At 43.0% G+C, this 57,413-nt stretch carries 62 protein-coding genes, 3 pseudogenes and 1 other annotated feature (2 of these 66 only partly in view); of the genes and pseudogenes, 13 read left to right on the top strand and 52 right to left on the bottom strand.

Going from position 1 to position 57,413, the window contains the following annotated elements:
- The 13 genes from QNH15_RS08000 to QNH15_RS07940 all read right to left on the bottom strand — a co-directional run.
- Positions 1-364: the 5' portion of an N-acetylmuramoyl-L-alanine amidase gene (locus tag QNH15_RS08000; protein ID WP_283893908.1), read on the bottom strand. 326 nt of this gene lie to the left of the window's left edge; the window shows 364 of its 690 coding nt (coding positions 1-364); the start codon lies at positions 362-364; its stop codon lies off the left edge, out of view.
- A 128-nt stretch (positions 365-492) separates the two neighbouring features.
- Positions 493-894 (bottom strand): DUF1801 domain-containing protein, encoded by a 402-nt coding sequence (locus QNH15_RS07995; RefSeq protein ID WP_283893906.1) that lies wholly within the window; start codon positions 892-894, stop codon positions 493-495.
- 14 nt (positions 895-908) lie between these two features.
- A complete protein-coding gene (locus tag QNH15_RS07990; RefSeq protein WP_283893905.1) occupies positions 909-1,328 on the bottom strand; it encodes a VOC family protein in 420 nt (139 codons plus the stop codon).
- A gap of 102 nt (positions 1,329-1,430) precedes the next feature.
- Complete coding sequence (locus QNH15_RS07985) at positions 1,431-1,874, bottom strand: DUF5085 family protein (protein ID WP_283893903.1); 444 nt, start codon at positions 1,872-1,874, stop codon at positions 1,431-1,433.
- Positions 1,871-2,332 carry a DUF5085 family protein gene (locus QNH15_RS07980; protein WP_283893901.1) on the bottom strand — a complete coding sequence of 154 codons (462 nt, stop codon included), beginning with the start codon at positions 2,330-2,332 and terminating at the stop codon, positions 1,871-1,873. Before QNH15_RS07980 ends, QNH15_RS07985 begins: the two co-directional genes overlap by 4 nt.
- Positions 2,333-2,356: 24 nt before the next feature.
- On the bottom strand, positions 2,357-3,154 hold the full coding sequence (locus QNH15_RS07975; protein WP_283893899.1) for a hypothetical protein: 798 nt from the start codon (positions 3,152-3,154) through the stop codon (positions 2,357-2,359).
- Positions 3,155-3,195: 41 nt separating this feature from the next.
- Positions 3,196-3,564, bottom strand: a complete 369-nt coding sequence (locus QNH15_RS07970; RefSeq protein ID WP_283893897.1) for a hypothetical protein — start codon at positions 3,562-3,564, stop codon at positions 3,196-3,198.
- Positions 3,565-3,728: 164 nt separating this feature from the next.
- Positions 3,729-4,538, bottom strand: a complete 810-nt coding sequence (locus QNH15_RS07965) for a hypothetical protein (RefSeq protein ID WP_283893895.1) — start codon at positions 4,536-4,538, stop codon at positions 3,729-3,731.
- 28 nt (positions 4,539-4,566) lie between these two features.
- Positions 4,567-5,709 carry a hypothetical protein gene (locus tag QNH15_RS07960; protein ID WP_283893893.1) on the bottom strand — a complete coding sequence of 381 codons (1,143 nt, stop codon included), beginning with the start codon at positions 5,707-5,709 and terminating at the stop codon, positions 4,567-4,569.
- A gap of 312 nt (positions 5,710-6,021) precedes the next feature.
- Positions 6,022-6,549 (bottom strand): DinB family protein, encoded by a 528-nt coding sequence (locus QNH15_RS07955; protein ID WP_283893891.1) that lies wholly within the window; start codon positions 6,547-6,549, stop codon positions 6,022-6,024.
- A 126-nt stretch (positions 6,550-6,675) separates the two neighbouring features.
- Entirely contained in the window at positions 6,676-7,878 is a 1,203-nt protein-coding gene (locus QNH15_RS07950; protein ID WP_283893889.1) for an iron-containing alcohol dehydrogenase, read from the bottom strand.
- Between the two features lie 418 nt (positions 7,879-8,296).
- Positions 8,297-8,677, bottom strand: a complete 381-nt coding sequence (locus tag QNH15_RS07945) for a hypothetical protein (protein WP_283893887.1) — start codon at positions 8,675-8,677, stop codon at positions 8,297-8,299.
- 221 nt (positions 8,678-8,898) lie between these two features.
- Positions 8,899-9,369, bottom strand: coding sequence for a DinB family protein (locus tag QNH15_RS07940; RefSeq protein WP_283893885.1), 471 nt, complete (start codon positions 9,367-9,369; stop codon positions 8,899-8,901).
- A 183-nt stretch (positions 9,370-9,552) separates the two neighbouring features.
- Between QNH15_RS07940 and QNH15_RS07935 the strand changes: the two genes are divergently transcribed.
- A complete protein-coding gene (locus QNH15_RS07935) occupies positions 9,553-9,867 on the top strand; it encodes a hypothetical protein (protein ID WP_347343373.1) in 315 nt (104 codons plus the stop codon).
- Between the two features lie 43 nt (positions 9,868-9,910).
- Here the strand turns inward: QNH15_RS07935 and QNH15_RS07930 are convergent.
- Positions 9,911-10,160: pseudogene (locus QNH15_RS07930) on the bottom strand (phosphorylase family protein); the annotation flags it as partial.
- A gap of 170 nt (positions 10,161-10,330) precedes the next feature.
- On the opposite strand from QNH15_RS07930, the gene QNH15_RS07925 reads away from it, so the two are divergent.
- The gene (locus tag QNH15_RS07925) at positions 10,331-11,098 is read left to right on the top strand and encodes a class I SAM-dependent methyltransferase (protein ID WP_283893883.1); all 768 of its coding nucleotides are present in this window, start codon (positions 10,331-10,333) and stop codon (positions 11,096-11,098) included.
- 13 nt (positions 11,099-11,111) lie between these two features.
- Here the strand turns inward: QNH15_RS07925 and QNH15_RS07920 are convergent, their stop codons facing one another.
- Together QNH15_RS07920 and QNH15_RS07915 are read right to left on the bottom strand one after the other, a co-directional pair.
- The gene (locus QNH15_RS07920) at positions 11,112-11,360 is read right to left on the bottom strand and encodes a hypothetical protein (RefSeq protein WP_283893881.1); all 249 of its coding nucleotides are present in this window, start codon (positions 11,358-11,360) and stop codon (positions 11,112-11,114) included.
- A 166-nt stretch (positions 11,361-11,526) separates the two neighbouring features.
- Entirely contained in the window at positions 11,527-11,949 is a 423-nt protein-coding gene (locus tag QNH15_RS07915) for a GNAT family N-acetyltransferase (protein WP_283893879.1), read from the bottom strand.
- Positions 11,950-12,312: 363 nt separating this feature from the next.
- Positions 12,313-12,543 (top strand) — a binding site (T-box leader).
- Between the two features lie 75 nt (positions 12,544-12,618).
- Between QNH15_RS07915 and QNH15_RS07910 the strand changes: the two genes are divergently transcribed.
- Positions 12,619-13,983, top strand: coding sequence for an amino acid permease (locus tag QNH15_RS07910; RefSeq protein WP_283893877.1), 1,365 nt, complete (start codon positions 12,619-12,621; stop codon positions 13,981-13,983).
- A 42-nt stretch (positions 13,984-14,025) separates the two neighbouring features.
- On the opposite strand, the gene QNH15_RS07905 is transcribed toward QNH15_RS07910, so the two are convergent.
- The 7 genes from QNH15_RS07905 to QNH15_RS07875 form a co-directional block, all read right to left on the bottom strand.
- Positions 14,026-14,280, bottom strand: a complete 255-nt coding sequence (locus tag QNH15_RS07905; protein WP_283893876.1) for a hypothetical protein — start codon at positions 14,278-14,280, stop codon at positions 14,026-14,028.
- 8 nt (positions 14,281-14,288) lie between these two features.
- Positions 14,289-14,753 carry a hypothetical protein gene (locus tag QNH15_RS07900; RefSeq protein ID WP_283893874.1) on the bottom strand — a complete coding sequence of 155 codons (465 nt, stop codon included), beginning with the start codon at positions 14,751-14,753 and terminating at the stop codon, positions 14,289-14,291.
- A 173-nt stretch (positions 14,754-14,926) separates the two neighbouring features.
- Positions 14,927-15,382 (bottom strand): GNAT family N-acetyltransferase, encoded by a 456-nt coding sequence (locus tag QNH15_RS07895; protein ID WP_283895483.1) that lies wholly within the window; start codon positions 15,380-15,382, stop codon positions 14,927-14,929.
- Positions 15,383-15,395: 13 nt separating this feature from the next.
- Positions 15,396-15,899, bottom strand: a complete 504-nt coding sequence (locus tag QNH15_RS07890) for a hypothetical protein (protein WP_283893873.1) — start codon at positions 15,897-15,899, stop codon at positions 15,396-15,398.
- Between the two features lie 196 nt (positions 15,900-16,095).
- A complete protein-coding gene (locus tag QNH15_RS07885) occupies positions 16,096-16,896 on the bottom strand; it encodes an ABC transporter ATP-binding protein (protein ID WP_283893871.1) in 801 nt (266 codons plus the stop codon).
- Between the two features lie 336 nt (positions 16,897-17,232).
- Positions 17,233-18,366 (bottom strand): iron-containing alcohol dehydrogenase, encoded by a 1,134-nt coding sequence (locus QNH15_RS07880; RefSeq protein ID WP_283895481.1) that lies wholly within the window; start codon positions 18,364-18,366, stop codon positions 17,233-17,235.
- A 324-nt stretch (positions 18,367-18,690) separates the two neighbouring features.
- Positions 18,691-18,849: a VanZ family protein gene (locus QNH15_RS07875; protein ID WP_430667158.1), complete on the bottom strand. Its 159-nt coding sequence runs from the start codon at positions 18,847-18,849 to the stop codon at positions 18,691-18,693.
- 202 nt (positions 18,850-19,051) lie between these two features.
- On the opposite strand from QNH15_RS07875, the gene QNH15_RS07870 reads away from it, so the two are divergent.
- On the top strand, positions 19,052-19,510 hold the full coding sequence (locus tag QNH15_RS07870) for a GNAT family N-acetyltransferase (RefSeq protein ID WP_283893869.1): 459 nt from the start codon (positions 19,052-19,054) through the stop codon (positions 19,508-19,510).
- 69 nt (positions 19,511-19,579) lie between these two features.
- Here the strand turns inward: QNH15_RS07870 and ddlA are convergent, their stop codons facing one another.
- Positions 19,580-20,674 (bottom strand): D-alanine--D-alanine ligase, encoded by a 1,095-nt coding sequence (gene ddlA / locus QNH15_RS07865; protein ID WP_283893867.1) that lies wholly within the window; start codon positions 20,672-20,674, stop codon positions 19,580-19,582.
- A 189-nt stretch (positions 20,675-20,863) separates the two neighbouring features.
- Between ddlA and QNH15_RS07860 the strand changes: the two genes are divergently transcribed.
- A complete protein-coding gene (locus QNH15_RS07860; RefSeq protein ID WP_283893865.1) occupies positions 20,864-21,298 on the top strand; it encodes a VOC family protein in 435 nt (144 codons plus the stop codon).
- A gap of 116 nt (positions 21,299-21,414) precedes the next feature.
- Here QNH15_RS07860 and QNH15_RS07855 read toward each other — a convergent pair whose 3' ends face one another.
- The 5 genes and pseudogenes from QNH15_RS07855 to QNH15_RS07835 form a co-directional block, all read right to left on the bottom strand.
- Positions 21,415-22,206 carry an alpha/beta fold hydrolase gene (locus tag QNH15_RS07855; protein ID WP_283895475.1) on the bottom strand — a complete coding sequence of 264 codons (792 nt, stop codon included), beginning with the start codon at positions 22,204-22,206 and terminating at the stop codon, positions 21,415-21,417.
- A gap of 146 nt (positions 22,207-22,352) precedes the next feature.
- A pseudogene (locus QNH15_RS07850) lies at positions 22,353-22,954 on the bottom strand (GNAT family N-acetyltransferase).
- A gap of 210 nt (positions 22,955-23,164) precedes the next feature.
- Positions 23,165-23,740: a GNAT family N-acetyltransferase gene (locus QNH15_RS07845; RefSeq protein WP_283893863.1), complete on the bottom strand. Its 576-nt coding sequence runs from the start codon at positions 23,738-23,740 to the stop codon at positions 23,165-23,167.
- Positions 23,737-24,135, bottom strand: coding sequence for a YybH family protein (locus tag QNH15_RS07840; RefSeq protein ID WP_283893861.1), 399 nt, complete (start codon positions 24,133-24,135; stop codon positions 23,737-23,739). The genes QNH15_RS07845 and QNH15_RS07840 overlap by 4 nt, the downstream gene beginning before the upstream one ends.
- 111 nt (positions 24,136-24,246) lie before the next feature.
- Positions 24,247-26,931: an SH3 domain-containing protein gene (locus tag QNH15_RS07835; protein WP_283893859.1), complete on the bottom strand. Its 2,685-nt coding sequence runs from the start codon at positions 26,929-26,931 to the stop codon at positions 24,247-24,249.
- A gap of 172 nt (positions 26,932-27,103) precedes the next feature.
- On the opposite strand from QNH15_RS07835, the gene QNH15_RS07830 reads away from it, so the two are divergent.
- The gene (locus tag QNH15_RS07830; protein ID WP_283893857.1) at positions 27,104-27,727 is read left to right on the top strand and encodes a LysE family translocator; all 624 of its coding nucleotides are present in this window, start codon (positions 27,104-27,106) and stop codon (positions 27,725-27,727) included.
- Here the strand turns inward: QNH15_RS07830 and QNH15_RS07825 are convergent.
- From QNH15_RS07825 to QNH15_RS07800, 6 genes are all read right to left on the bottom strand, one after another.
- Entirely contained in the window at positions 27,714-29,507 is a 1,794-nt protein-coding gene (locus tag QNH15_RS07825; protein ID WP_283893855.1) for an IS1182 family transposase, read from the bottom strand. The two genes, QNH15_RS07830 and QNH15_RS07825, sit on opposite strands and share 14 nt — an antisense overlap.
- Before the next feature lie 150 nt (positions 29,508-29,657).
- Entirely contained in the window at positions 29,658-31,427 is a 1,770-nt protein-coding gene (locus QNH15_RS07820) for a glycoside hydrolase family 2 protein (protein WP_283893853.1), read from the bottom strand.
- A 21-nt stretch (positions 31,428-31,448) separates the two neighbouring features.
- Positions 31,449-31,865: a hypothetical protein gene (locus QNH15_RS07815; protein WP_283893851.1), complete on the bottom strand. Its 417-nt coding sequence runs from the start codon at positions 31,863-31,865 to the stop codon at positions 31,449-31,451.
- 12 nt (positions 31,866-31,877) lie between these two features.
- Complete coding sequence (locus tag QNH15_RS07810) at positions 31,878-32,714, bottom strand: carbohydrate ABC transporter permease (RefSeq protein WP_283893849.1); 837 nt, start codon at positions 32,712-32,714, stop codon at positions 31,878-31,880.
- A 13-nt stretch (positions 32,715-32,727) separates the two neighbouring features.
- Positions 32,728-33,573 (bottom strand): carbohydrate ABC transporter permease, encoded by an 846-nt coding sequence (locus tag QNH15_RS07805; RefSeq protein ID WP_283895473.1) that lies wholly within the window; start codon positions 33,571-33,573, stop codon positions 32,728-32,730.
- A 167-nt stretch (positions 33,574-33,740) separates the two neighbouring features.
- Complete coding sequence (locus QNH15_RS07800) at positions 33,741-35,009, bottom strand: extracellular solute-binding protein (RefSeq protein WP_283893847.1); 1,269 nt, start codon at positions 35,007-35,009, stop codon at positions 33,741-33,743.
- Between the two features lie 361 nt (positions 35,010-35,370).
- Here QNH15_RS07800 and QNH15_RS07795 point away from each other — a divergent pair, with 361 nt between their 5' ends.
- A complete protein-coding gene (locus QNH15_RS07795; protein ID WP_283893846.1) occupies positions 35,371-36,294 on the top strand; it encodes an ArsR/SmtB family transcription factor in 924 nt (307 codons plus the stop codon).
- A 264-nt stretch (positions 36,295-36,558) separates the two neighbouring features.
- Here QNH15_RS07795 and QNH15_RS07790 read toward each other — a convergent pair whose 3' ends face one another.
- Positions 36,559-37,821, bottom strand: coding sequence for an Nramp family divalent metal transporter (locus QNH15_RS07790; RefSeq protein WP_283893845.1), 1,263 nt, complete (start codon positions 37,819-37,821; stop codon positions 36,559-36,561).
- Positions 37,822-38,217: 396 nt separating this feature from the next.
- Here QNH15_RS07790 and QNH15_RS07785 point away from each other — a divergent pair, with 396 nt between their 5' ends.
- Entirely contained in the window at positions 38,218-38,805 is a 588-nt protein-coding gene (locus tag QNH15_RS07785; RefSeq protein ID WP_283893843.1) for a YdeI/OmpD-associated family protein, read from the top strand.
- A gap of 232 nt (positions 38,806-39,037) precedes the next feature.
- Here the strand turns inward: QNH15_RS07785 and QNH15_RS07780 are convergent, their stop codons facing one another.
- On the bottom strand, positions 39,038-39,664 hold the full coding sequence (locus QNH15_RS07780; RefSeq protein WP_283893842.1) for a YczE/YyaS/YitT family protein: 627 nt from the start codon (positions 39,662-39,664) through the stop codon (positions 39,038-39,040).
- 72 nt (positions 39,665-39,736) lie between these two features.
- Entirely contained in the window at positions 39,737-40,384 is a 648-nt protein-coding gene (locus tag QNH15_RS07775) for a YdeI/OmpD-associated family protein (protein WP_283893840.1), read from the bottom strand.
- A 317-nt stretch (positions 40,385-40,701) separates the two neighbouring features.
- On the opposite strand from QNH15_RS07775, the gene QNH15_RS07770 reads away from it, so the two are divergent.
- From QNH15_RS07770 to QNH15_RS07760, 3 genes are all read left to right on the top strand, one after another.
- On the top strand, positions 40,702-41,055 hold the full coding sequence (locus tag QNH15_RS07770; protein WP_283893839.1) for a VOC family protein: 354 nt from the start codon (positions 40,702-40,704) through the stop codon (positions 41,053-41,055).
- Positions 41,056-41,064: 9 nt separating this feature from the next.
- Positions 41,065-41,532, top strand: a complete 468-nt coding sequence (locus QNH15_RS07765; protein WP_283893837.1) for a GNAT family N-acetyltransferase — start codon at positions 41,065-41,067, stop codon at positions 41,530-41,532.
- 87 nt (positions 41,533-41,619) lie between these two features.
- Positions 41,620-41,742, top strand: a complete 123-nt coding sequence (locus QNH15_RS07760; RefSeq protein ID WP_283893835.1) for a YfhE family protein — start codon at positions 41,620-41,622, stop codon at positions 41,740-41,742.
- 47 nt (positions 41,743-41,789) lie between these two features.
- Here QNH15_RS07760 and QNH15_RS07755 read toward each other — a convergent pair whose 3' ends face one another.
- From QNH15_RS07755 to madL, 8 genes are read right to left on the bottom strand one after another with little or no spacing between them, the layout of a single operon-like run.
- A complete protein-coding gene (locus QNH15_RS07755; RefSeq protein ID WP_283893834.1) occupies positions 41,790-42,416 on the bottom strand; it encodes a malonate decarboxylase holo-ACP synthase in 627 nt (208 codons plus the stop codon).
- A complete protein-coding gene (locus QNH15_RS07750; RefSeq protein WP_283893833.1) occupies positions 42,407-44,092 on the bottom strand; it encodes a biotin-independent malonate decarboxylase subunit beta in 1,686 nt (561 codons plus the stop codon). The genes QNH15_RS07755 and QNH15_RS07750 overlap by 10 nt, the downstream gene beginning before the upstream one ends.
- Entirely contained in the window at positions 44,079-44,384 is a 306-nt protein-coding gene (locus tag QNH15_RS07745) for a malonate decarboxylase subunit delta (protein WP_283893832.1), read from the bottom strand. The genes QNH15_RS07750 and QNH15_RS07745 overlap by 14 nt, the downstream gene beginning before the upstream one ends.
- The gene (locus tag QNH15_RS07740; RefSeq protein ID WP_283893830.1) at positions 44,365-45,237 is read right to left on the bottom strand and encodes a triphosphoribosyl-dephospho-CoA synthase; all 873 of its coding nucleotides are present in this window, start codon (positions 45,235-45,237) and stop codon (positions 44,365-44,367) included. The genes QNH15_RS07745 and QNH15_RS07740 overlap by 20 nt, the downstream gene beginning before the upstream one ends.
- The gene (mdcA, locus tag QNH15_RS07735) at positions 45,237-46,889 is read right to left on the bottom strand and encodes a malonate decarboxylase subunit alpha (RefSeq protein WP_283893828.1); all 1,653 of its coding nucleotides are present in this window, start codon (positions 46,887-46,889) and stop codon (positions 45,237-45,239) included. The genes QNH15_RS07740 and mdcA overlap by 1 nt, the downstream gene beginning before the upstream one ends.
- 22 nt (positions 46,890-46,911) lie before the next feature.
- Positions 46,912-47,841: a malonate decarboxylase subunit epsilon gene (gene mdcH, locus QNH15_RS07730; RefSeq protein WP_283893826.1), complete on the bottom strand. Its 930-nt coding sequence runs from the start codon at positions 47,839-47,841 to the stop codon at positions 46,912-46,914.
- 28 nt (positions 47,842-47,869) lie between these two features.
- Positions 47,870-48,634: a malonate transporter subunit MadM gene (gene madM, locus QNH15_RS07725; protein WP_283893824.1), complete on the bottom strand. Its 765-nt coding sequence runs from the start codon at positions 48,632-48,634 to the stop codon at positions 47,870-47,872.
- On the bottom strand, positions 48,631-49,038 hold the full coding sequence (gene madL, locus QNH15_RS07720; protein WP_283893822.1) for a malonate transporter subunit MadL: 408 nt from the start codon (positions 49,036-49,038) through the stop codon (positions 48,631-48,633). The genes madM and madL overlap by 4 nt, the downstream gene beginning before the upstream one ends.
- 198 nt (positions 49,039-49,236) lie before the next feature.
- On the opposite strand from madL, the gene QNH15_RS07715 reads away from it, so the two are divergent.
- Positions 49,237-49,878 (top strand): GntR family transcriptional regulator, encoded by a 642-nt coding sequence (locus QNH15_RS07715; protein WP_347343372.1) that lies wholly within the window; start codon positions 49,237-49,239, stop codon positions 49,876-49,878.
- Between the two features lie 60 nt (positions 49,879-49,938).
- Here QNH15_RS07715 and QNH15_RS07710 read toward each other — a convergent pair.
- The 6 genes and pseudogenes from QNH15_RS07710 to ric all read right to left on the bottom strand — a co-directional run bounded on the left by QNH15_RS07710 (position 49,939) and on the right by ric (position 56,745).
- A pseudogene (locus QNH15_RS07710) lies at positions 49,939-52,366 on the bottom strand (DEAD/DEAH box helicase family protein).
- Positions 52,363-52,689: a nucleoside triphosphate pyrophosphohydrolase gene (locus QNH15_RS07705; protein ID WP_283893820.1), complete on the bottom strand. Its 327-nt coding sequence runs from the start codon at positions 52,687-52,689 to the stop codon at positions 52,363-52,365. Before QNH15_RS07705 ends, QNH15_RS07710 begins: the two are co-directional and overlap by 4 nt.
- A gap of 147 nt (positions 52,690-52,836) precedes the next feature.
- Positions 52,837-53,604 carry an amidohydrolase family protein gene (locus QNH15_RS07700; protein WP_283893819.1) on the bottom strand — a complete coding sequence of 256 codons (768 nt, stop codon included), beginning with the start codon at positions 53,602-53,604 and terminating at the stop codon, positions 52,837-52,839.
- Between the two features lie 9 nt (positions 53,605-53,613).
- Positions 53,614-54,918, bottom strand: a complete 1,305-nt coding sequence (locus QNH15_RS07695) for an SLC13 family permease (RefSeq protein ID WP_283893817.1) — start codon at positions 54,916-54,918, stop codon at positions 53,614-53,616.
- A gap of 88 nt (positions 54,919-55,006) precedes the next feature.
- Complete coding sequence (locus QNH15_RS07690) at positions 55,007-55,732, bottom strand: GntR family transcriptional regulator (protein WP_283893815.1); 726 nt, start codon at positions 55,730-55,732, stop codon at positions 55,007-55,009.
- Positions 55,733-56,043: 311 nt separating this feature from the next.
- Positions 56,044-56,745 carry an iron-sulfur cluster repair di-iron protein gene (gene ric, locus QNH15_RS07685; RefSeq protein WP_283893813.1) on the bottom strand — a complete coding sequence of 234 codons (702 nt, stop codon included), beginning with the start codon at positions 56,743-56,745 and terminating at the stop codon, positions 56,044-56,046.
- A 138-nt stretch (positions 56,746-56,883) separates the two neighbouring features.
- Between ric and QNH15_RS07680 the strand changes: the two genes are divergently transcribed.
- Positions 56,884-57,413, top strand: the 5' portion of a protein-coding gene (locus QNH15_RS07680; RefSeq protein WP_283893811.1) for a Crp/Fnr family transcriptional regulator. It continues 184 nt past the right edge of the window; only the first 530 of its 714 coding nucleotides appear in the window; it begins with the start codon at positions 56,884-56,886; its stop codon lies beyond the right edge, outside the window.

Raw genomic sequence — 57,413 nt, 5'->3', positions numbered from 1 at the left:
TTCCCCGGTCCCTAAAGTCCACCATTTCAAGAACAGCATCATGAATATTGTTGCGGTAGGTTGTTGTAGGCGCTGTGGTTCCAGGATAAATATAGCTCTCAAAGCCTGTCCCGCCACCAGCATTTATGTGAACAGACAATAAATAATCAGTGCCCCATCGGTTGGCTGCGTCTGTTCTGTCCTTCAATGATACAAACTCATCCGTCGTCCTGCTCATCATGACTTCAACACCATTGTACTCTGTAAGCAGAATATTTTTGATCCTCGTGGCAATTTGCAAGGTAATGTTCTTCTCCAGCAAGCCGTTTCCTGTGGCTCCTGAATCACTGCCCCCATGCCCCGGATCGATAAAAATCTTTGCCATCTACTAAACACTCCTTGTTGTAAGAAAACTTGAGACAAGAGAAATCTCTTATTCTCTCTACCATTATATGCAGTTATTTAGTAGTGGTTATGCCTCCTAGTTTACGTAAATAGCATACAAAATCCGTGTCAGGATTCCTGAAGCCAGATCTGGATCACTTCCCCCAGTTTCTCGCCCTTAGCTTCTACGTCATTCATATCGTAAAATTTAACCATCGCGCGGTCATCGGCGAGCCACTCCAACAATCCCGTTGTGTCCTTGACGAGGAGTCTCATGCTTTTCGGTTCTTTAATATTTGCCCCGCAATGGAAGATCAGACGAAAGAATCCCTTTCCATGCAAATTAAACGTCAGGCAATCCTCACCCTCATAGCAATAGCTTGGAGCATTCCATTTGATTTGTTCGTTTAACTCAGGGTGCTTATCCTGTATAATTTCCCGAACACGTTGAATTTCCTGTTTGAGCGGATGATCCAATACTTGCATAAACGTCAGTACTTCTTCCTCACCAGACTTCTTCTTGGTTACCATCGTCCTTCTCCTCCTTATTCTCCCTCCCAGGCCGGATTGTAAACGACTTCCCATAAATGGCCATCAGGGTCATGAAAGTGGCCGGAATACCCGCCCCAGAACGTGTCATGTGCCGGATCAGAAATGACGGCTCCCGCCTGTTCGGCTTCCTCCATCACCTGATCCACTTCATCCTTGCTGCTGACATTGTGCCCGAGTGTAAATTCGCCTGGACTCGAAACAAACATGGGAATCTTCGCCTCATGAGCCAGATCCCTGCGGTGCCATAGCGCAAGCTTCAAGCAGGACTGCAGGTCAAAAAAAGCGACAGCCCCATGCTCAAATTCAGTGCCTATGATGCCCTCTGTCTCAAAGCCCAAACCATCACGATAGAATGTCACTGCTCTTTCTAAATCATCCACACCTAACGTTATAACCGTAATTCTAGGTTTCATGGCAAATCCCTCCTTACATACTTGTTAAATAAAAGAAACTCTGATCTTGTTTTGTGATAAAGGATCAGAGTTGATGAAAGAAATTATTGTCTGTTTTTTCTATTATTCATTAAACACCGAAACCTTAACGTCGACATATTGAATAGATTCATCCCCACCAAAAACTTGATAGATGGGTGATGCCAGATTTAAATCGTTGTCAACGATATACTGAAGCAGCTCTGCGTAAACAAATTCAGTCAGAGTTTCATAGTTTCCTGTAATCCGCTTCATGAGCATTTCATCCACATAATAATAACTTCGGAACATGAGCGAGTCAGTAGATGGAATCTTATCCTCATGGACAGGCATGAACAATTCAATGTACATGTTTTCGTCTTTAGGAATGTTCTTCAAAGCATAGAACATGGGTCCTTTAATCGTTAAATTTGCTTCTCCAATCTCAGAAATGAAGTCTTCGATCACCTGTTCCATCTCACTGTAATGGAAAAAGTATTCTTTAGAGACAACATTGGTATAGGCAATGCTTTGATCCACAGCAATCATCGGACAGGTTCACCCACTTCTACAATCGGCGCGTACACATCAAGCCACGTTTCTCCGAAAACGTCCAAGCAAACATGGTAAAAGCTCGGGTCCAAGGTAATTTGATTCTGTCTGGCGGTTTCTTGAATCAGCTGATAGGCTTCTTCAATTTCCCCATCTTCATCCGTGAAACGAACACATAGCGCTTCCTCGATCACTAAAACATCAATATATTCATATGCTGAACCTTTCTCCAATTCAACGCGGTCATTAACTGGAACACTGTATGTAAATTCTCCGGACGCCGGGTCATTGTCCAAGGGTTTAAATTGGAAAAGAACCGGTCCCACTGGGTAGATGCCATTATTTACAACCTGACTTCTTAGGGCGATTGCAGGCAAAAGCCAGTCTTCTTTTTTCACCACTTGCGTAATGCTAACCAAGTTCAGCATGGATAAAGATTTGTATTGTACTTTCAACCTTATCTCTCCTCTCCTGTTAAACTAGCTCATTTTTTTCTTCTTTTTGTTTGCATTGCGATCATACTTTTTCAATCGTTTTCTTTTCTCACGATCATAATCATGCCAAGAAATATTAAAGGAAGGAAATTTATATTTGCAGTAAGCCAATAATTGAAACTCCGCCGCTCCAATGGCAACAGCATAAAGAATAACTGACAAAATAAAGTAAAAGAAAATTTTATCCAATGAGCTTTCACCAAACAGATGCACTGTCAGCAAAATTAGTAAAACAACAACATAAATAACAGAACCGAGCACCGTGGAAATAATGGTCTTATCAAAGAAAAATCCTGAAGAGTCTTCCCCATTGAATTTACCATGCTCAGCTTGTTTAAAGATACTTACCGTACAAAGAATATGCGCTAAAACAGCTCCGGCTATTAGCAGACCCACATAAGTTAAAGTAAGAGGATCATTTGGATAGTCAAAAACTCCTTTAATAACCACGGCAACAAAGCCGATGGTTCCCAGTTGAAAAGCGTAAAACAAGGTTAAAATGGAAAGTGCTTTTTGAAATTTAATGAACATCTTCGGTTTTGTAAAAATGAACAGTAGCCCAATTTGCAGAACATAAAATACTACCTCTAGAAAAACAACTACCTTTTCAAAAGTACTCGGAAAGGCTGACCATCCAAATTTAATCAAACCAAATAGGATAAAAAACATCACCATACTGCACCAAACCATAGAACCAAACATAAATGACACACTATGATCAGGACCTAACCTGTTTTTGGCGGTCATTTTAAAATCAGATAAGTTTTCTTCTTTTATCTTCATTTCAGTTTTTCTTTTCCCACCCGCTTTATTTGACCATAAAATCAGCCTCGTTTTTTTCTTTTTTTGCTATTTATTTCATACTGTTTTATGCGTATTTTCCTTTCACGATCATAATCATGCCAAGAAATATTAAAAGAAGGAAACTTGTACTTGCAATACGCCAACAACTGAAACTCGGCAGCTCCAATGGCAACAGCATAAAGAATGACGGATAAAACAAAGTAAAAGAAAATATGATCCAATGAATTATGTGCCAATAGTAAGATTAGTAAAATAAATACAATAACAATAGAGCCAAGAACGGTGAAAATTATAGTTCTATCGAATAAAAACCCCGCAGAGTTTTCTCCATTGAAGTCACCATTCTCTACTTGTTTAAAGATACTAATCGTACAAATGATATGGGTCAAAACGGCTCCATAACAATACTGCACCAATTGTCGTACCAAACATAAACGCAACGGTGTTAATTGGTTGAAGCCTATCTTTTGAGGTAACTTTAAAATCAGCTAAATGTTCTTCCTTTATATTATATGCATATCACTTAATTTCCCTACGTTTTTAAATTATAGTACTAGCTTAATTTCTTCTTATTTTTATTTGATTTCCGATTGCGTTTTTTATAATTTTTTAAAAGCTCTTTAGTTTCCTTCTCATATTCATGCCATGACATATTAAATGAAGGAAACTTGTACTTGCAGTAAACCAATAATTGAAACTCGGCTGATCCAATAGCAACAGCATAAAGTATCACTGACAAAATAAAGTAAAAGAACATATCCCCTAATTTGATTTCTCCAAACGTATGAATCAAAATCAAAATTAATAAAGTAAGCACATAAAGAATAGAACCAAGTACAGTAAAAATAATAGCCTTATCAAAGAAAAATCCAGATGAGTTTTCTCCATTGAATTTACCATTCTCAGCTTGTTTAAAAATACTTATCGTACAAAGGATATGAGTTAAAAATCCCCCCGCTAGCAGAAGACCTACATAGGTAAAAGTAAGAGTGTCGTTTGGAAATGCAAAAATACCTTTGATAACAAGCCACAAAAAACCAATGGTAGCAAGCTGAAAAGCATAGAACAAGGTTAAAATAGAAATTATTTTTTGAAATTTGATATACATTTTGGGTTTTGAAAAAATGAACAAAAAAGCAATTTGCAAAATATAAAAAACAACTTCTATGAAAACGACTACCTTTTCAAACGTACTCGGAAAACCAGACCATCCAAATTTAAATAAAATAATCGCTATAAAGAGCATTACAATACTACACCAAATTATGGTACCTAACATAAATGACACACTATTATCAGGACTAAGTCTATTTTTGGCGGTTATTTTAAAATCAGATAAATTTTCCTCTTTTATGTTCCACATGGTTTAATTATCCCACCTTTAATCTTGTTTACCAAAATATAGATCCGATTTTATGTGTCACACCTTTCACTAACTTCTTTGTACCACTAACGATGCTCTCACCACCAAGTGCAGAAATCCCTTTGTTTAAACCTGCTGAAGCAGCAATACCTACCGCAGCACCAACTACCGTCCCAACCGGTGGAAGAAATAAAGAACCTGCGGCTGCCCCTGCTCCAGCAGCAACAGCAATTCCTCCAATATCAACAGCTGAATCTGTTACAATGTCTACCGCATCATGAGCTTGCCATCCATCTTTCTGTGCTTCAACAACATTGTTGGCAACCGATAAGGCTGATCCTACTACCCCTAAGCCTTTTACTACTTTTCCTACCTTTCCTACCTCTTTAAATGTATCCTTCCACTTGGTGGGATTTATAGATTTTATACTGTCAGCATAAGAAGACTTGAACCCCTTATACGCCTGCTTACCAAGCGCGGCTGCTTTCCCCATACTTTTAGCATCAACTTTATATTCCTGATGAGCTACAAAATCCGGCAATTTATAGATCGATGTCTTCGCCTTTTTTATTTGTGACTTAGTCTTCTTCAAGTCATCAAATTTGAAACCATTCTTTATATATTTGATTAAAGCATCATCATCTTTATTTAGTTTTAGCATTTTAGAAATAGCTACAATGTCTTTGGTATTCTTTGCAGATAACGTATATGCTCCACGACCTTTTCGGCCAGCGGGGTCAAAAATAGCCTTAAAATCATATTTCCATTTAAGATATTGGCTAATGGACAAGGCCGTAGTAATTCTGCCATATTTAATCCCTTTACTTACGCTTGTAACCCCTTGTCTTACTCCAGCAAATGCAGTACCACTCAAGAAAGCGGTAAAACTGTTAGCGTTAAACAGCTTCTGGTCCGCTTCACGAAACTTGGTTTCCGTGCGCTTTACGACTTCTTCAGCTCCAGTTAATAGACTCCCGTAATGATCGAGCTGCTGAATCAGGCTGTTGTAGAGGGGATTGATGGCGGACAGATTGATTCCGCCTCCGTGGCTTTGCATGGAATAAAAGTTCATTTGCAGATTCGATTTAATGGCTTTGCTTTTCGCTTCCAGCTTTTTTACATCTGAAGCGAGCGCTTTTAGTTCGTCTGGTACGACGTTTACACGACTCATTCCTTCTCCTGCCTTTCTACTCTCTATTCTAAAAAAGAAGTAGGACTCCATATACTGGACTTTCCTCCTAAAAAGCCCACTTCCTTTTTACCCTTCTTTCTTGCCTTAAAACCAATTAGTGCCAAATTTTAGATAATTCAGGTGAAAAAGGTCCTACTCACACCATGATAGGTTAAAACAAAGGGTTTACCACTCATCAAAATTACTCTCCTATTAAACTTACCAACTATTTTACAAAAGTAATTACCTGGTGTACACAGTAAAATCTGCCTCCTTTTTCCACAGGAGACAGATTTTAATTTCTTGCTTAGATTATACCGGACTCACAAAGTCGGCATTCTTCGTATAAAGGTACAGTCCATAATCCTGCATAACGGATGTATTTCCCGTTTGTCGGATCATGGCTGCCACATGTCCGCGATGATAGTTTCCATGAGTGGAAATATGATAGATCGTTTCCATTGGGGTTGTATCCAGCTGTCCCGCATATGGATTATCCACGGCGAATACTTTTTCCATGTCATGGTGATCGATATAATCCTTATACTCTTCTACCAGGTTTTTGTACCGTTTCTCCATTTCGAGCAGTGTTTCTGCTTCAGCCTCTTTTCTCAATGTGTCCGAAGCAGCCAACCCCTCTTGCATATCCACCCCCTGCATGATTTTCAACCACAAATTGTCGGTTAAATACATATGTACCATAACAGTTGAAAGAGATGGAAAGATGCTTTGCCTCATTTCCCTTTTGTATAAATCCTCTGGAAGTTCCCGCAGCTTTTCAAAGATTCTGGCGTTCGCCCAAGCATGATAATCATACATTTCACGTGCATGGTTCTTCATCCTATCAAGCCTCCCCTTGCTTTGATCACTCCTAACTCTTTATCTATTCCAGAAAAACCTGTCATATTCCTTTTTCAAATGGAGGTTTAGTGAGTATTGCTAATTTTCATAGTCCACTTAAGAACCTTAAGATTGCATCATAGAAGAAATGGTACTGAAATCGTAATCATAACACACACGATATAAATCGATGATTTCTTCGTGCGTCGGTACCCGTGGGTTGTTTCCCGGGCTTCCGCTGTCAAGCGCATCGGTGGCCATTTTGGAGACGACTTGTTCGAACGCTTTCTGATCCACTCCCCAGCTCTTCAGGTTGGGAATTTGAAGATCGGCGCACAGCTTTTTGATTTCTTCAATGGCGAAATCCGCGAGCTCCTCCTTATCCTGCTTGCCCAGTCCTGGCTTGATGATTTGGGCAATGGCTGCCAGTTGATCCACCGCATCGCGCTTGCTAAACTCCAGGACAGCCGGTAACATCATGGCATTGGAGACGCCATGAGGTACATGAAACAAAGCACCAATAGGCCGTGACATGCCGTGTACAAGGGTAACCGAAGCATTGGAAAAGGCAAGCCCCGCCTTCATTGCCGCCAATGCCATTTTCTCCTTGGCATCCATATTCTCAGGATGATGGTAAGCGGTACGCAAATTTGCGGTAATTAAGGCTATTGCAGAACGGGCAAAATCATCCGTGAGCGGCTGGCTCTTTTTTGAAATGAACGCTTCCATCGCGTGGCAAAGGGCATCGATTCCGGTGGCAGCGGTTACATTCTTGGGTGTAGAAAGTGTAAGAATTGGATCGACGATCGCGGTACACGGCAGAAAGTTGGGATCCTTGATCATCATCTTAATATCATCTTTTGTATTGGTAATCACTGTGACGTCGGTTACTTCCGACCCAGTTCCAGCGGTGGTAGGAATGGCGATAAACGGAAGCGGTTTTTGTGAAATTTTTCTGGCTCCTCCTCTGTAATCCCCGATATATCCACCGTTCGCCGCCACAACGGCAACCGCTTTTCCGGTATCCATACAGCTGCCTCCGCCGATGGCAACAATGACATCACACTTTTCTTCAAGGCAAAGGGCAAGGGCTTCTTTTACATGCAGATCGGTCGGTTCTGTATTCACATCCAGGTAAGAAACAAAGGGAAGACCTTGCTTTTCAATTAATTCCTCGCACTTTCTTACATGGCCAATCTTCTCCATCACCCGGTCACTGATCAATAACACCTTTGTGCCGAGTCCGGACGCTTCCTGTCCCAATTTATCCAGGGCATCCCGACCATAATACAAGGCATTGGGCATTCGAAATTCTGCAAATTTCTTCATGCTCTTCCTCCTTTCAATTTTCACACTTAATTATTCTTGCAAGAACCGAGCCATCTTTGAAAACCCATTCAAAAAGTCCGAAAAAAATTTAGTGTAGGGCAATCCATACAAAAAGTTTCTGAATGTGTATGATAAGCCGGACGTTTCCTTATTTTAAAGCTTCTCCTATGATATTGAGCACCGAATGCCGTGCTTCCTTGCTGCAGCCCACTCATAATCGTTCAACTGCTTCATTGTGTATCGTTTTGACGCTGTCGTTCATAGAGGTCACCATCTTTCTATCTATTACTATTATAAAGGATGAAGCAAACGCAAATGAATCTCCTGCTTCACCCTGGCCCATGTGTGGTTGAGTATTCCTGGACCAACGGACTGCTAAATAAAAGTAAGGCAGAGCATCGAAATGGATGCTCCGCCTTTACTTTTCTCCTTTTTTCAAAAACATCATATCCCAAAACACAATGCCGAGTGCTGTTCCAACCGGCACTCCCAGACGGGAAAAGTCAAAGGGATCCGGTCGCTGAAACACCATGTTCAACACACAAAAACCAAGACTAAAAGAAGAAGCAAGCACGAGAAACTTCAGCAGCCTCCTCGCCCATTGGTTAAGTGTCAGGCTTTTCAGATTCAAAAGGATTTTAATCATAAAATATATACAGGAGAGAAACAGAAGCAGCAGGAAGCCGATAACAAAAGCAAAGGAAAACCTGCTATCCAAGCCTTTATTCGCAAATAAAAACGTGCCGATCAACCCAATAAAAAATAGACATAAATAGATGATTCCTGCAATGTTCTTCATGGTTCTCCTGTCCTATTCCCTCATGATAAATGGTATCCATAGCAACTATACGGCTTTGATCCATAACAAGCAATCATTTTTCATTCATCATCTACCCTTATTTTCAAATAAATGTAATCGATTGAAAATAAAATAGCATTGGCGGGCATAGGTCCAATATGGATAGCATAAAAAGCTTAAATGAGAGTTATCAAGAGACACTTCATCGCTGAGGTGTTTTTTTAACGACGGGACGGCCACGATCCCTGCATCTTTCTGATCAGAAGAATCTGTCCGGTATGGTAAGCATCATGCAGCATGATGTCCAGCAGCTTCGCCTCAAGCGAATCTTGATCTAGATCCTCAACCGGCGTTTCACTAAGTACACGCCGTAACCCTTGTTGAGCACGTTCGGCACGCTCCACAACATTCTTCCATTGTTGATCGTCATTGGAAGGTTCGGTAAGCAAGAATGTTTCATCCCCATCCAGGCTGTTTTTCCATTCGCGGCCCTCCATTTTTGCAGCCGTCCTCTCTTTATAATAAATGAGATGATTGACGTTCTCCCAAATGGATTTCGTTGCTTCACCAGGCGGCCTCCACCTCGCTTGCTCAGCCGTTATTCCGTTAATGGCGTCCTTAAACGGGGCATACCAGCTCTCTTTGTCGTACGTGGTATCCAAAACATTTAATAGCAGATCCATACGATTCAAAACTATCTCCTCCTTTGATTACCTTTCCTTCCGCTTTGTGCAAATCTTACTTTCTCGATGTAACAACTGAATACCTGCCTGTTAATGCGAGAAATTCACCCCCATAAACTTCCGCTATTTTACCAATTATTTATAGTGTACATATATGTATGGGGTGGTAAGACACGGACAAAAGGAGGCTCAATGATGGACGACTATGTAAAAGATGCGCTGCAGGAATGGAAAGAAGAGCTGCAGGGCCAAAAGAAAGACATTGATGAAGAATATGAAAAAGTAAAGACGGAACTCCAGCTCTATTCCTATAAATTTGGAATTACCAAGCAAGTTCTTCAATCCACAATTAACGAAGAAATGATTAAAAATATTAAAGCCACCTATCAGGAGCCTTTCGAAGAGAAATACAATGAACTCAAGGCTCAGTTAAAAACGCTTGAAGATAAGCGGAATGTTTACAACATGTTTGTTGAAAAAATTGAACAGGCGAATCCCGCTAAATAAAAAGAGAAAGGCACCTTCCGCAACGGAAAAGTGCCTTTTTGCTTTATCGGCTGGCTTTAATGTACTGCTTCACCACTTCGTATACCTATCCTGACAAGCCGCCGCTGTATCCGGGCTGTATTTTTTGCCGTTCACCTTATTGTTGGATAGAACACAGAGCCAAGGAACGGAACATCATAGGCTTTTGCAATCTGAGCAGCTGACGCCCCTTCCATCTCCTCAACCGAAGTTCCGTAGGTTTTATGGAACCATTTAATTCAGTCAACCTCATTGTTCCATACATCCGCAGAACCACGAACCTTAAAATAATTTATGGTCAAATCATTCGTTTTCTTATAGGGGGTTACCTATCATTATTGGGCAAGGCTTTACTGTCGGCCTTGTAAGTTTTGAATCCTCCATTGGAAACTTCTTCGTTTTTTACTATAATCAACAAAACGATAGTTTGGGAGAGGATAAAGAGATGGGCAGAACAACCGATGTATGGAACGCGTATTTGTACGATACGAAGCATTCTTTTGTATCAAAGTACGGGGGTTCATTAATAGAGTTATTGGCTCCCCAACCCGGAGAGAAAATACTGGATCTTGGGTGCGGCACCGGGGATTTAGCCCAAAAAATTCACGACATGCAGGCGGACGTGACTGGGGTCGATCAATCTCCCAACATGATCAAACAAGCGGAAGCGAAATTCCCTGACATTAACTTCTTGGTAAAAGATGCAACCCGGCTGGATTTCTCGAATGAATTTCATGCTGTTTTTTCAAACGCCACTCTCCATTGGGTTAAACTCCCTGAAAAAGCGTTACAGGGAATCTACCACAGTTTAAAGAAAGGCGGGCGCTTTGTTGCCGAATTTGGCGGCAAAGGCAACGTACAAACCATCACCGATGAGATCATTCGTCAAATCAGGATGAGAGACCTCCCGTTTAAAAACGAACAGTTTCCCTGGTATTATCCAAGCATTGCAGAATACAGCAAATTGATGGAAGCAGTTGGATTCCGTGTCACCTTCGCTCAGCATTATGACCGCCCCACTCCTCTAGAAGGTGATCACGGTCTCAGAAACTGGCTGGAAATGTTTGCTTGCGGCTTTTTTACCGGATTGGATGAGGAAGTGAAAATCAGTATTATATCTGATGCAGAAGCCAGATTAAGAGACGTCTTGTATATCGAAGGGACATGGGTTGCAGACTACAAACGGATCCGGGTGGTCGGAACAAAGGAATAACAAAAATAAAATGTCAGGGCTTGCTCTCCCTGACATTTTTATGAATTTCTTTTTTGATCGCTTCACATATCTTTTCGATATTCGCGAAGGATTTTTTTTTGTGGTCCCTAAGGTACACCATCTCATACTTCTTCTGATCTGCCACATAATGTATGGAAAGGTAAGCTATGGACTTATGGCAAATCGTATACGTAATATTCGACCGAACGAGCTGGCTGTTTTTTAAATCCAGCAACTTGATCTTAACCTCGGTCATATTCAAACGGACCACCTCCAAATATTACAAAGTTTGATTTATAATATTTAAATAGTGAAAATATTCTCTTTTTTACAATAACATATAATAAATGGCAGTAAATGTGTCAATATACCTCTTTTCAGCATAAAAAAAGCATTGGCCGGTACCAATACTCCTGTTATTTTCGAAATTACAGCTTCTTCACCATATAATATTGCTTTTGATCCGGGCCTGGAAATCCATCAATGATTCCTGCCACCTCAAATCCATATTTCTGGTAAAAACCAGGCGCCTGAAAGCTCAGGGTATTCAGCTGGATTTGACGGCAGTTATGTTCGCGTGCCACGTCTTCCGCCCGTTTTAACAGTTCTTCACCGTATCTCTTGCCTCTCAAAGACTCATCTAGCCATAGAAAATCTACATACAACTGGCGCCAAGCAATTTTTCCGGTGATTCCGCCCAAAATGTTTCCCTCATCATCTCTCACCATGAAGCTGACGTTTTTAACAGGATGCTTGAGGTCGTCTGGTACGTTAGCCAAATTAAATTCAATAAGTTTGCTCCGAATATACTCGCTATCTTCCTGATTCCATTGATGTGTAATGTTCAACATAATATCCCCTTCTATTACGCTAGTAACCATCGGATTTACTTTTTTACCGGTGTCGAAAGTTCCTTGATCATGGATGACAACTCTTCTGTACGGCTATTCACCAAATTCTCCAGTTACTGAATACTTTCCCCTTCCTTCTTGCCATTTTTCTGATTCCATACAAATTCATTGTTATTCACTTGAATGCTAATAACACCGGGTTTCGTCATAAAATAGTCTCCTGTGGGAAATAAGTTATACTTTCATTGTACTCAAATAGCCTCTATATTCCAATCTCTCTGAAATTTCTTTTTCAAAAAAACAGGTTGACAGGTTTAGCATAGAGCGGTTATGATATTTACCATTATCCTAAACAACGTACTTTTAAACGCAATGAACGGGAGCAGTAAAAGTGATGAAGTAGAGGCAGAGAGCTGCGGGTTGGTGAAACGCAGACTATGAATCCTTTGAACTCGCCCGGGAGCAGCAGGACAGAAAGAATCTATTCTTATGTTTTGACGACTAACCTTCGTTATCAGGTTTTCAAGCAGGATTCTGTTTTTCGGAATCAACAAGAGTGGTACCGCGGTCAGCCCAAGGCTTATCGTCTCTTTTCTCGGTCAATGAGAAAGAGATGGTAAGCCTTTTTTAATGGTTAGGATTCAGATTGCAGAGGGAGAGGTTAGGAAGATGGAAAAACACACCAAGAGTTTGCAGCGCACCATGACTTCGCGCCATATTATGATGATGGCATTGGGCGGCAGCATCGGAGCAGGATTATTTAAAGGCAGCAGTGCAGCCATTGATACGGCTGGCCCCGCTGTGGTATTGGCTTATTTAATCGGAGGCATTATTCTATTATTCATTATGCAGGGACTGGCTGAAATGGCAGTACAAAACAGCGGAGCCCGTACGTTTCGTGATCTCGTTCAATCGGTGCTGGGCGTATTTCCGGCCTACTTTTTAGATTGGATCTATTGGAAAATGTGGGTACTGAATATTGCGGCTGAAGCGGTCGTAGCAGCAATTTTCCTTCAGTATTGGTTCTCAGAAACACCGATTTGGGTACTCGCTCTCTTGGTTTCGGTGGCCGTTACGGTGGTCAATTTGCTATCCGTTAAGATCTTTGCAGAAACCGAATACTGGCTTGCATTAATCAAAATTAGCGTTATCGTGATCTTTATTCTTGCCGGCATCCTGTTATTATTCGCATCCTTTGGTCACCACGTCGCCCCTTCCTTCTCCAACTTAACCGGACACGGCGGATTCTTTCCAAATGGATCCACAGGTTTGATCACCGCCATGCTCGTCGTCATTTACTCATATGGCGGAACGGAGATCATCGGTGTGACCCTGGCCGAAACGAAAAATCCGGAAAAGGTTGTGCCTAAAGCGGTACGCAGCACGTTGACCCGCATTATTGCCTTTTATATTTTTCCTTTCTTTATCATTGTGGGTTTGATTCCATGGGACAAGGTAAACGGAGTGAACGAAAGTCCGTTTGTCATGGTATTTCAATTGATCGGGATTCCGGGAGCCGACCATGTCATGAACGCTGTCATCCTGCTTGCGATCATTTCTTCAATGAACTCAGGGCTTTATGGTTCCTCCCGTGTTCTTTATACTCAGGCTGTTGACGGGCGGGTGCCTAAGATTTTCGCACAGCTGTCATCGAAAAAGGTTCCTGTGTATTCCATCTTGATGTGTACGGCTTCCCTGTATGCCGGTGTTTTGATTTCAATTTTTGCCGGCAGCCAGACCTTCAACTATTTAATGGGATCCCTTGGTTATACAGTGCTGTTCATCTGGCTGATCATCGCCTTTGCTCACCTCAAGTCTCGAAAAGGCACAGAGAAGCTTTCAGGCTATTATGTAAAATGGTTTCCATATACCACATGGGTGGCGATTATTGCCCTATTGGCGATTCTAGTCGGAATCATTATGACAACGTCACTTATCATTACAGGCGTGACACTCGGGATTTATCTTTTGATTTCCTTGACCTATGTAATAAGAAGAGATACTCTTACTTCCGTACAACGGATAGGGGCTTAACAGCAGTGAAAAAACGTCCTCGGTTGGGGACGTTTTTGCTGTTTATCCTCTATAGATGTTGTAAAGGGAAAAACCTATGATCAGCATAGAATAGGAGATCCCTGTTTTGAGACCGGCCGGTATTTTTGATCTCTCGAATTTTTCTGCAGCAAAAAATGCAACAAACAATACAGGAAGCATTAACCACCACAAGGCCCATTGCTTAGGTGTAACACTTACAATAAGATAAGCTATCCCTACACAAAAGGCTGTGTCTCGGTATTTTTGAAAAAAGTTCTTTGTATCTTTTCTTTCCATTGTTCCTCCTACTGCTTAAAAAGCGTATCCATTTGTTCTTCAATCTTAAAGTCATGATCAACAAGCATGACCGTATCTACACGATACTTGGGCTTCAGATTGGTGTTATTGAAATACCCCAGGGCAAAATCAAAGAAACTGGCCGCTTTCTTTTCATCGCCCTCTTTGGCCTGAATAATGAACAGCTTTTCCTTGTCATTTATCACCGCACCGGTTGCTGCGATATAACTGTACCGACTCGTTTTAAAAATATTGCCTACATCATCAAACATATGTGAATCAAATTCTTTTTTTATTGCATCTTCAGCCTTGGAATTATTCATCTTATCATGCAACTCGTTTTCAGTTACAAACGTTGCATCGGTTTCATATTGCAGCGCCTGTGGATGATTCGAATGATTCCTGCCCACGCCAACATAAATTCCGGCGACAACCACGAGACAGAGTATAAATAGATTAGGTCCTCTTTTCATCTTCGCATCACCATCTATTCATTCATCGTTTTAAAGAATTACTTTCTAATTTCAAAATTGGCATTAAACAGCAGGTTAATGATGTCACTCATGAAAACCCTCCTGTAGTTTTTAGTTTCCCGTTTCACATAACTCTCAACGTAAGTGAATAGCTGACCTGCCTTAGATAAGATTTATTTCAAGTCCTGAGATAACCGAATCATATCTCTGCATTGTATACCGTTCTCAAAAATTTCTTCTGGATAGTGCTTTACAAAAAAATCCCGGTCGACACCAACCATTCTAAAACCGCATTTTTGGTATAGCGCCAATTGCCCGATACTTGAATTTCCTGTGCCGATCTCAAGGGTTTTATAGCCTTTCTCTTTCGCTGTCATTATTGCGTGAATGACTAATTGTTTTCCTAGACCTCTTCCCTGCTGTTGTTCTGTGATTGCAACATTTATTAACTCTAATGTCTCTGGTCTTGTTGGAAGCAATACATACACTCCAAGCAGTTGTTCCTCACTTTCAGCAACATAACATTCCCCTCTTTGGACATACCCCTCTACGATTTCCTTTGAAGGATCCGCCAATAACAACAATTCCAAAGGAACCTTTTCATCCCTATTTAGCTTTCTGATATTCACCATCAAACTCTCCCTATTGTTTTAACCACTTATGTACTTTTTTGTTCATTTGAATTTGTAAATCATTGATTTCACCGGCTTGTTGATCTTCCTTTTGTACATATCTCTTTGGAAACATCTTTTGTAGAGAGGATTTATAGTAACCACCATCTCTAGGTTCCTTATAATCAACGACTTTATAACCGGACCGTTCTTTTTTGATTTTAATTAAAACCGGCAATGAATGACCACTTTGTTCCTGATCACCGGTTTCTTTATTAAACCCGCCAAGGCAGGAGTGAAAATAAACCGTTAGAATACCGTCTTCTTCACTGGTTCCGTATATTCTATGTACTTCAAACTGCTTTTCAGAAGGTGCAAATATATTTTTGTATTTTTGAATAATGTACTGAGATATGAGTTGATCGGCTTCTTTTGTTACCTTCTCTTTACCATCAACTAGATGGTTTGGATCACTTGTACACCCAGTTATTACGAAAGTAAGGAGCCAAATAAAAACGAAGGATTTGACTTTCAAAAGGACACCCCTCTAATATATTTAGTTTTTAAGATGAGGGGCTTCTCAACCCGATAGCTTGTCGCTACTTTAATTTTACACCAATTACTTCAAGATAAAGAAAAAATTCAATCTATATCCTTTGTATAAAAAAACACGTTCGCAATTGAACGTGCTTTCTAAAGGTATTTGTTGTGGAATCATCTTTATTAAACACTCAGCTAAGCGAAAATTTCCTTTGCTGGATCGTTAGCCAAGGACGATTTTCCTCCCAATGTACATTTACCGGCATTTTATAGGCTTCTGATAAGGATTCACTTGTTAACACTTCTTGCTTCTGCCCCGATGCAACGATTTGCCCATCACGAAGTAATAAGACATGCGTAATCACATCGGCAATTTCCTCAATATGATGAGTCACATAAAGTAAATGGCTATTTTTTTGGACGATGTCATCCATTAAACCTAGCACTTCTTCACGAGAAAACACATCTAATCCTGTACACGGTTCATCGAGTATGAGAATTTGAGGATCACACATTAAAGCACGGGCAATGAGGACTCTTCGTTTTTCTCCTTGTGATAATTTGTTGAAGGTCTTCCCATTTAAATAATCTAAACGCAGTGCAGTAAGTAAAGAACCTGCTTTTTCCCAGTCTTCATCCGTAACTTCTTCATATATACCAAAGGAAGCAAATTTACCACTCACCACAACTTCTTCCACAGTTTCCTGTTCTAACAGTTGTGAAAATTTCTCTAACGAACTGCTCACATACCCTATTTTCTTTCGCAGATTAGGCAGGTTGGTCTTTCCAAATTCATTTCCCAGGACGGTAACCTTCCCTGTAGTAGAAAAATGATAGCCTGTCACAATATTTAATAATGAAGTTTTACCAGAACCGTTTAACCCCAGAATGGCCCAATGCTCATTTGTTTTTACTTCCCAATTAATCTCACTCAGTATATTTTGGCCATCTCTTCTCCATGATACATCCTCAAAGCTAATAACTCTCTCCACGCCATATCACCTCCAAATGTAATGTGTTTTGCATCAAAGAACATGACTATCTCTTGGACCGTATAAACCTGTTAATCTTCTCTTTTACATATTTCAGAGTTAACATAAACCGAAAATAATGTAGTTTTCAACCTTAAGATTAAATTAGTGTTGATTATTTTTAAAAAAGGAAATCACAAATTCATAAGAATAAGCTTTGTTCAATACTCAGCACCTTAATAGGTTATTTCACCCTCATTATTCTCAGCCAAAAATCTGAGGAATACAAAAACGAACCTGGGCAATATAAGGTTCGTCTTTTCCTCCAATCGTAAATGACTGTTTGAACATTGAATATTAAAGGATTCCGTTATAAGCGTTTTCAATTATTTCTTTTATATCTTTGCTGCTGGTCAATCTTGGATTTATTAAAACATTTCCACTTCTCATTGAGTCTTCAACCAGTTTTGGCAACACATCTAACGATACATCAAGGTCTTTTATATTTGAAGGGATATTTAATGTGTTATTTAATTTTATAATAGCCTGAATTGCTAGTTCTGCTGCTTCTTTAACAGGAATCCCATCAGTCTTTTCACCTAATGCCTTTGCGATGTCTACCATTTTGTCAGGGCATGCTGGTAAATTGAATCTCATAACAAATGGTAACAGTGTAGCATTAGCAATTCCATGTGGTACATTAAATACTCCGCTAAAAGTATGTGAAATCGCATGAACATTCCCTAAACGAGACTGAGAAAAAGCAGCTCCCGCAAGCATTGAAGCTACCAGCATATTTTCTCTACTTTGAATATCTGTACCTATAAAATAAGCTTTCTCAATGTTTTCTCTAATCATTCCAATTGCATAGAGGGCTAAAGCCTTACTGGCAGGATTTGAAGTTTTAGAAGTGTATGATTCAATCGCATGCGTCAACGCATCCATTCCGGTTGCAGCTGTTACCTCCATCGGTAAACCAACTGTAAGTTCAGCGTCTAGAATTGCATAGTTTGGATAAAGAAACGGGCTGATTACGGCTGCTTTAAATTGAGTCTTAGTATTAGTAATAATGGTTGAGGAAGTGACTTCACTTCCAGTTCCTGAAGTGGTCGGCACCGCTATAAGGGGAAGTCCCTCATTTGGTATCTTTCCAACTCCCTCATAATCAATAATTTCTCCTGGATTATTTGCCATTACAGCAATTCCTTTTGCTGCATCTATACTGCTTCCGCCGCCCACTGCTAACACACTATCCGGATCAAAAACCTTTAATTTTTTAACACCATCCATAATATTTTCACAACTAGGATTAGCTACAACTTCATCATAGATTTCAAATGAAATAGAGGATTCATGCAGTGAACTTTCTATCGCTTGAAGAATACCGGCATTTTTCACACCCCTATCCGTTACAAGAAATACCTTTTTATATCCCAACAATTGAAAAAATTCACCGATCCGTTTAGCCAATCCCCTCTCCGTTCGAACCATCGTTGGTACATGAAAATTAAAGTTCATAATAACCTCTCTTTTTTAATAGTGGTCAATCTATAGAACATTATCAGTCTTGCTAAAAGTTAAAGCACTTCTGAAATTTGTTCAGTAAACAAACTAAGTTTTTTATTTATTATAATCTTAACTAATAGCCCCATCAAGACTATGTATAGAGTAATTCAGAGAATTATTAGAATATTGGAGTGGTTATCCGATTATATAGTAGTCCGAGAGGCTAAACCGCCCTCTAGACCATTTAGCCTCGCTGTTAAATGAATCACAAAAATCCCTGGCATTAACCGCCAAGGATTTTTCAAATAGTTAAGATACATGTAATTCTTTTGAATTTCTAGCGGTACGAAAAACGCGTTTATATAACTTCCATACTAAATAGCCTAAAAGGGTGCCAACTGCATTTAATATTACATCATCAATATCAGCGGAACGTCCTGATGGGAAGATGTATTGAACTGCTTCAATGCATTACTGGAACAGCCTAAACAAAACCTAATTCGCTTTGTTTTTTGTTTTACAAGCGTTCTTCCTTCATAAGGTCTCTTAGTAAGGATTGATCTTAAATTCACTTTTTATAGTATGATATAGGCAAGAGCCCATGCAGCTGGAATAACAGATTCGTTTGAACCAAGATTTTTAATTCTAATGATTAGCTAGGGGGAAAACATTGGTTAAATTAGAAGAAATGAAATCAGATGAGTTTCAAAGATATCTTAGTTATGCGATTAAAAACTATGCAGATGAACATGTAAAAGCTAACAATTGGGATGAGCGAGAAGCAGTCAGTAAAGCAACTCAAGAATTCGAAAGACTGTTACCCGATGGGGAAAAGACCGTTAATCAAAAGCTATTCATTATTCGAGATGAAGAACAAGAAGTGGGTATGATTTGGCTTGCTCAAGTGTCAACGGAAAAAGGATTTATTTATGATATAAACATCTATGAAGGTAATCAAGGTCGTGGTTATGGCAAAAAAGCAATGAAAGAAATAGAACAGGTGGCAAAGAACTTAGGATTAACAAATATAGGACTTCACGTCTTTGGCCACAACAAGTCCGCACGAGGATTATATGAAAAATTAGGTTATATAGAAACGGATATTGTAATGGCAAAAGATTTAGTATAGGAATAAAAAATAGCCCTTCTCACAACGGAAGGGCTATTTTTATCGATTGAGGATCTGAGCAGATCCCACTCAGTTCACAGAATTCCTCAGCAGCGCATCTCTTTCGTGTCGTTCAATCGCCAAGGCGATCAATTTGTCGATAAGTTGACTGTAAGGAATCCCGCTTATTTCCCATAGCTTAGGATACATGCTTATTTTCGTGAAGCCGGGGATCGTATTTACTTCATTAATGATGATGTCCTGTTCATTGACGAAAAAATCCACCCTTGCAAAGCCCTCGCAGTTTAACGCCTGAAAGGCTTGAATGGCAGTCTCCTGGATCTTTGCTGTTAACGGTTCACTCAGCTTTGCTGGAATTTCCAATACCGCTCCGTTTTCATCGATATATTTAGCCTCATACGAATAGAACTCTCCGTTGGAAACAATTTCTCCGGGTAGAGAAGCCAAAGGCTCTTCATTCCCGAGCACTGAGCACTCGATTTCTCTTCCACTGATTCCTTCTTCAATTAATATCTTATGGTCGAAATGAAACGCCTCTTCCACTGCGCGTGTAAATTCCTCTTGTGACTGCACCTTACTTACCCCCACTGAAGAACCTTGGTTGGAAGGCTTTATAAATAACGGCAATCCTAGATCTTTTACTACTTCATCAAAGCTTATTTTGTTCTTTGTTGCTCGTGTATACGTATGTGACTTAGCGACCTTTAACCCGGCATCTTTTAGCAGCCGTTTCGCTATGTCCTTATCCATACAAACTGCAGAGCCAAGAATATTGGAGCCGACAAAAGGGATGTTCGCCATCCGGAGCATTCCCTGAATGCTTCCATCCTCCCCTAATGTCCCGTGAAGGATGAGAAATACAACATCAAGCTGGCTCAAGCTTTTTGTTGTATTTAAACTCATCAACTGATTCTCGCTTTCTCCAGGAACTACCGCAATGCCATGATTGGTTTTATTTAGTTCAATTAACTTTGCATCGTCTGCGTTGAGCAGGAATTGAGAAGCATTATTTAAATGCCATCTTCCTTCCTTATCAATGCCGATTAACGTGACTTCATATTTATCCTGATCGATTGCTTCGAGCACATTTTTCGCCGACTGTAAGGAGACCTCATGCTCAGCAGACTTTCCTCCAAAGATCAATCCAACCTTTTTCTTCTCCATACAAACACCACCTGTCAGGAATCTTATATCATCGTCATTTTATTTTGTTCGTTTTAAAAAATTCGTTTCCAGCTTCTATTATATAACCGCTAACCCCGTCCTGAAAATAAGAAGGATTCGTAAACAGTCGAATAGAATACTTTAAAGAATCATGTGATCGGCAAAAAAGGAATAAAGGAGATGGTGGCTATGAAGATCCAGAGAATAGACCATGTGGGTGTTGTCGTAAATGATCTGGAAGCGGCCAAAGCGTTTTTTCTCGATTTCGGACTTGAGATGCTGGGGGAAGCTGAAGTGGAAGGCGAATGGGCCGAACGGATTATTGGACTTACTGACGTTAGAGAGACGGTTGTTATGTTTGGGATGCCAGACGGCGAGACAAAGCTGGAGCTGGTAAAATTTCATACGCCCTCAGCTGAAAAAGGGATTCAGCCGTCTTTGAACACGTTGGGTATTACTCATATAGCATTTGCCGTTGAAGACATTGAAGGTATTGTTGCCAAAATGAAAAAGAAAGGCACGGAAACTGTTGGTGAGATTCAGCAATATAAAGACAGCTATAAGTTATGTTTCGTACGTGGACCAGAAGGAATTATTTTAGAGCTGGCAGAGAAACTCAAGTAAATAGCCTTTAAATTAATTTCGATTAAGGCCTTTTTGACAGCAGCCACTTTTCAAAGGAAAAGTGGCTGTAATGTGCTTTTTTCATTTATTTAATATGCAAGCTGGATATGAGGCCGTTAATTTTCTAAAAATGCTAAAACCGTTTCTTTAAATTTTTCGGGCTCCTCTAAATCAGGGAAATGTGCACTATGATGAAATAACACAAGTTCACTATTGCTTAGTTCTTTGTGAATGAGTTTTGAAATCGGAATTCCTGTATTACGATCAAATACACCTGTCATAATCAAGGTTTGTTGTGATATGTCTCTCAGCCGATCTATTAAAGAGATGGAAAGTGGGAACTTTTGTAATGCTTTAAACATAAGACCTGTATTCACCAGGCTACTTTCCTCCCACATGTCCCTATTTCTTCTTGCAATCTCTTGATTTTCGAACATTAACAAATCTACGACTTTACGATCTGCCCTATCCCAATACGCGTTATAGACGTCGTCGATCGATTTACCCTCATTTAGGATCTCTTGCAGCTGTCCATACATTTTTGAATCAACCACTGAACAAAAGCCTGTAATTTGAACCAACTTGTTAACTTCCGAATGAATTAAACTTGGTCCGGATAGGACAATTCGATTTATTATGTTTGGCAACGCATGGGCAATCTCCAGAGCGAGCTCTCCCCCAAAGGAATACCCAAGCAAGTCTACTTTTTTTACCCCTAGCCAATGCAATAATGATTTAAAATCCTCAATTAGCAACGGTACAGAATACTCGGTATCATCAAAAGGCATTTCAGATCTGCCGCATCCGCGCTGCTCATAATAGATGACGGTTCTGCTAGTGGAAAGCAACGGACCGATCGTCCTTTCAAATACATAATGATTACCGCCTGGACCACCATGTATAATCACTAATGGGATGGAGTTATTCTGCCTCCCTGCTACCCGTACCCAATGGGTAATTCCATTTAATTGTGTATGATACACTCCATTACTAAATTCACTATTTAGCTCCTCTTTTATCCAATTCGTTATGAACCACCCGCTTGTTAAGTTGCCTATGTAATTGATTTTTGATTACGCTGTAAATACGATTCTAGTCTAGATTTTACCAATGCCCACTCACTTTCTATTACGCTGAAAAATACCGAATGACGAATCGTCCCGTCTTTCCGTATCATTTGATTCCTTAAAATCCCTTCCTTTACCCCACCTATTCGTTCGATGGCTTTTTGCGAGCGAAGATTTTGGTCATCGGTTTTAAATTGAACACGTATGACGTTTAGCGTTTCAAAACAGTATTTTAATAATAAATACTTACATTCTGTGTTAACTGGTGTTCTCCATACCGAGGGAGTTAACCAAGTCCAACCAATCTCTAGCCCTTTATGTATTGCAGAGATTCCAAGAAACCGTGTGGAACCAACATTCTATCATTCTTGCGAAGTGTAATAACAAACGGAAATTCGGTTCCACGTTCTTTATTTGCTAAGGCTTCTTCCACAAAGGACTCCATTTCCTCTAATGTTTGAATCTCCCTGGGTAAATGGGTCCAAATCTGTTTATGGCCACTGGCCTCATATAAGCCATGTATATGGCTTTTTTCCATAGGTATAATCCGAACATGCTCCCCTGCCAGTTCATCCAATGTAATATTCAATTTTGAGCCCCCCTTTTTTGATGGATTTTCATAACTTTATTGTTTCTCACTTAATACGGATAACACATCCGTAAGATCGAATAACTTTCTCCCAATGTCATGCAATTCTCTTGATATAGTAAATGAGTTTATTGCGATAATAAGTAATAAAATGATAAGAGCAGTTTTATAAAAATAATCAAATTTCGAGTTCATTGAAGTTTCCCCCATTTATCCAAGTTCTTCAGATCCATACGGTGGTTCATCCGCGACTCTCCCCATCAGAATCGTATTATAATAGTTTCCGTCGGATAAGCGTTTATCGTATTTCAAGACCCCTTCAGTTTCAAACCCTAACTTTCTATAAAGCGCTATGGCTTTATCGTTCGTTTCCAAAACGGTGAGCGATATTTTTTTAATGTCCTGTGCATCAGCCCAGTTGATCGTTTCCTGCAGGCACATCTTACCGATCCCGTATCCCCAAAACTCTTTCAACACACAAACACCGAACTCAACTTTATGCGAAAGCCGCCGTAAAGGGCTCCCTTCACATCTGGCGAATCCAGCAATTCTTCCATCCACATCTGCCACCAAAAACAAATGATTGAGGGCTTCAGTATCCTTCTTTATGATCGAAAGGAAACCCGCCTCATCAATGTACCCTTCCCCTTGTTCCCGGTCCATGTTCTCGGTTTCGCCATCGATTTGTACACGCGCCTCTGATAGGCTTTTTGCATCGTGTTCCTCGGCGGATCGGATGATGTACTTTATATCACGTACTGAACATTCCTTTGGATCGATCTTCATATTTTATCTATTCCGATCAACTCAGTCCCATACGAGTTATCAATCGCACACAGCCATTCACCCTCTGTATTTTTTCGGAACACATAGGTCGCTTTTCGCTCCATGGAATAGGTAGTTTCTTCTTTATTCGAGGCGAGAAGTGTTTGGGAAAGAACGAGCGCGGTGTCTCCCGCTTCCAAGATCATCATCTCTCCCTGTTTGGGTTCAATGCTGTTTTTAAAATAAGCGGCGATGGCGATGAATGCTTTTTTGATTTCAGCCTTCCCGTTTGCCACCATTCCCGGTTTAACTACTAGAACCGCATCCTCCGTATAGTAGTTCATGAGGAAATCGAAATCCTCCTGTTTGATGGCGAGATCACACTTCCTGATGATTTCTTTTAATTCATGCTCCATTTTCTTTCCTCCTGACTCTCCATAGTTCCATCCATTATAATCCTTAGAAGGAAAGAAAATCTATATAAAAAAAGAGACGCCGCTTTTGCGATACGCCTCAACACTTGCTTACTATTTTATTTTATAAACCGGGATTTCCAGATTGATGCTGTAATTGTTCAACAGACTGTACAGGTTATAAATCTGTCTTACCTGTTTGGATGCCCAGCCAATATCTGTGGCGTATTGATGGGATGGATAACCCAGTGCTTCTGCTGCCGATGGATTCCAGCGCATCTTATAAATGGTATCCTGCTTTTTGTTGATGTAGCCCATGGCTATAAAGCGCGCTCCGCCGACAATCGCATCTTCCGGGGTAAACCAGCCGGCATTGTATGCGTAGGCTGCACCATTTTGCACTGCGTTGCCATCATTGGCCCCGATTCCGTACATGTTGTACACGGTTCTTCCATTATATTGGACTCCTGTGGCCAGCTCTGACCGGCCATTACCTGTTTCAAGCAATGCATGTGAAATCAAGTAGATGTCATTCACGCCGTATAGATTGCCTGCCTTGATAAAAGAAGAAGCCTTGCCCTCCAAAATTCCTTTACCGGAAAGAATGCGCTGGTTGACTTCTGCCGCGTTCAAGTTGGCGGTTTGAGACAGTTTCACAAATTGATAGGATTTTACAGGATCGTCCTTAAAGTTGTTCGGATCCAGATAATACTTTACATCCTCAGGACTGGCATTCACCCAAGTATCCTTGATTTCCACCTGATACCAAATATGGCCGTCCGAACCTTTCACCTGGGAAAGGACCTTCAGCTGTTCTCCCCTTCTCACTGTTGTGATTTTCCAGTAGTTCGTGCCAGCTCCACCGCGAATGTTCCAATCTCCAAGGACCGTGCCATAAATCGAGCTTTTCATTCGAATAGCGTCTTCACGGATATAGCTTTTGTATTTTTGGTCGGTTTGTGGAGAAGCACCCATCTGAAGTTTGACCATCTCGTCGAGAGTGAGATTATACTTTTGCCCCGTTTCAAAAACCGCTATGCCATCAGGGGAACCTAGCTTTTGCTTCAGGTAAGAGGTACTGACGTAACCCGTCTTGCCATTGGCAGAGATTTTGGACCAGCTGCCAGATTGGGAAAGGAGCGTAACCGCTGTATCCCTTGCCAGCTTTGTAACGACTGCAAACGTTGTCCCTGGACCTGATCTCACGTTGAGACTTGAAGAAGCATCTACATCGACAAACCGAACGACCGTTTCAGGTTCAGAAGGCTTTGGAGCTGGTGACGGTTTGGCAGTGCCTGGCTTAGTCGTGGTGAGGTATTTTGTGCTCACATAACCCGTGCTGCTGCCCGCTTTTACCTTGGCCCATCCGTTGGATTCGGAATAAACAGTGACTTCTTCCCCGTCTTTTAGCGTTTTGATGACGGATGATTTTGTCGTCGCGTCTTTACGTAAATTCAGGGCACCACTTACCTTTACATACTTTGTGGTTGTTTTCGGTTCAGGTGTTTGAGTTGGGGCAGGTTTTGGCTTTGACGTACTGCCAGGCTTGGTTGCAGTGAGGTATTTTGTGATCACATAGCCGGTGCTGCCGGAAACTTTTACTTTTGCCCATCCGTTGGACTCCGAATAAACGGTCACTTTTTCTCCATCATTGAGTGTTTTGATGACAGAAGATTTGGTAGTCGCACCTTTTCTTAAATTCAATGCACCGCTTACCTTTACATACTTTGTGGTTGTTTTCGGTTCAGGTGCTGGAGTTGGGGCAGGTTTTGGCTTTGACGAACTACCAGGCTTTGTTGCAGTGAGGTATTTTGTGATCACATAGCCGGTGCTGCCGGAAACTTTTACTTTTGCCCATCCGTTGGACTCCGAATAAACGGTCACTTTTTCTCCATCATTAAGTGTTTTGATTACAGAAGATTTGGTAGTCGCACCTTTTCTTAAATTCAATGCACCGCTTACCTTTACATACTTTGTGGTTGTTTTCGGTTCAGGTGCTGGAGTTGGGGCAGGTTTTGGCTTTGACGAACTGCCAGGCTTTGTTGCAGTGAGATATTTTGTACTCACATATCCGGTGCTGCCGGAAGCTTTTACCTTTGCCCACCCTTTGGACTCGGAATAAACAGTGACTGTTACTCCGTTTTTCAGCGTTTTGATGACTGCCGAATTGGTCGTGGCTGCTTTTCGTAAGTTTAAAGCTCCGCTGACTTTCACATATTTGGTTGTTGTTTTAGATGAGGAAACTGCTGCAGGTTTGCTTGTTGAACCCCTCGAAACCGTGTTCGATGGTTTGGAAGATGATAGATACTTTGAGCTTACATAGCCATTCTTGCCGTTTGCGTTAACCTTGGCCCAACCACCTGTTTCGGAATATACCGTCACCTGTGTCCCTTTTGCCAATTTAGCTATGACAGACGCACCTGTGGATGCGCTCTTACGTAAATTCAAAGAACCCTTGCTTACCTTTACGTACTTGGTGGTGGTACTGACTTTCGTGGCGGTGGTGGCCGAGGTGATCAAATACTTGGAGCTGACATAGCCATATCTGCTCCCTACCTTTAGCTTGGACCATCCTTTTGATTCTGAATAAACGGTTACCTTTACTCCTTTAACAAGCTTTCCAATGATGGGAGAGCTGGTGTTGGCACTTTTGCGAACGTTCAGGCTTGAACCTGACTGGACATTCACGACCTTCTTCTTAAGTTCTTGGGCCGATGCGGGATCCGCCTCGATTGCCTGATATAAGGCTGTGGTAGAAAGCACGGCGAAACAAAAACCTGGGATGACTAATTTCTTCATTTCATTCTCCTCTGCCTATGTAGTCTTGAATCAAAAAATCTGATTCTCCCCTTCATATCGGTAACTTTTGGCAGAGTTTAATGAAAAAACTAGAAAAATAGTGAATAATTTACCATAAAAATTATCTTTTTGTATGGTAAACTAGTGAAAATTTATTCTGGAGGGTCATCCAATGGAAGTTGTATCCATACTCTCGTTTTTAGCTGCAGCCATCGTTCTGACCATTATGCCTGGACCTGATAATCTGTTTGTTTTAGCACAAAGCATAGCTAAGGGCAAAAAGGCAGGCATCAGCACGGCACTGGGGCTTTGCACCGGTCTCATCGTACATATTAGTGCCGTTACGGCTGGTTTATCCGCCGTCATCTACCAATCAGCGGTTGTTTTCTCGATCATCAAATATGCGGGGGCTGCGTATCTCTTGTTCCTGGCCTATAAGTCGTTTCGGGAAAAAGACAGTCCGTTTAACCTCACCGGTGCAGATACACTGAATTACTCAGCACTGTACAAACGAGGCATCATTATGAACCTGTTAAACCCTAAAGTTTCTTTGTTCTTCCTTGCCTTCCTGCCGCAGTTTGTCAATTATCACAGCGGACATGTGTCACTGCAAATGCTCACTTACGGGATTCTTTTTCTGCTTCAGGCTCTGCTGCTTTTTACGCTTATTAGCATCTTTGCTGAAAAAACCGGAAGCTTTATACGTAAAAATCCGAGGGTATCAAGCAAGATTAACCTCATTCAAGGAAGTTTATTTACAGTGATTGGTCTTAAAATTGCGTTTAGCCAGAGATAAGAAATGAGGCTGTCCAATAAGTCCCTAAAATGAAAGCAGGACGGAAAAACGATAAGTTTTTCCGTCCTGCTTTTTTTGGTTGTTCTTTTTTCCTGAAAGTAGTCAGGCGAATGCCTGCTACTTTCAGGAGGTTGTGGGCCAATGCCACGATTCCAAACTCTACATGTACCTTGTCCAGTCCCCGCAACGACCACCTGCGGAACGACCGATTGCCCTTGATGTGGCCAAAGACGCTTTCCACTTCGACTTTACGTCGGGCATAGATCGCGGCTTTTTCCTCACATTCAAGGGCTGCTTTTGCTTTGGCCTTCATTTCTTCATAGATCGTGTTCCAATGCACCTGGCGGTTCCCTTTCGCTTTGGTGCACTTGGTTTTAAACGGGCAATCCGTACAATCTTCGCATTCATAAATCTTGAAACTTTGTTCCAGACCGGATCGGTTCTTTTTCTTCAGATATTTCTTAAACGGTACCCTTCTGCCATTGGGACAGATAAACCAATCATCGAGTTCCTCATATACCCAGTTCTTTGCGTTTTTGATCTCGTTTTTATAGCTTCGGGTTTGTTCCTTCAAATAGCTTCCATAGGGAATCAGAAAATCAAATCGCGGTTCTGTTTCTTCTCCGACCGCAAACAAATAGTTCTCTTCGCTGCCATAACCGGCATCCGCAATCACGGTTTTCGGCATCGGTAAAGAAGACGCGGCCAGTTTCTCTAAATGAGGAATGAAACACCGCGTATCTGTCGGGCGTTGATGAAGGGAATAAAACAAAACAAATTGGTTCTCGGTCGCCATCTGTACATTGTAGCCGGGTTTCAACTGGCCGTTCTTCATGTGGTCTTCTTTCATGCGCATAAAGGTGGCGTCGGTATCGGTTTTGGAGTAACTGTTCCGGTCTCCAAACCGTTCGTTCTGTTCCTTATATTTGGCTAAACGAGGCAAGAAATCGTGACGAATAAGCTTCAAGGGTTTTTTGTAGATACTGCGCTTCTTACGCATCTCTTTGCGTTTTTCGGTATTCGTTTCCTTCTCGATCGCATCCGTCAGGGACGTGACTTCTTCATCGAGAATCGTTGCGGCTTCTTCTAATGGAAGGGAGAGCTCATCGCTGGTTTCATCCCCTTCTGGCAACGCTTCTAATTCAGTGAGGCGGTTGATGTGGTGCAGCGTTTCTTGAATTTTCTCTTTCAACTTCGCTTCATGTTTCACGGTGGATTTTTTCCACACGAAAGAATACTTATTGGCATCGGCTTCGATCTTTGTACCATCCAAAAAGTAGTGATCCATCGTAATATACTCGTCCTGGATGAGTTGCCTGATCATGGTTTCAAACAGTTCATCCATCAAGGCTTTCATCCGTTGGCCGCGAAAGTCGTTCAACGTTCGGAAATCGGGCTTCTGCATGGCTGCGAGCCACATGGCCGGAAGATTTTCCTGAAGCAGCTTTTCAATTCCGCGACACGAATAGACCTTCTGTGAATACCCATAGAGGAGGACTTTCACCATCATTTTTGGGTGATATGAGCTCCGTCCACCGCCGGAGTAATAAGAAAATAGCCGGTCATCAGGAATGCCCTCCACCATCTCATCAATTACACGTGCCACATGGTGGGCTGGAATCCATTCCTGCAGATCAAAGATCATTTGAACTTGTTGGTTATCGTACGGTTTGAAGGTGGGAGCTAATTTTCGTTTAGTAGAAGAACTTTCTTGGATTCCCCCTAGAGGAAGGCTCGTTTGCGTGGTATAATTTTCAGTAGTAATCGTAAGATTGCGCATAAAAAATCGTCCTTTCTTTTCGTGAAGATGTTGGTGTGGTAACTTTCATTTTACTAAAGAGGACGATTTTTTTGTGTACTTTTTATAGTATTTAAAAAAAAGGCTGCCAGAAAGTCAGTTTACACTGACTTTCTGGACAGCCCCATTTTTTCAAACCAAAACGGGTTTGTTTCTATTAATCTCGTTAATTTTGGATAAATCCACTTTCGGCTTTCGGTCTTCTGTCAGCAGCCCGTTCACTTCCTGCTGGACATCCGTGATCTGGGTGTAACAGAATCCGCATATATAATCCAGGCTCATGATGGCTTCAGTTATAGATGCATAGCGGTCGAGGAACTCCTTCTCGCTCTTCACCTGGTCCCCATAACCCCAGCCTTCTTCAGAAGTGAATGCAATACCGCCATATTCACTGATGATGATCGGCTGTCCTTTATATTCGTACCCCTCGGCCATGGCATGCTTGGATTTATTAAAGGCGATCTCATTGCCCACCACTTTTTCCTTATCCCGATACCGGTTAAGGAACTCGTCTCCGTACTCCACATAGTCATGAAGCGTGATGATGTCAGATACCGTATGCTCCCATCCATCATTCACGATAACCGGCCGCATGCTGTCGATCGCTTTCGTAAGGTGGTAGATACCTTCAGTAAACTTTTGCTGTTTCTCATTGGTAAAAATGTTCTTAACACCCCACGATTCATTGAACGGAGTCCACGTAATGATGCTCGGATGATTGTACTGCTGCCGTACAACTTCAAGCCATTCTTCTGTAAATTGTTGAACTGCATCGTCAGAGAACGCGTAGGTTGCCGCCATTTCTGACCAAACGAGCAACCCTTTTTTGTCCGCCCAGTAAAGAAAGCGCTGGTCTTCCACTTTCATGTGTTTCCTTACACCATTGAACCCCATCTCAAGCGTTTTTTCGATATCCAGGATGATCGCTTCCTCTGACGGCGGAGTTAAATGGGATTCTTCCCAGTACCCCTGATCCAGAAGCAGCTTTTGATAGATCGGGACATTATTCAATAGAATGTTCCCATTTTGAATGGATATCTTTCGCATGCCGAAATAGGACTGCACCCTGTCGAGCTCCCGATCTCCGTCAAAGAGAGTGAATTCCACATCATACAGGTGCGGATGCTCTGGGCTCCACTGCATCACTTTCCATTCATGGATTTCACTGGCGAGGCTCACTTTCATACTGGCGTGCTTTCGGTCAACCTGCAAACTGAAATCTTTAACAGACTTCCCATCAAACGTAATCGCTGTTTTCAAGATTAGATGTTGCTGCTGGCCGGCATGAACCAGCTTATACTCGAATTCCACTGATTCGTTATCCACATCCGGTGTGGTTTTCACGGATTGAATATGGGTTTCATGCAAAAATTCAAGCCAGACCGTTTGCCAGATCCCTGTGGTCTGTACATACCAGCAGCCGAAATTTTTATCGATCCACCTCTGCTTCCCTCTCGGCTGATGTTCACTCAGGCTGTCCTCTATTTTCACCACCAGATTATTTTCTTTTTCTTCATTAATATAGTTCGTGATGTCAAAAGAAAAGGCTGTATACCCCCCTTTATGCTCGCCGGCAAAAATACCGTTCACCCACACCTTTGTCACATAGTCCGCGCTCTGAAAATGAAGGAGGACGCGCTGGCCGGCAAATTCCTTGGGTACGTCAACCGATTTTTGGTACCAGACATAAGGGCAAAATGTTTCCTCATGGATGCCGCTTGCCTTCGTTTCATATGTAAAAGGCACGATGATTTTCTGGTTAAGATCGGTTTTCTTGTACCATGCTTCTTTTTCACCCGCATTCTGATGGTCGAATTGAAAGTTCCATTCTCCATTCAGATTCAGCCAATCATTTCGTTGAAATTGAGGACGAGGATATTCCTTTCGTACAGTTGCTTCCATTGATAACAGCTCCTTGATTGATTAGTAGGTTTTGGAGGAAATGTTCAGCCTCGAAATGGTTTTGTTTTTGGCGAGTGCCAATATTCCCGCGGAGAGAAAAAGAACGGCGCCGATAAAATCCATCAAAAAGTAGGACGCGACACCCAGCACGAGAAACCAGATCGAGCGTTTAACCTCCACTTTGTCATCCTTCAGGGACCGGACAAGATACAGATTGACGATGCCCAGGATCACGAAAAGCATGCCAAAAGTGACAGTAAAGCTATATAAACTTCCGAATAAGGATTGCATGGCTTTCATTTGCGCAAAGCTTGTGTCATGAATGTTGCTGCCTTTTGATTTGATATACGATCCATAAGCAAAAATGGTAAGCAGACCCGATAGAATCTGCCAACTGGACCCAATGACGACGAGCTTCCGTTCCAGTTTTCGGTTCAAAACGGATTCCTCCTATCCTTTTACGCCAGATGTTAGTGACATGGACTGCAGGAAATAGCGCTGTGTAAAGAGATACAGAATAAAGGTCGGCACGATGGCGATGAGTGCGGCTGACATGGCATGCCCGATATCGGTGACATACATTCCCTGCAGAAGCTGCAAGCCCGGTGTGATCGGCATCCGGTCAATATCGTTGAACACGATGGACGGCCACAAAAAGTCGTTCCAGGAACTTGTAAAGGTGAACAGCGCCACAACCGTCAGAACCGGTTTGATGAGTGGCAGGGTCACCTTTGTGTAGATCTGAAAATCATTCGCGCCGTCGATCCGGGCGGATTCATCCAGCTCCAAGGGGATGCCGATCATGAATTGACGAACGAGAAAAACGTTAAAGACGGCTGCTGCTCCCGGCACAATAGCCGCCCAATACGTGTTCACCCATCCGAGGGTATCAATGATTTTATAGAGCGGGATCAGGTTCACGACTGCCGGAAACATCATGGATGCCAGCAGCAAGGAAAACAGCCAGTCCCTTCCTTTAAATCGCAGCCGGGTATATCCATAGGCAGCCATGGAAACCACCACCAGAACGAGGACCGTCTGTGTCACCGATATGATCATCGAATTCATGAACCACTTGGCGACGGGCGTACTTGAATTATCAAAAAGAAGGTCCTGATAGTTGGTAATCACCCAGTGAACGGGAAGCATACTGAAGCCATACGTTTGGATATCGATCTCGTCTTTAAAGGATGAAAAAAAGGCCCAGGCCAAAGGAAAGATCCAGATTAATGTCATACACAGCAAAAATATGAAGGAAATAAGGGTGGAGATGTTTAATTTTTTCAAGCTGTTCCGCCTCCTACTTCTTTTCTCTCAATAAGAAGAATTGAATAATCGAGACCACCATGATACAGAGCCCGAGAATGACAGCCATCGCCGAACCGATTCCGGCAATGGATTGGCCGGAGCCAAACGCATTCTGCTGGATGTACATGAGGAGTACCGTTGTTGAGCTGGAAGGTCCGCCCTTGGTCAGCATGAGCGCCTGTCCGTAAATGTTAAACTGCGCAATCGTGGTGATAACCACGGTGAACAGGAGCTGATTCTTAATGCTTGGTAAGGTGATGTGAAAAAACTTTTGGATCCTGCCTGCTCCATCGAGGGAAGCTGCTTCATAATAATCTTTGGACACCCCGTTTAAAGCCGCCTGATAGATGATCATGTTTCCTCCGATTCCCCACCAGACGGTTACGACCACGAGCGCGATCCACGCATACGGCTGTGTGCCCAGCCAGTTGGGGGCAGAGGAAAAATAATGATTGATCGGACCAAACGATACATTAAACATCATGGACCAAATGATCATCACTGCCGAGATTGAGAACAAGACAGGCAGGTAAAAAATCGCCTGGAACAACTTGCTTCCTTTCGGCTTCACATGAAGCGCCGCTGCCAGCAGCAAAGGAATGATGATACACGCCGGGACCGTAAAGATCACAAACTTGAACGTGTTCCCTAGCCCCGTATGCAGTTGGGTGTAAAAGGTGGATTCCTTGTTAAAAAGGATCTCCTTATAGTTATCCAGTCCGACAAACTCCGGGGTGTTGATCAAGTCCCAATTCGTAAACGATATATACACGCCAAAAAAGATCGGAATCAGAAAGAATAATGCAAACAGCAACAGGTGCGGCCCAACGAAAACCATTGGCATCACGTTGAATCCCTTTCGGCGCGGCTTCAGGCTGACTGGTGACAGTACGTCGACTCTCTTGTTTTCTGTGAGTTTTACATCCATATTTTCTCTCCTGTTCTCGTTTAGTAGGGGGCAAAAGAGGTACTCCCTCTATCGCCCCCTCACAGAGATCCGGCTGGTTACTTGTCCTGGGCAATCTTGTCTTCTACTGTTTTTTGAGCACTCTTCAATGCTTTATGAATATCGAGCTTTCCGAAGACCGTATCATTGCCGATCTTGTCCAGCTGTTCAGAGACATAGCCATTGTATTTGTAGTCAAAGATCTTGAGCGACTTCTGCTCTGTCGCATCCTTCACCAGGAACGACTGCGGCATTTTTTGATAATCCGGGTTATCAAGTGTTGCCAGTGCTGCAGGGTTTTGTCCCGCTTCCGCCCATGGAAGCGAATTGTCCTTCACCCAGTCAATGAACTTCATAACGCCTTCTGTTTTCTTTTTGTCACGTTCCGGATTCTTCAGAAGTACAAACTGGTGGGAAGAGCTCCAGTTCACCATCTTGTTTTTGTCATCACTCAGCTGCGGAAAGTTGGTCATTCCCCAATTGAGATTCTTGGCAGATTTCACGTCATTTTGCATCCAGATGCCTTCCGGATAAAAAATGGCTTTTCCAGACTTGAAGGTCTGCCCGGCATCCTGGCCGTCTTTATTGGTAATGCCTGATTTGACCATGTCATTGTATAGCTTGAGTGTGTCGGCTGCTTTGTCTGTGTCCAAAGTCGGCTGTGTGCCATCGCTCGTGATACTGCCGCCCATTTGGCTGTACACCGAAAGGAAGGTTGGCTTCATCCAGGTGACCGGCATGGCAATAATTTTGTCCTTTTTCGCTTTCGCACCCGCTGCCTTGATCTCATCGTAGGTTACGATGTTGTCATCCAGAGCGTTCGGGGCATATTTTTTCACCAGATCTTTGTTGTAGTACATGACAAAGCTATGTACATCCAACGGAACACTGTATCGTTTATGATCCAGGCTGCCGATATCCCAGCCTGCTTTAATATAATTTTCCGCTTTAATGTCCGGATATTTGGAAAGATAATCATCCATCGGGACGAGCATGTCCTTGTCCACGAATTGCTTGATCCGCTCCGCATGAACAATGTTCAAATCAGGAATGTTTCTTTTGGAGTTAACCACCGTTGGGATTTTGGCATACATATCGCCTTCTGCCAGTGAGATGTTTTTCACTTTATACTTGGGATTGGTTTTGTTATAGGCATCGACCATTGCCTTCATGTTTTTTCCGTCAGGCCCTGTGAACGGATTCCAGAAAACAATCTCGTTCTTCCCTCCGGCTGAGCCTGATGAAGACTTGGAACTGCACGCTCCTAAGGAAAGCAGTAATACAAGTAAAACGAAACCGCTGACGATCACTCTTACTTTCTTATTCATATTGATCTCCCCTTATCTTTTTAATTAAAGCGCTTACATTACTGGCATACTAAAAAAACAGCATCTCATTTACTCTGTAACCTCGTCCTCCTTTTCCTAATATTCCGATAATTTATGGTGTAAGTCTTGGCTGCAGATCCTGTTTGTTATTTTGCATTTAATTGATACAAATATCTTGTTTGAAACATAATATCTGTATTAATTGTTAAGATAAACCTTTCTTTTTGATAAGTCAATATCTTTTTTAGTTGGTAAATTATAGTTCAAACTCTAAAATTGTCTTTGTACAATCGTATTTATATTTTATGATTGACCCATAAGTGAACGTGCTCATAACCAAACAGATAGGGGTTGCATTACATTGCTGGAACTAACCATTGATGAATCTGATACACTGATCAAGGTCGCTCATGCGCTTTCATCCAAAGTCAGAATTGATATTTTAAAATTATTAAATCAAAAGAAAATGAACGTAAATGAAATCGCCGAAGAGCTCAATCTGGCGGTCTCCACCATTGCCCTAAACGTTCGGGTTTTGGAAAAAGCGGGGATCATCTACACAGAAGTGCTTCCGGCAACGAGGGGAACCATGAAAGTATGTTCAAGGGTATTTGATGATATTCACATGGATCTCAGGATGAATTTCAATTACGAGATTAAGGAAAATGTCTATGAACTGGAGATGCCCATCGGCCATTATACCGATTCGGACATCTCGCCCACCTGCGGCATCATTACAAAAAACGGGGTGCTCGATCCTTTTGATGAGCCAGAGCTTTTTTACCATCCCGAGCGGGTGAACGCCCAGCTGGTCTGGTTTCGAAAAGGATACGTAGACTACCGGTTTCCGTTGCAGCTGCCGCCAAAGGCGAACATCCAATCCGTGCAATTTTCCATGGAGCTCTGTTCGGAAGCTCCCCAATACAATCATGAGTGGCCTTCTGATATCACCATCTGGGTAAACAACAAGGAAATCTGTACCTGGACATGTCCTGGGGATTTTGGGGAAAGAAAAGGAATCCTGAATCCGATCTGGTTCCCAACCGACGGGCACACCCAATACGGACTTTTGAAGACGTGGAAAATCAACTGGGAAGGAAGCTTCCTGGACGAAGTGCGGGTATCCGATATGACGTTAAAGGACGTTCTGGTTGATAAACAGAAGCACTTGAACTTCAGGGTAGGCATCAAATCAGACGCTGCGAATATTGGCGGAATCAACCTGTTCGGAAACATGCTCGGCGATTACCCGCAGGATATTCTAATGAGGATTTTGTATTCTTAAATGTTATATCAGAAAAATAAAAACAAGGGGCTGTCCAAAAAGTCTGGAAGCCGTTGATTTTCGTTTCAGGCCGCTCGCTTTCCGTGGGGCGTGCGGTGAGCCTCTTGCCGCACGCGCCTGCGGGAGTCTCACCTGTCACGCTAGTCCCACAGGAGTCTCGCGCCTTCCACTACAATCAACTTTCCAGGAAGCTTTTTACGCAAAAAGGAGCTTCCTGAAGGTCAATTTTTGACTTTCAGGACAGTTCCTTCATTTTTTACATGTCTAAAACATATCCGATAACTGATTATAAGCAAGAAATAAAAATAACCCTATGCATAATATGAACACTGTATTGCTCACCCAATTGTTTCGGTAATCTTTCTCTACGCGCTTGGAGTTGAGCAAAACAAACAAGGAAATAACCAAAAACGGCATAAATGTTGCTCCAAGTACACCGTATCCAATAATGAGAGCTACCGGTTCCCCAATAAAAAGAAGAAGCATCGATGGAAAGGTCAACAAGAACAGATAAAATTGATAGGATTTGGTTTTTTGCAGCGAGACCGTTGACTTTTTATCTTTTTTCACCGTTCGTACAAAATCAGCAAACAAATAAGGCAGGCCGTTCCATGGTCCCAGCAATGAAGTAAAGGAAGCGGACCAGAAACCGATTAAAAATAACCAGCGTACGCCTGTACCCATGTCTTCACCCAGCAGATTTGAAAGTTGAATCAGCCCTTGTTCTCCACTCAGTTTAATCTCAGTGCCATATAGAAATTGAGCCCCAATGATAAGAACCGATAAAGAGAAGATTGTCGTTACTGTATAGGCCACTTTGGAATCTATTCTCATTGACGGGATCCAGGATTTTCCGCTCCACCCTTTCTCTTTCAACCAATAGCCGTAAGAGACCATTGATATCGTACCGCCCACTCCCCCGATAAGACCCAGTACATTAAACAGTGAACCTTCAGGGACTTGGGGCACAATTCCAGAAGCGATATGCAGCAAGTTAGGAGCTGTCATTACTGCGGTTCCAACAACCGTAACAAACATAATCCCCACCAGGACCGTCATGATCCGTTCAAAAAAAGAGTACCTTCCAAACAAAACAAGCACATATCCTACAATAGAGTGGATAATAGCCCAAGCCCATAAGGGAAGAACCGGAAACATGGCGGTCATTGCCAACGCACAGGAAGAAGCAATTGCCGCGCCATAGACAACTGCAAAAATAACAGAATATATTCCAAAATAGCCAGTGATCCAACGCCCTAAAGAATGCCATCCCTCCAGAATGGTTTTGCCTGTCGCCAACTGGAAGCGGCCCATACTTTCATTAATAAAATACTTAAAAACGGCTCCCAAAACGATAGCCCATACAAAGGTCATGCCAAACGCTGCCCCTGCAACCAAGGCAGCCACTAAATCACCTGCTCCTACACCAGTAGCAGCAGTGATCAGCCCTGGACCAACCATACCTATTTTCTTTTTGAGTGATACCGGCTTAGCTGGAGCCATTTCCATATGTAATTCATTCCTCATTGATCTTCCTCCTTTTCACTAGTGACTAGCTTCTGCGGAGTCTGGGTGTGAGGGGTTAAAATTTGTAAGCAGTGTTAATTAGTTGTATCCACCTCCTATAAGTAATCTTATCCCCAGTTAAACATAACAAAGGATAAAAAAAGCACTTGTGTTTAACCGTTTGTTATATAAAATGGCGATTTATATTAACAAACGCAATTTCCATTGATTATATACGAAAAACTCCAGTGTGTATATAAATTGATTAAATATTTAAAATATTTAATTTGTAAAACGCAAAGTCTATTTACAAGCATCTGGTTGACAGGACATCAAATTCTGTCACATTATAAATTAGACACCAAACGGAAAAGATGCATACTGACTGCATTCAAAATGATAGAGGAGTGTTCCTTCATGACCAATCCCAAGGTTGAAGCGTTTTTTATCAGGGCCAAAAAGTGGAAGGAAGAATTTGAGAAGCTGAGAAGTATCGTTCTTAGCTGTGAAGAGTTAACCGAAGATTTCAAATGGATGCATCCGTGTTACACGTTTGAGGGCAAAAACGTCGTGTTAATCCACGGATTTAAGGAATATTGTGCCCTACTGTTCCACAAAGGGGCCCTTCTGCAGGATCCCCATGGGATTCTCATACAGCAAACAGAAAATGTCCAGGCAGCACGGCAGATTCGTTTCACCAATGTGCAAGAGATAGCTGAATTGGAGCCCTTCATAAAAGAGTATATTCAACAAGCGATTGAAGTGGAAAAAGCCGGTTTGGCAGTAGACTTTAAAGAGACTAAAGAATTCACCATTCCAGAAGAACTTCAATTGAAGTTCGATGAAAATCCTGACTTGAAGACGGCCTTTCAAGACCTGACCCCTGGACGTCAACGAGCCTACGTGCTTTATTTCTCTCAAGCCAAGCAACCCAAAACCCGACTGTCCAGAGTGGAGAAATATACGCAGCACATCCTTGAGGGAAAGGGATTAAATGATAAGTGAATTTGAGTAAAAAGCGGAGCGAATTGCTCTGTTTTTTTGTTGTTTCGAGAAAGAGTCCTTGGCAGAAGTCTGAATCTTCAGTTATTATTAATTATCATCTAATTCCGCCCAATTATTTAAAATTTTGCTCAATCAACCCTCATTTCCGCTCAATTCCCATCAAGTTTCGCTCAATTATCGCCAAATAGAAAAGCCTCTCCCTTTTTGGGCAGAGGCTTTAACACTATTCCTATTAAACTTTAAACGTTTCCCTCAAATTCTCATGATTAACAGCCGTAATTTCAAAGGCAAACATCCGGAAGACGAGCTGGACGAACAGTCCGAGACCGAAAGCAGTGATCACGGTTCCCGGGCCCAATGGACCGCCAAGCAGCCATCCGATAACTGCAATCGAGCATTCCAGCGATGATCGGCATACCCCTATGGGAAGTCCGGTACGCCTGCGGATCGAGACCATGAGCGAATCACGGGGTCCCGCCCCAAATCCCGAACCTATGTAAAAATAACTGCCGAGCGCCGTGGTGAACAGGCCGAGCACCACAAATCCCAAACTGCCCGGAAGACCGTTCGCCTTTGGAAGGAGATTCGTCCATAAAATAAAATCCATGAATAAACCGATCAGCGCCATGTTTGCAAGCGTCCCGATGCCAATCTTTTCTTTCAGAAGCATGATCAACAGCACGATCACGACGCTTACAAGAACCGTCGCCTGCCCGATCGTGAGGGGCATCCAGTGGGTAAGGCCTGCCTGAAATACCTCCCACGGACCAAAGCCTAAATTTCCCTTCATGACAAACACTGAACCCAGCGCAAACAAAAAAAGACCGAATATAAGCCTGGCGATACGCAACCCCTTCATCTTCTCTTCTCCCCATATCCCTTTTTAATGTCACATTATACGCTGGATTTTCAGAAAAATATAATATCTTGCTTACTTCTTATTCTGCCTGAACAAATCCAGCGATTTGTACCCTTTCGAAAGGATATCGACCATTTGAAGGTAACGCTTATTCCGGGTCTTCTCCTGCTTCGCTGAATAGATATACCGTGCCCAGTCTTTTTGGTAGCCCGGGGTTAAGCTATGATAAAAGTCCAGTTCCTTTGGATGGCTTGCGAGCAATTGCTCAATATCATTTACGTGCTGTTCGTAATCCGAAACCGATTGGCTTACTTTGGACTTCGCGGCTTTCTTTTTCTCCCGCTTTAAACCAACAACCGTAAAAACCTCATCCATGCTAACCATCCGTGCAAATTTGATATCACTGCTCCCCACATATCCGTCCTCACCGACATTCATTGCCGGAAATAATTCATCCCTGTGAACAAATGTTGAATATCGCTTGTTCCCCTTTTTCGGATAAGCAAAAAAGAGATATCCCTTCTCGGTTAACGGTTCATGTTGAATAATCGCTTTCGTATGCTTCACTATTTCATCCAATGTTTCAACAAAAATAAAAATGGCATCATGCTCTTTTGTAATCTCAGTAGGCTGATTGGTGAACACATCATAATCCTCTGGCTGATTAACGACAGCCATGTTCTGGTACTTTGATAGTTTTAATTTATCGATGATGGTCATATGCAGCTCCTTCGTATTCTTTGTTCGTCTGATGATTACTTTGATTATATAATAATCCGCAGAAGGATGGGGGATAAGGAACTTTTAAGGAGTTCTGCTTCGGGGCAGATATCTGAATTTTTAGTTTTACTCAATTATGGTCTGTTTTCGCCCAATTATTCTAAATTATACTTAATTATTCCTTCATTCTGCTCAATTCCCAGTAAAATCCGCCTAATTCCTTCTTCTACGAGTACTTCTGACTGCTTGCAGCAGGATTACAGATCAATCTATGGAATGTAATAGATTGGAAGCTACCTAGGTTAGGAGGATTTTATATGAACAGCCCTGTATTAAACGAGATTGGAACGGTTTTTATTCCTGTAAGCAACATCGAACGGGCAAGGGATTGGTATTGCGATCTGTTGGGTGTGCCGGCAGATGATGAAGTACAATTTGGCCATATTTATGTTCTTCCGATGAAAGGTTCGGGAATCGTACTGGACAGCAAGATTTACTCACCCGACAATATTACAAAAACACCGTTGTTCCACTTCAATACTCTTCATATTGAAGAAGCCCATGCTTATATGTTAAACAAGAATGTAGATGGATTAACCGAGATTCAGCATGGACACTATTTTAATTTTCAGGACCCGGACGGCAACTGCCTGATGGTTTGTAAATGCTAAGGAGGATTTATGTCTTTGATTCAGCTTATCGAAATTAACGCAGAAAACTACCGCGAAGCCCTGGAGCTGTCTGTCCATCCCGATCAGGCAAGGTTTGTATCATCGGCTACTCCGCCGGTTGCCATGGCGCTCGCGAAAGCTTACATACGCCCGGAGAACCGGGTGGTTGAGCCCTATGGCATCTATAACGGCGACGAGTTAGTAGGATTCCTAAACCTTCATTATACGCCGGAAAGTCAGGACGATTATTGGGTCTTTCACTTTTTTATCGATAAAAGGTTCCAGCGAAGCGGCTTTGGGGCACAGGCATTAAATGAAGTCATCAAAAAGCTGAAGCAGCAGCATCCCTCTGCCTACCGTCTGCGCCTGACGGTCCATACAGAGAACCTGACAGCACAATCCTTTTATAAAAAGTTCGGTTTTAAGGACGACGGCACCCTTACCTACGGGGACCCAACGTATTCATATCTTTTTTAAGCAAGCGGCTTGGCCAGTGATGTTTTCTTCTTTTGGTGCAGGGAATAAAAATACCATAAGACATCAATAATGGAGGGAGAACTGAACATGAAGGCTAAGAATCAGCTTTATCGCGATTTTACCGACAAAAATAATGGTTTATCCAGTACACAAGAAGTTCTCTACAAAAAAGCGTTTAAGAAGGCCGCAAAGGCTGATCAAAGTAATTAGTGATAAAGAAAACAGAAACAGGCTGCGACTCCGGTCGCAGCCTGTTTTTATCCTTCACTCCACGGATCCTTTACGAGCATCGGACCGTTCTCCGTTTTCAAAAGCAGGGATTCCTGTCCGCGGCTGTATTCCGCGAGCGAGCAAGCACCCTTCCCCGTTTCCATTTGAACATCAATATGAACAGGAAACTGACTGAGCTCCTGAACCAGCCTCTGTGCCTTGTGCATTGGCAGCGGTTGTTCACAGCGAATGATCAGATCAAGATCGCTGCCAGCATGGGCAGTGTCCAGTCCGGAAGCAAGTTCGAACCCTACACTCCCGGTCGGTCCCCAGACCATCTCTTCTGACGTCATTAACTCGTCCACCCGGTCAAGCACCTCGATCGCCACAATCGAAAGTCTCCGATTTGTCTGTTTCCATTGCTTCTCCTGTGCCAGCTGTTCCGGTGAAATCACGATGGAGCATTCTTCCTCTGGTAAAAAACAGCCGAACCGCTGGTTGCGCGTCTCTCCCCTGATGCCGACCGGTATTCTGCCTTCAAGTCCTGCAGCCCGACGGACTACAACAAATGGTTTATCGGTGAGTTCCCCGGTCACCCACTCCGGCACCTCGGTCAGACAGATCAGTTTTGAAATGTCGTCAACGCGAATGAGGTCGTGCGTTCTTATTTCCATTGTTCCGCCAGCTTTTTTCTCACTTCGATTGAAGCTTTTCTCCCACCATTTACGGCATTTTCCGAGGTTAGCCGGTTCTTGAGATCTGGTCCGCCTTCTCGAATGTCTTCCACCGTTTCCTCGAGTTTCTTTCGAACGGCTTCCACCTCTTCTTGTGAAGGTGAGTCAGCATCGATTCCGCTAATCAGTGAAGAGAGCGCTCCAAGGCTGTTGAAGGAATGAATGTCATACGCCATGGCCGGTACCTTTTTCGTGGCTTCTTCCAGTTCCTCAATCGTCCGGCGTGTAACTCGGGCAGCAGATTGCTTGGACATGGCATGCACATTCACTCCAACATCATCGAGGGCCAAAATGCGGTTCGCCTGGAAGCCGTGGGACAAGAAAGCCCCGGAAATTGCATTTCCGACGATCAGGGCAATGACCGGGTGGCCATTCAGCCTTGCCGATGCATACGCATTGACTGCAGCCGCACACGCCTGATGGATCGCAAAAAGCTCTTCTTTATGTCCGTATGCCTGGCTTGGAACATCAATGATAGCCACAATCGGACGAGGAGTCCCGCCTTGATCGGCTTCCATTGATTCCCGAACATAACGAGCGATGCTCCAGCCTTCAAGAAGGCCAACTTCCCCATGACGAACCCGGGGAAAACGGTGGTGAACATCCGGAACGATCGAAAGGAACCGCGCTGTTTCATCTCCGAGCTTCGCATCTGCACATAAAACAGATCGAACATCCTCACTCAAGGATGGCTGATTACCTGTTAGCGCTTCAAACCATGTTTGTCCCCTGCTCGTTATTTCTTCTTCAGAAGATGTAGGTGCATGCTCAAACGCTGGTGATCCGGAACCTTGCTGATTGATGATTTCCCTGACACTTGCCGGGCTCCATTCTGCTGTCGGATCCACGCTTTTGATGAGAGAAAGATACTTTTCCACCTGTGCACTACGAGGCTCATCATCTTCTGGCTGCATGAAGGAAACGATACCTTCTTTTATGATCTCCACATCATCGTCTGCCAGCAGATCGGCAAAACCAGTGGCGACGCGCTGTTCCCCGCCGATCGTTCCCCAGATGAGTTGACGGTCAGTGGAATCGAATTCCTCAAGTCCTGCTTCCTGCTCAATGACCTCAGGCCCGTTTAAGCCCAGGCGGCCTTCCCGTGTCATGATAAGCTTCGAGCACAATCCAGCTGTAATGGACATGCCGCCAAAGCAGCCGACTTTTCCAGGGATCACACCGATGACAGGGACCGAGTCACGCAGTTCCACGATAGCGGAGCCGATTTCGGCAATGGACATCAGCCCGTAATTCGCTTCCTGAAGCCGGACGCCTCCTGTATCAAACAGGATAACCGTATAGATTGTGCGGCCTTCCTGGTTATCTTTAATGGCGAGCTCCAGTGCACCGGCAATCTTGCTTCCGGAGACTTCGCCGATGCCACCGCCTTGGAAAGCACCTTCAATCGAAATAACCAGTGTTCGTTTGCCATCAATCTCTCCTTGAGCAATGACGACCCCGTCATCGTTTTGCGGGATGATTCCCTGTGGCTCAAGGTGAGACGATTTCATTCGCTGAAACGGATCAAGCAGCTCATGAAACGTTCCTTCATCAAGCAGCGCCTGTACCCGCTCCCTTGCATTCAATTCGGCCAAACTTAGTTTAAGCAGGTTCATGGTTACGGCTCACCTCCAATGCTTGTGCCAGACGGATCGATACGACGCCGGGTGTCGCCCCAAAATCATTGATCTCAATTTGCACCGCTACCGGATGGGAGGCAAAAAAGCGTTCCAGTACCTTATCCCATGTATCTCCAAACCCGTCACTGCCTGTCCGAATGGTCACGCTCGCTTTTTGAACGGATGACGGCTCCAGCAGCACTTCCAGGTCACCAGATGCGACCACGCCTGCATGCGCACGCTTGTGGCATTCTTCCATTGCTTCATATTCAAAATGTAACGTTTCCAACTGCCACTCCTCCTTTTACGTTTCTCTCTTTTTGTAAGGCATCCAAAAACAATACCGCGGCTAGCAGATCGGCACTTCCTCCCGGGGAAACAAACCACTCCATCATCTGTCGGTCCAGTCTCATTAATGCAAGTCGTCCTGCAGTTGTCGATGTGCTCCCGGTATCCAATACATCCCTGGCACCGTTCTTGACCGTTTCGAGAGCCTCCATGCCACCCCGGTGCAGGATGCATGTATCATCCAGTTCACTCATGATCGCCAGAAGTGTATCGAGCCTGGCATTGGTTTCCGGAATTCCTTTTTCTCGTGCATTTTGTAAAAATGGCAAACCCACTTTGCACAAATGCGGAAAATTCAGTTGAGCTTCCCCTCTCGCACCAGGAACCTGATAAGCAGCTTTCACCTTAGAACCATTGGTTGAGGCAACAGGACAATAACGGTCAGGAAAACGGGCGATTGTGCCTGCCCGCTCTGCCAAAAATTCAGGATCAGATAATTTAGCATCACCTGCAGCGGCTGAAACCAGCAATCCCAAGGACCAAATCGCCCCTTTGTGGGCGTTGACGTCACCGGTAACACCGAGCATCACCTGCTCACCATTTCTTCCAATCGCTGCGATCTCTTCACGCAACTCCTGGCTCGGTACCCTCTCATAAGAAGCTTCCGCAATTTCAGCAAAAACAGGTCTCAAGCTCTCCGCCGACCGGTGCATCAACTGCAGTGTCAGATCATAATGTGCACCGTTGTTCTCCTGATCAACAAGTCCCGGCTTTGGCGTGAGGTTCACTTCATCCAATAAAGCCTGAACTGCCAGTTCTGCCAAGGTTTCTGCCACCATGGTCTTTTGATCCATCACCAGCTCCTGAAGCTTGCCGGCGGGTTGTAGAGCCCTTTGGACCAGTCAACAATCTCTTCCACACTTTTGGCTGCAAGCAGGGAGCGTTTGGCTTCTGTCCGGTTCACACCAAGATTTTCTGGGAAAGCTATAAGCCCCTTATCCCGTAAAGCCGCGGTCTGTTTCGTGTCATGCTGCAGCCCGATCGGCGTCACGCCCGCCACCGCTGACAGAGCCTGGCGCCGTTCTTCCACACTGTCGCTTTTATAGAGATAAGCGATCCCTTCCTCTGTCACCACGTGGGTCACATCATCGCCATAGATCATGACCGGAGCCGTCGCCAGATTCGCATCAAGTCCGACCTTCACTGCATCCATCGATTCCACGAACACCGGCTCGTTTCCTTTTTGGAAGGTTTCTACCATTTGAACGACAAGCTTTCTTCCACGGGCAAGCTCGTCATTGCTTGTTCTCATATCGAGCCATGCCGGAGTGGAGTGCCGGCGCCCGCGTGGGTCGTGGCCCATGTTCGGAGCTCCGCCAAACCCTGCGAGCCTCCCGGACGTAACCGTTGAAGAGTTGCCATCCCGGTCCATCTGCAAGGTTGACCCTACAAAGAGATCGACCGCATACTGGCCAGCCACCTGGGACATTGCGCGGTTGGAGCGAAGACTTCCATCTCTTCCGGTGAAAAAGACATCGGGACGCGCTGCCACATACTGTTCCATCCCGACTTCCCCGCCGAAACAGTGGATGCTTTCCACCCAGCCGCTCTCGATTGCAGGGATCAACGTCGGATGCGGATTAAGTGCCCAGTGCTTGCAGATCTTCCCTTTTAATCCGAGTGACTCGCCATACGTCGGCAGCAACAATTCAATCGCCGCCGTATTGTACCCGATCCCATGATTCAAGGACTGAACCTGATGCCGCTCATACACCCCGCGGATCGTCATCATCGCCATCAAGACCTGAAGATCGGTAATATGTCTTGGATCACGGGTGAACAGCGGCTCCAGCTGATACGGCTTGTCCGCCACCACCACAAAATCGATCCACGAGCCAGGAATATCAACACGCGGAAGCTCGTCCACCAGTTCGTTCACCTGGGCGATGACGATGCCGTCCTTAAAGGCCGCGGCTTCGACAATCGTTGGTGTCTCTTCCGTGTTGGCCCCTGTGTAAAGGTTGCCATACACGTCCGCCTGATCGGCTGCCACCAGGGCAACGTTCGGAATGAGGTCGATGAACAAACGGCCGAACAGCTCCAGGTACGTGTGGATCTCACCCATCTTCAGCTTTCCGTCCTCCAGCATCTGGGCGACCCGGAGACTTTGCGGACCGGCATAGGCAAAATCGATTTTCTCGGCGATGCCGTATTCAAAAATATCCAGATGCTCCGGACGGGAGATACTGGACATGATCATATGCAGCTGGTTCACCTTTTTGGGATCCACCTGGGTCAGCACGTGCGACAAAAAAGACGCCTGTTTCTGGTTGTCTCCCTCCAGCACCACCCGGTCACCCGGAGAGATCAGCATCTCGAGGGCTTCTACCATTTTTTCCGCCGGAAGGATTTTATCTTCAGCCAGCTGACTTACTTGTAAAATCTTTTTCGCTTTTTTATCCCTTCTCGTCGTCCATGAACGTTCTTCGGTCGCTTCGTTTATCATATGATTCTCTCCCTTCCTGCTTTCAGCCATTTCTATATCTTTTACCTAATAAAACAGCGGACTTCATCCCGCTCTCTGAAAGGGACATTGAGCGAACCAACGGAAGCGCTGCACCCGCCAGATCGGTGAGTACCCTGCCCGGAGGCATCTCCAGGAACAGGGTCGCCCCCATCTCTTTCATGAGCAGTGTCGCTTCGTGCCACTTGACCGGCCGGGCGATGCTGACCGCCAAATCATGACGGATGTCATCACCTCTGCGAAGTGCACGTGCTGTTGAATTGCTCAGGCACGGAATGGACGGGTTTTTAAAAGAAACCTTGTCCAGTTCGGCTGCCAGCTTTTGTGACACCCCTTGAAGCAGTTCACAGTGAGAAGGAACACTGACCGGAAGTAGAAATGCTTTTCGTGCTCCCTCCTGCTTGGCCAGCTCCAGAACATGCTCAATACCCCGCTTGTCCCCCGCCAGCGTGACCTGATCTTCGGCGTTCAGATTGGCCGGATAAACCGGTTGGTCTTCGCTGAAGGCATCCGCTGTCAGCTTCAAGACTTTATCCTGCTTTACCCCGGTAACCACTCCCATGCCATAGCCTTCCGGATAGGATTGTTCCATTAATTCCGCCCGGCGTCTGACAGTAGTCAGTGCCGACGGAAAATCCATCGCACCGGCAATGACGGCAGCGGCAAAAGCACCAATAGAATGGCCCGCCGCCATTTCCGGCTTTACGCCTTCCTCTAATAGGACTCTCGCCGCGGCGATCTCAGACACCAACAAGCAGATCTGAACGAAAACCGTTGATTGAAGTTTTTCCTCGGAATCGAGTGTTAGAACATCCATCCCAAGGATCTCACCCGCTTCTGCGATCGTTTGATGGATCACCGGGTGATCGGGCAATTCGTGAAGCATTCCCGGAACCTGAGAACCCTGTCCGGGAAAAAGAAACGCGATGCTCACTGAATCCCCTCCGTTTCTTTTAAAACTTTTAAGCAAAAAAAGCTTTCATGACGATAAAGAAAAGTGAAGGCACGATCAGGCAGCCTAAGCCGGTATAAAAGGTAGCTGTTAATGCTCCGTACGGAACGAGCTTCGGATCGGTCGCAGCCAATCCCCCTGCCACACCACTCGTGGTCCCGAGCAGCCCGCCGAACACGAGTGCCGACTGCGGATTATTCAGCCCGATGTACTTGGCCACAAACGGTGTAAACACCATGGTAAACACCGATTTTACGAGACCGGCCGCGATCGATAGCGCCATCACTTCTGAACTGGCGCCAATCGCGCTGCCTGTCACCGGTCCGACGATATAGGTGACCGTGCCCGCTCCAATCGTAGTCAGACTCACCGCATCGGTATACCCGAACGCAAGCGCGATAACGACACCGAACACAAACGAAACGATAACACCCAGGAATAAGGAGATCACGCCCCCAACTCCCGCCTTTTTAATCTCATCAAAGCTTGCACCAAACGCGGTCGACACAATGGCAAAATCCCTGAGCATGCCGCCGCCCATAATACCGATGCCGGCAAAGATGCCGATATCAGCCAGCCCCTTCTCACCGCCCGTGTTGAGCCCTCCAAGATAGGCAACAAACAAGCCGAGGATGATGGCAATCGCCGATCCGTGGATGCGCCCTCTCGTGAACTTGTCTGATAGAAAATACGATACATACATGATAACACCGATCAACGCAAAGGAGAGAACAAGACCATTATCCTTGAATACAGAAACGAGGGTATCCATCATCGTACCGGCTCCTCTCTATAGTCCGGCGTAATGGGTTCAGCTTTTCTTTGTTTCTGGCCGATCTTACTCAATATCGGTACAAGCAGAAAACTGATGACGACCGATCCTGCCCCGGCAATGATCGCTACAGGCCCTCCCTTAACCGCCGCCACGACATTCTGTTGGGCACTCATCGCCACAACGATCGGAATGTACATCGAACTCCAGAAGTTCAAGCCTTCCTGAGATTTCAGCTCCAGCTTTCCTCTCTTCTTTAACGCATCCACGATGAGAACGAGCAAAAGCATACCTACCCCGACACCGCCGACATTGGACTCAACGCCCAGCACGATTCCAAGCAGGTCCCCCACAAATGCACCAACCAATGTACAGATTGCCAGCAACGCAACACCATAAATCACCAACTGAAACACCTCCTGATTTTTGAAAGCGCTAACAAAATAATGGATACTGTCGACAATTTGCTTCTAAATCTGGGTGACTGAACATGGTGGGTCGTGCTCTAGCTGCTCTATCTGTTGATTTTTCTGAATATTAAGCTTATTGTATAGGAAGAGGCAACAGTCGACAACCCTTTTATGAAAAAAATGTGAGGAGCAGATATGATGGCCACTTCAGAATTCGATAAACACGCCCTTTCCAACCGCATTGCCGAAAAAATTACACACCAAATCATCACAGGAGAACTGAAGCCAGGGGAAAAACTCGTGGAGAACCTGTACGCCGAGGAGTTCGGCATCAGCCGCGCGCCCATCCGCGAAGCCATCTACCTTTTAACAATCGAAGGACTTGTGGAGAAGATTCCGAGAAAAGGAGCCGTCGTGAAACACTACTCCCCCAATGAAATCTATGATTTGCTGGAGATCCGAAACATGTTGGAATCCATGGCGATGAGACGGATTAAGGAGCATGGCGTCGATCCGGCCATCATCAAAAAGATGAACAGCCTCCTCGACACGATGCAGGAGGAACGGGACGTGAACCATTACGCCCAGCTCAACCAGCTCTTTCACAAGTACATCATCGAGATGAGCCAGAGCGAAACGATCAAGACCATATACAACCGCCTCACCACACCGCTCCTCACCATCCAGAGCATCTCCTTCTCCTACGGAGGCAACATCGAAAAATCCATCGAGGAGCACTCCCTCCTCATCCACCTCCTCCGCAGCCAGAAGCTGGACGAGGCAAAAGGATTGCTGGAGAAGCATAACCATGATGTGGTTGTGGGGTTTAAAGGTTAAATTGAAAAGCAGAGCTAATATAGCTCTGCTTTTGAAAAAAATAGTCTACAAGAATATTCATTATTTTAATATAGTCACCTTTTCTCTTTTTTCAAAATGATAATGTAACCGATAATTACAAATCTGCTTTGTCCATTCGTAAATAATCTCCCTGAACATTTCGGCAAATGTTATATTAATTGAAAATGTTCTACCCTGAAATTCAATAAGCCCCTTCAAACTCCCACTCCACTTCGACATCGGCATACTTGCTATCAGAGAAGCCACCTTCTTTTCATCATAATCCCACAGCCGTCTGGAGGCTTTATCGGAAAAGTCGATTCGCTTTCTGTATTCTTTCTCAGTCAAATATTGATGAAAAAATGGTGCGACTTCTTCCGGCATTACCGGTTTATACCACTCATCCTGCCCTCTGGTCAGCATATACTCCAAAACGATCATTTTATAGCTTTTGGCCATACCCGTTCTTTCAACTTCCATAAACCACTCTTCATTATGAAGGAATGCATCCTGTTCCAACTCACTTAACTCGCCTGCCCAGTATAAAAAACCTGGGTAGGACTTAAATTCCTGTTTATACTCCGTGCTGTTTGATTTTCCATGAAGATGAAGCTCCAAGTACGTCGGCCTTCTTCCCAGTTCCTTTTTCAATTATATATAATCACCATACAGCTTATCTTTTCTAGGCTGCCGCTTTCTTTTCATTCAACAGATCGATAACCGCTAATTCTAAATTCAGTTCGCAGCCAGGAGGAACGGCTGGTATTTCCATTCTCTTGCTGTTACCTTTTTCCTGAGGCTCTGTATTAAATAATTGCAGTTTAATGTCCGCATTTCGATAGTTGCCGATCAAATCGATAATGACACAATGTTCCTTGCCAGCAAATAAGCGGAGACCCCTTCCTACCTGCTGGGTAAATACAGTCAATGATTCCGTCGGCCGGACAAAAAGGAGCGTATCCACAGAAGGAATATCGACTCCTTCATTGAATAAATCGACCGTGAAAATGATGTCGATTACTCCCTGATCCAGCTGGCATATTGCTTCCATACGAGTAATTCCTACTGTTTGAGAGTTTAAACTCACTGTTTGATAACCCTTGGTGTTAAAGTAATCCGATAAAAAATTGGCTTGCCGTATGGAGGAACAAAAGGAAATCGTCCTTGTTTGTTTGTAAGTTTTCCATGCCTCTACTATTTTTTCAGCCATCTCTTCCCTCAGTTGGAAAGAAGCCAACTCCTCCTCATCATACCGGGTTCCAAGCCAGGTAATCTGAGAATAATCAGTCTCATCATACACACCGTAATAATGAAAGGGAGCCAGCCATTGTTTTTGAATGGCCTCAATAAAATGAAGCTGGTAGGCTACATTACCATCACAGGTTGCATAGACATCCTTCCCATCCATACGGTCTGGTGTAGCAGTAATGCCGAGTAAAAACTGTGGTTCAAAATAATTGATGACTTTTTTATAGGAAGCTGCTGCAGCATGATGGAATTCATCCACAATAATCAGATCAAAATCATTCGGGCTAAAACTGGCAAGGTGACGGTGGATGCCAAGTGTATAAATGGAGGCAAAAATGCAATCTGCCTCTCCTTCCTTTTCTTTTCCATTATTAAGACCCATTGTTCTTTCCGGCATGATTTTACGAAATGACTCTCTGGCCTGTCCCAGTATTTCTTCTCTGTGCGCAATAAATAGGATTCTTTTAAAGTTTTGTACAAAAAATCCGGCAAGGTAAGTTTTCCCTAAACCAGTTGCCATCACCACCATAGCTTTTGTATATCCTTCTTCCATTGTACTGATAAGCATGTCCAACGCTTCCTGTTGCGCTTGTCTTGGAGATATGACAGTAAAAGGCGCTGAAGTTTCCATAATTATTTGCGGTTCGGATTGGGCTGGAAGGGTTAATTCCTCTTCTTCTGCCTCTGTCCATTCCTTCAGCAAGTTGGGATGACGGTTGTGATAGTTATCGTAAGCGATCCGATAATCCTTTAACGTCTCCTCATTAATCGGGACCGTTTGTTCATGGTGGAAGGTTTTAATAAAAGCATCAAGCGCCTCCTGATAGATATCCTGATCGATCTCTTCATTCACAATCAAATTCCATTCAACACCGCTCGTTAGCGCTGATCTCGAAAGATTGGAGGACCCAATAATAAAGTAACCTTGGCCGTCTTCGTTTTGAAAAAGATAGGCTTTCGGATGGAAGGACCGTCCATTGCTGCGGTACAGTTGGATTTCAATCTTGGGGTCGATGTCCAGCAGTTTTTGAAGGGCATCCGGCTGAGTTACATATAGATAATCCCCTGTGCAGATTTTGACCTCTGCCCCTCGGCTGGCTGCTTCTTTTAAAAAAGGAGCCAGCAAGCTGACTCCGGACTTCATTACAAATGACGTTAAAATATAGATAGAACTTGCATCACTTAATAAAGCTGACAATTCCTCTTTCAAGTTACCTGTTACAAGTTTAATAGATTTCATTCATCTTCAACATCCACAAGGAAGATTCGCTTTTCAAAACCTCCGCGCTTTTCTGCTTTTTCTTTACGGACACGTTCCACTTCAGAAATATCAGATCTATGTACTTTTGCTAAAGCATGCATCAATTCCAGCAGATCTGCCAATTCTTCAACTGCATGTTCATTAGATTCAGCTGAAGCATATTCATCCAGCTCTTCGTAGCATTTCTTCTTGAGTTCTTTTATGTATTCATCGTTTTCCAGGAGAGTGGTATTGAAAGATTTTCCTGTTTTTGCGATAACTTCTGGTATTTTATCGCGGACGAGTTTGTTGTAGGTAGGCATTTATCTAACCTCTTTTCATAAATCTAGTAACTTTATTGTAACTTATTACTTTATAAGACTCTAATTTATGTTTAAAGCAATAACATTAAAAAAGGGTGTTTGTACAGGACAACCCTTTCTTCTAAAGCAGTAACCATTTTGTTCAAGCTATTTATTGATGTACCAATCTTCTCCGTTTTGGAAGAAGATTCGATCCTGTGCTTCTCTACTTACTGTTTCTTTTATTAAGTCAATATCATTCGATGAGAATCGATATTTTGCCCGGGTGGAAGGCAAATCACTGCCAAACATGAGGCATCTTGAATTTTCGGCATACAATATTCTGATTAATTCCCTAATTTCATCCCGTTCATACCCTACGCGGCCAAAGCCTGTTAAACGAATCGGAATATTTGCATTGACCATTCTTTTCAACCTATCAATTGGGCACTTATGCATTCCAAGATGATCAATCGATACTTTTGGCAGTGTGAAAATTAGTTCTTCTAATTCCTTATCAAGTGTTTGTAAATTAACATAAAGCTCTGTCTTCCATCCACATAATCTATAAACTCTCTCTGATAACTCTCTAATTTCCCTTGGGGATGCAGATAAACCTCTGTATAGGTTGAATCGAATCCCTTTTATCCCGATATTGTTAAATTTAAAAATGTCTTCATCAACTATATCAAATGGAAGCTGTGTAATCCCCACAAACTGATTGCCTAGTTCTGAAATTGCCTCTGCAAAATAGGCTTGATGATACCCTTGAAATGACCCTGACACAATCGCTCCACCAATTACTTCTATCGACATTTCTTTTAATTCCTTTAAATAATCTTTCGCCGTATAATACTCAGGGACAAATCCTTGATTTTCTTCCAGAGGAAACTTTGGATCAATGATATGAAAATGAGTGTCAAATATTTTTTGCATTACTGCCCCCTAATAGATAAACATTAAAATCAATGTTGCAACAATCGCAAACCCTAACCCTAATGGTGTTGCTTTATAAAGTAAGTCATTATAAAACTTTTTAGAATCTTCTTCGCTTAAACTGCTATTCCCAAGAATTAAACTGCCGCCTGTAGAAAATGGCGCTAAAGCTGTTGATTGGGCCCCGACTATAATAGCAACAGCAATCAACGAAGAACTATAGCCTGTAGGTTCTACTATACCAGCTATCATAGGAAACATAAGTGGGGCAACAACACCCAAGGTACTACTAAAGATGGACATAATACCTGCAATGATGGTTACAGCAATAGGAACTATAAAGGATGGCATATCGTTGATTAAAGAAGCTAATAAATCAATGGTACCAGCTTTTACGGCAACATCAATTAACATTCCTACCCCTGATACAAGCCATAAGGTATTCCACGGGACTCTTGCCATTACTTCTTTCGGTTTGTCCCCAGCCAGTTTCAATAAGTAAGCTGCGATTGCCAATACAATTGCCAGTAAAGTAATATCCGTGCGTGCGTTAATAAACTGCATCGTTTTGTTCTCTGGCATAAAATTAGCCAGCATTGGTACACCTAGCACAATTATCATAAGAAGAATAATTAAAGAAATATTTACTTTTTGTTTTTTTGAAAAGCCTTCTGGTTTTTCAATGTTTAATTCAGTTATTTGACTATTTTTTCTATCAAATAACATCAGAAATAACATAATAAATATTGGATATATAAATGAAACAACAAAGATATCCCTTGTCAGAACATCCGCCTGAGCAGCAACTGCTGTTTTACTTAGTAGAGAGTTAAAGAGCACTCCGTGAGCACTATACATGAAATTCGCACCAGAAAGAGAGCCTAACGAAACTGCGAATGAAACATGCAATCTATTAACTCCGGATGATTTAGACAGCGCCATTGCAATTGCACCCATGACTGCCACAGAGGTAAAGAAACCGGCACCCATTCCGGAAACCAAGGCTGTAATAAAATAAAAGATTAAAGGAAGCCATTTGGTTTGTTTTTGAAATCTAAAAAGTAATAAATGAGCAATTTTCTCTAACGTACCATTCACAACGGCAAAATTAAAGAAGAGCGCCAGGGTGAAAATAACTAAGAATAACTTTATTGGAAACGTTGCCAATAAATCGCTAACAGACATCCCCAAAACAAAACAACCAATTACATAAGCGAGTGCTAACGCAACTAAGCCCGTATTTATATCATGCTTTTCACCAAGATAAATTGCAATAATAATAGCCAGTATGATTAAGATTGAATAGAACATCATTTCCTCCTTCTTATATCTATAATTTTATAAGCGCTTACAAATTAACAAGATAATAAATCCACTTTAAATGATGACCAACATCTCTTATTTAATCCAAACTCAATACTGATTTGTATTTATACATGTCTCCACGATAAGAAGAAGCACCCGTTAAAACACAACCATTTTTCACCTTTAGGTCAACACTTCTATATAACACCGGAGAACCTACAGAAATATCAAGAATTTCTGAAGTCTCTTGGCTTGCCAGAATTGCTTCTATTTCAATTTCTCCTTCAGAAAGCGCTATATTAAATTTATTTAAAAATAAATGAGAGAAAGAATAATTAATATATTCTTCATCAGTGATCTGCTCGCCATACTTTTTCAAAAGGTAACGGTTATCGATAACAACAGGGATTCCCTCTGAAAGACGTAAACGTGTTACCTGATAAACTTCTTCTCCAAGTTTTACCCCCAATTTGCTCTCTAGCCCTTCAGGACAAGGTACGGATCCCCTAAATAACAACTTCACAGTGAAGTTTTTTTCTAAATACCATCCTTTAAAAAAAGTATCCAATTTAGCAATATCTGTTTTTAATTTGTCTTTTCGAACAATAAACGTACCTTTCCCTTGAATACGTTTTAAAAGGCCTTCTTCCACAAGCAATTGAACGGCCTGGCGGATCGTCATTCTAGAAACATTAAACATTTTTATAAGTTCATCATCACTTAAGAATTTTTCTTTTCCTTCTTTGTACATTTCATCTAGTATTTTTCTTAATCTATCAGCAATTTGTACGTACTTTGGAATAAGAGTATTAAAATCACTCATGCTCATCCTCCTAGGAATTAGAATAAATAACTTTCATTTCATCTATACATCTAGATGACTTACTTTATTTTATATTTCTAAAAGTTAAGAGTCAATACAGTTTTCTGAATTTTTTACTATCTCTTTGAGATTAAAAAATTATATAATTAAAACTCCGTTAAATCTAAAAGTTCTAATTCCCAAATCATGATTCAATATAGCTGGATTTCCAAATTTCTGTCTTCCGTCATTCTCCTCACAAAAAATGCCATATCCAATGGACATAGCATCATCATTATATAATCATGTTAAGATCCCAAAGTTCAACAGAGTCAGCCAAGCACTCTGGGAAACAACACGTTATTCTCCAAATGCAGATGCTGAAACAAATCCGACTCCAGCTCATCCAATTTTACATAAGCCAGCCGGTACCTATCACAAGCATCATCTGGTACTTTATAGTCTTTCGTCAGTTCTCTCAAGTCTTTTAAAAACTGACCGATGTGTTCATGTTCCCTCTTGAGATCCTCCACGAATTCCTTGATGTCAATCTGGGCGTTGAGCGTGGGTTTCTTTTCGTACGCCAGGATTTTTGGAAAGATGAGTTCTTCTTCAATCAGGATGTGCTGCTCAAGTTCAATTTTCAGAATGGAGAACAGGTAGTGAACATGAGATAGTTCAGGATGGTTGCCGACGTGCTTGTTGAAGATGGTCGTGATCATACTCTGCAGCTTCGGCAATACCATATATAAATACGAATGGTGGGCATCGATGATGTATTGGATCAAGGCATTTACTTTTTGCTTTTCCCATTTCGTCATACCCGACTGATGGTCCCTGTTCTTTTCGTACAATGTATTCAGCTCGTTCAGCACATCACTGGAGTTCAGGTTTCGTTCCTTGATCGCCTCTCCGATCGGTTTGCTGCCGTTTCGCACATAATCAATTCGATAATTCTTCAGAAGGTCTCCGGCTCTTGGGCATTTCATGACAACCTCACGGGTCTGTAACGTTGGATCAAATACGCTCTTCATCAGGACTCCTCCTTTTGACTGGTTTCACCTTTACTGTATTCTTCCGAAATTCATTTCTCTGTGACAGATATCACATCAACTGGTGAGGATTGTTTGATATACTATGCGTAAGATGTGGCAGATACTGGAGGGAACAAGATGAAAACTCGCGGGAAAGAAGCCGTTCAACAAACAGAGTTTTTCTCCGAACCAACGCTTAAGATACTCGAAGAAATCATGATGACATGTACGATAGATAAAGGAACAATGCTTTTCATGGACAATGAACCGGCCGACAAGCTGTATTTTGTTCAGGAAGGCATGATCAAAGGAACGAAGATGACCGAAGACGGGAAGGAGCTCGTGCTCTCCATCTTTCAAAACGGGGACTTGATCGGGGAACTCAACGCACTCGGAAACGAAAAGCATTCGTTCAGCGCCGTAGCGTCAACTAAAAGCACTGTTGGTGTCATTCACCAGACCGATCTGGAAGAGATGATGCGCAGCAATGGCGAGATGGCCGTGGAGTTTGTCCGCTGGACCAGCCTCATGCACCAGATCACCCGCTCTAAGCTCCGCGATCTAATGTTATACGGAAAAAACGGTGCACTCTGCTCCACCCTGATCCGCTTGGCGAACTCGTATGGGAAAATGACCGAAGAAGGAATCATCCTTTCTCTTCAGCTGAC

The organism is Fictibacillus enclensis (assembly GCF_030123385.1).
GTDB lineage: Bacteria > Bacillota > Bacilli > Bacillales > Fictibacillaceae > Fictibacillus_C > Fictibacillus_C enclensis.
The sequence above is the reverse complement of the archived record's forward strand: the minus strand, read 5'-3'. Positions and strand labels throughout refer to the sequence as shown.

Excerpts from the sequence above, each read along its gene's own strand:
- QNH15_RS07995 (WP_283893906.1), bottom strand. The coding sequence starts at position 894 with ATGGTAACCAAGAAGAAGTCTGGTGAGGAAGAAGTACTGACGTTTATG.
- QNH15_RS07990 (WP_283893905.1), bottom strand. The coding sequence starts at position 1,328 with ATGAAACCTAGAATTACGGTTATAACGTTAGGTGTGGATGATTTAGAA.
- QNH15_RS07985 (WP_283893903.1), bottom strand. The coding sequence starts at position 1,874 with ATGATTGCTGTGGATCAAAGCATTGCCTATACCAATGTTGTCTCTAAA.
- QNH15_RS07975 (WP_283893899.1), bottom strand. The coding sequence starts at position 3,154 with ATGAAGATAAAAGAAGAAAACTTATCTGATTTTAAAATGACCGCCAAA.
- QNH15_RS07965 (WP_283893895.1), bottom strand. The coding sequence starts at position 4,538 with ATGTGGAACATAAAAGAGGAAAATTTATCTGATTTTAAAATAACCGCC.
- QNH15_RS07960 (WP_283893893.1), bottom strand. The coding sequence starts at position 5,709 with ATGAGTCGTGTAAACGTCGTACCAGACGAACTAAAAGCGCTCGCTTCA.
- QNH15_RS07955 (WP_283893891.1), bottom strand. The coding sequence starts at position 6,549 with ATGAAGAACCATGCACGTGAAATGTATGATTATCATGCTTGGGCGAAC.
- QNH15_RS07950 (WP_283893889.1), bottom strand. The coding sequence starts at position 7,878 with ATGAAGAAATTTGCAGAATTTCGAATGCCCAATGCCTTGTATTATGGT.
- QNH15_RS07945 (WP_283893887.1), bottom strand. The coding sequence starts at position 8,677 with ATGAAGAACATTGCAGGAATCATCTATTTATGTCTATTTTTTATTGGG.
- QNH15_RS07935 (WP_347343373.1), top strand. The coding sequence starts at position 9,553 with ATGATGGACGACTATGTAAAAGATGCGCTGCAGGAATGGAAAGAAGAG.
- QNH15_RS07925 (WP_283893883.1), top strand. The coding sequence starts at position 10,331 with ATGGGCAGAACAACCGATGTATGGAACGCGTATTTGTACGATACGAAG.
- QNH15_RS07915 (WP_283893879.1), bottom strand. The coding sequence starts at position 11,949 with ATGTTGAACATTACACATCAATGGAATCAGGAAGATAGCGAGTATATT.
- QNH15_RS07910 (WP_283893877.1), top strand. The coding sequence starts at position 12,619 with ATGGAAAAACACACCAAGAGTTTGCAGCGCACCATGACTTCGCGCCAT.
- QNH15_RS07905 (WP_283893876.1), bottom strand. The coding sequence starts at position 14,280 with ATGGAAAGAAAAGATACAAAGAACTTTTTTCAAAAATACCGAGACACA.
- QNH15_RS07900 (WP_283893874.1), bottom strand. The coding sequence starts at position 14,753 with ATGAAAAGAGGACCTAATCTATTTATACTCTGTCTCGTGGTTGTCGCC.
- QNH15_RS07880 (WP_283895481.1), bottom strand. The coding sequence starts at position 18,366 with ATGGTTCGAACGGAGAGGGGATTGGCTAAACGGATCGGTGAATTTTTT.
- ddlA (WP_283893867.1), bottom strand. The coding sequence starts at position 20,674 with ATGGAGAAGAAAAAGGTTGGATTGATCTTTGGAGGAAAGTCTGCTGAG.
- QNH15_RS07860 (WP_283893865.1), top strand. The coding sequence starts at position 20,864 with ATGAAGATCCAGAGAATAGACCATGTGGGTGTTGTCGTAAATGATCTG.
- QNH15_RS07845 (WP_283893863.1), bottom strand. The coding sequence starts at position 23,740 with ATGAAGATCGATCCAAAGGAATGTTCAGTACGTGATATAAAGTACATC.
- QNH15_RS07840 (WP_283893861.1), bottom strand. The coding sequence starts at position 24,135 with ATGGAGCATGAATTAAAAGAAATCATCAGGAAGTGTGATCTCGCCATC.
- QNH15_RS07835 (WP_283893859.1), bottom strand. The coding sequence starts at position 26,931 with ATGAAGAAATTAGTCATCCCAGGTTTTTGTTTCGCCGTGCTTTCTACC.
- QNH15_RS07830 (WP_283893857.1), top strand. The coding sequence starts at position 27,104 with ATGGAAGTTGTATCCATACTCTCGTTTTTAGCTGCAGCCATCGTTCTG.
- QNH15_RS07825 (WP_283893855.1), bottom strand. The coding sequence starts at position 29,507 with ATGCGCAATCTTACGATTACTACTGAAAATTATACCACGCAAACGAGC.
- QNH15_RS07820 (WP_283893853.1), bottom strand. The coding sequence starts at position 31,427 with ATGGAAGCAACTGTACGAAAGGAATATCCTCGTCCTCAATTTCAACGA.
- QNH15_RS07805 (WP_283895473.1), bottom strand. The coding sequence starts at position 33,573 with ATGGTTTTCGTTGGGCCGCACCTGTTGCTGTTTGCATTATTCTTTCTG.
- QNH15_RS07800 (WP_283893847.1), bottom strand. The coding sequence starts at position 35,009 with ATGAATAAGAAAGTAAGAGTGATCGTCAGCGGTTTCGTTTTACTTGTA.
- QNH15_RS07790 (WP_283893845.1), bottom strand. The coding sequence starts at position 37,821 with ATGAGGAATGAATTACATATGGAAATGGCTCCAGCTAAGCCGGTATCA.
- QNH15_RS07785 (WP_283893843.1), top strand. The coding sequence starts at position 38,218 with ATGACCAATCCCAAGGTTGAAGCGTTTTTTATCAGGGCCAAAAAGTGG.
- QNH15_RS07780 (WP_283893842.1), bottom strand. The coding sequence starts at position 39,664 with ATGAAGGGGTTGCGTATCGCCAGGCTTATATTCGGTCTTTTTTTGTTT.
- QNH15_RS07775 (WP_283893840.1), bottom strand. The coding sequence starts at position 40,384 with ATGACCATCATCGATAAATTAAAACTATCAAAGTACCAGAACATGGCT.
- QNH15_RS07770 (WP_283893839.1), top strand. The coding sequence starts at position 40,702 with ATGAACAGCCCTGTATTAAACGAGATTGGAACGGTTTTTATTCCTGTA.
- QNH15_RS07765 (WP_283893837.1), top strand. The coding sequence starts at position 41,065 with ATGTCTTTGATTCAGCTTATCGAAATTAACGCAGAAAACTACCGCGAA.
- QNH15_RS07760 (WP_283893835.1), top strand. The coding sequence starts at position 41,620 with ATGAAGGCTAAGAATCAGCTTTATCGCGATTTTACCGACAAAAATAAT.
- QNH15_RS07755 (WP_283893834.1), bottom strand. The coding sequence starts at position 42,416 with ATGGAAATAAGAACGCACGACCTCATTCGCGTTGACGACATTTCAAAA.
- QNH15_RS07750 (WP_283893833.1), bottom strand. The coding sequence starts at position 44,092 with ATGAACCTGCTTAAACTAAGTTTGGCCGAATTGAATGCAAGGGAGCGG.
- QNH15_RS07740 (WP_283893830.1), bottom strand. The coding sequence starts at position 45,237 with ATGGATCAAAAGACCATGGTGGCAGAAACCTTGGCAGAACTGGCAGTT.
- mdcA (WP_283893828.1), bottom strand. The coding sequence starts at position 46,889 with ATGATAAACGAAGCGACCGAAGAACGTTCATGGACGACGAGAAGGGAT.
- madM (WP_283893824.1), bottom strand. The coding sequence starts at position 48,634 with ATGATGGATACCCTCGTTTCTGTATTCAAGGATAATGGTCTTGTTCTC.
- QNH15_RS07715 (WP_347343372.1), top strand. The coding sequence starts at position 49,237 with ATGATGGCCACTTCAGAATTCGATAAACACGCCCTTTCCAACCGCATT.
- QNH15_RS07705 (WP_283893820.1), bottom strand. The coding sequence starts at position 52,689 with ATGCCTACCTACAACAAACTCGTCCGCGATAAAATACCAGAAGTTATC.
- QNH15_RS07700 (WP_283893819.1), bottom strand. The coding sequence starts at position 53,604 with ATGCAAAAAATATTTGACACTCATTTTCATATCATTGATCCAAAGTTT.
- QNH15_RS07695 (WP_283893817.1), bottom strand. The coding sequence starts at position 54,918 with ATGATGTTCTATTCAATCTTAATCATACTGGCTATTATTATTGCAATT.
- QNH15_RS07690 (WP_283893815.1), bottom strand. The coding sequence starts at position 55,732 with ATGAGTGATTTTAATACTCTTATTCCAAAGTACGTACAAATTGCTGAT.
- ric (WP_283893813.1), bottom strand. The coding sequence starts at position 56,745 with ATGAAGAGCGTATTTGATCCAACGTTACAGACCCGTGAGGTTGTCATG.